Origin of the sequence: Williamsia sp. 1138, assembly GCF_002095435.2 — a bacterium.
Classification (GTDB): Bacteria; Actinomycetota; Actinomycetes; order Mycobacteriales; family Mycobacteriaceae; genus Williamsia.
In genome coordinates this window covers 173015-230685 of sequence record NZ_MJEJ02000050.1, presented here as the reverse complement: position 1 = coordinate 230685, position 57671 = coordinate 173015, and the positions used below count along the sequence as shown (strand labels likewise).

General features: G+C 65.8%; 48 protein-coding genes (1 of these 48 cut by a window edge). 30 read left to right on the top strand and 18 right to left on the bottom strand.

Annotation, left to right across the window (positions count from 1 at the left end; translation table 11 throughout):
• The 9 genes from BH683_RS21930 to BH683_RS21890 all read right to left on the bottom strand — a co-directional run bounded on the left by BH683_RS21930 (position 1) and on the right by BH683_RS21890 (position 11309).
• The gene (locus BH683_RS21930) at positions 1-1701 is read right to left on the bottom strand and encodes a fumarate hydratase (RefSeq protein WP_084838453.1); all 1701 of its coding nucleotides are present in this window, start codon (positions 1699-1701) and stop codon (positions 1-3) included.
• 95 nt (positions 1702-1796) lie between these two features.
• A complete protein-coding gene (gene glpX, locus BH683_RS21925; protein WP_084838394.1) occupies positions 1797-2804 on the bottom strand; it encodes a class II fructose-bisphosphatase in 1008 nt (335 codons plus the stop codon).
• A gap of 54 nt (positions 2805-2858) precedes the next feature.
• A complete protein-coding gene (locus tag BH683_RS21920; protein ID WP_084838393.1) occupies positions 2859-4670 on the bottom strand; it encodes an NAD(P)/FAD-dependent oxidoreductase in 1812 nt (603 codons plus the stop codon).
• Positions 4671-4755: 85 nt separating this feature from the next.
• Entirely contained in the window at positions 4756-5928 is a 1173-nt protein-coding gene (locus tag BH683_RS21915) for a helix-turn-helix domain-containing protein (RefSeq protein ID WP_168187097.1), read from the bottom strand.
• A 107-nt stretch (positions 5929-6035) separates the two neighbouring features.
• Complete coding sequence (locus BH683_RS21910; RefSeq protein ID WP_084838391.1) at positions 6036-8288, bottom strand: MMPL family transporter; 2253 nt, start codon at positions 8286-8288, stop codon at positions 6036-6038.
• Positions 8289-8359: 71 nt separating this feature from the next.
• Positions 8360-8962, bottom strand: a complete 603-nt coding sequence (locus tag BH683_RS21905) for a DUF4245 domain-containing protein (RefSeq protein ID WP_084838390.1) — start codon at positions 8960-8962, stop codon at positions 8360-8362.
• A gap of 72 nt (positions 8963-9034) precedes the next feature.
• Complete coding sequence (locus BH683_RS21900) at positions 9035-9310, bottom strand: exodeoxyribonuclease VII small subunit (RefSeq protein WP_084838389.1); 276 nt, start codon at positions 9308-9310, stop codon at positions 9035-9037.
• Between the two features lie 100 nt (positions 9311-9410).
• A complete protein-coding gene (gene xseA / locus BH683_RS21895) occupies positions 9411-10655 on the bottom strand; it encodes an exodeoxyribonuclease VII large subunit (RefSeq protein ID WP_084838388.1) in 1245 nt (414 codons plus the stop codon).
• A 9-nt stretch (positions 10656-10664) separates the two neighbouring features.
• Positions 10665-11309 (bottom strand): lipid droplet-associated protein, encoded by a 645-nt coding sequence (locus BH683_RS21890; protein WP_084838387.1) that lies wholly within the window; start codon positions 11307-11309, stop codon positions 10665-10667.
• A gap of 69 nt (positions 11310-11378) precedes the next feature.
• Here BH683_RS21890 and BH683_RS21885 point away from each other — a divergent pair, with 69 nt between their 5' ends.
• Both BH683_RS21885 and BH683_RS21880 read left to right on the top strand, forming a co-directional pair.
• Positions 11379-12347 carry a 4-hydroxy-3-methylbut-2-enyl diphosphate reductase gene (locus BH683_RS21885; RefSeq protein ID WP_084838386.1) on the top strand — a complete coding sequence of 323 codons (969 nt, stop codon included), beginning with the start codon at positions 11379-11381 and terminating at the stop codon, positions 12345-12347.
• A 107-nt stretch (positions 12348-12454) separates the two neighbouring features.
• Positions 12455-12868, top strand: coding sequence for a TIGR03667 family PPOX class F420-dependent oxidoreductase (locus tag BH683_RS21880; RefSeq protein WP_084838452.1), 414 nt, complete (start codon positions 12455-12457; stop codon positions 12866-12868).
• Positions 12869-12890: 22 nt separating this feature from the next.
• Here the strand turns inward: BH683_RS21880 and mycP are convergent, their stop codons facing one another.
• Together mycP and eccD are read right to left on the bottom strand one after the other, a co-directional pair.
• The gene (gene mycP, locus BH683_RS21875) at positions 12891-14333 is read right to left on the bottom strand and encodes a type VII secretion-associated serine protease mycosin (protein ID WP_084838385.1); all 1443 of its coding nucleotides are present in this window, start codon (positions 14331-14333) and stop codon (positions 12891-12893) included.
• Positions 14333-15817: a type VII secretion integral membrane protein EccD gene (eccD, locus tag BH683_RS21870; RefSeq protein ID WP_084838384.1), complete on the bottom strand. Its 1485-nt coding sequence runs from the start codon at positions 15815-15817 to the stop codon at positions 14333-14335. The genes mycP and eccD overlap by 1 nt, the downstream gene beginning before the upstream one ends.
• Before the next feature lie 236 nt (positions 15818-16053).
• Between eccD and eccCa the strand changes: the two genes are divergently transcribed.
• The 8 genes from eccCa (at position 16054) to BH683_RS21830 (ending at position 26499) form a co-directional block, all read left to right on the top strand.
• Complete coding sequence (gene eccCa / locus BH683_RS21865) at positions 16054-20061, top strand: type VII secretion protein EccCa (protein WP_246833518.1); 4008 nt, start codon at positions 16054-16056, stop codon at positions 20059-20061.
• The gene (locus BH683_RS21860; protein WP_084838383.1) at positions 20058-21269 is read left to right on the top strand and encodes a type VII secretion-associated protein; all 1212 of its coding nucleotides are present in this window, start codon (positions 20058-20060) and stop codon (positions 21267-21269) included. Before eccCa ends, BH683_RS21860 begins: the two co-directional genes overlap by 4 nt.
• Positions 21270-21454: 185 nt before the next feature.
• A complete protein-coding gene (gene rplM, locus BH683_RS21855; RefSeq protein WP_084838382.1) occupies positions 21455-21898 on the top strand; it encodes a 50S ribosomal protein L13 in 444 nt (147 codons plus the stop codon).
• A complete protein-coding gene (gene rpsI, locus BH683_RS21850; protein ID WP_084838381.1) occupies positions 21895-22440 on the top strand; it encodes a 30S ribosomal protein S9 in 546 nt (181 codons plus the stop codon). Before rplM ends, rpsI begins: the two co-directional genes overlap by 4 nt.
• Before the next feature lie 151 nt (positions 22441-22591).
• Positions 22592-23929, top strand: coding sequence for a phosphoglucosamine mutase (gene glmM / locus BH683_RS21845; RefSeq protein WP_084838380.1), 1338 nt, complete (start codon positions 22592-22594; stop codon positions 23927-23929).
• A 287-nt stretch (positions 23930-24216) separates the two neighbouring features.
• Entirely contained in the window at positions 24217-24537 is a 321-nt protein-coding gene (locus tag BH683_RS21840; protein ID WP_168187096.1) for a type VII secretion target, read from the top strand.
• The gene (locus tag BH683_RS21835) at positions 24509-26122 is read left to right on the top strand and encodes a hypothetical protein (protein ID WP_084838378.1); all 1614 of its coding nucleotides are present in this window, start codon (positions 24509-24511) and stop codon (positions 26120-26122) included. Before BH683_RS21840 ends, BH683_RS21835 begins: the two co-directional genes overlap by 29 nt.
• Positions 26119-26499, top strand: coding sequence for a hypothetical protein (locus BH683_RS21830; protein WP_084838377.1), 381 nt, complete (start codon positions 26119-26121; stop codon positions 26497-26499). Before BH683_RS21835 ends, BH683_RS21830 begins: the two co-directional genes overlap by 4 nt.
• A gap of 14 nt (positions 26500-26513) precedes the next feature.
• On the opposite strand, the gene BH683_RS21825 is transcribed toward BH683_RS21830, so the two are convergent.
• Positions 26514-27368 carry a hypothetical protein gene (locus tag BH683_RS21825; protein ID WP_094647648.1) on the bottom strand — a complete coding sequence of 285 codons (855 nt, stop codon included), beginning with the start codon at positions 27366-27368 and terminating at the stop codon, positions 26514-26516.
• Between the two features lie 119 nt (positions 27369-27487).
• On the opposite strand from BH683_RS21825, the gene BH683_RS21820 reads away from it, so the two are divergent.
• Complete coding sequence (locus tag BH683_RS21820; RefSeq protein WP_084838375.1) at positions 27488-28900, top strand: alanine--tRNA ligase-related protein; 1413 nt, start codon at positions 27488-27490, stop codon at positions 28898-28900.
• A gap of 15 nt (positions 28901-28915) precedes the next feature.
• On the opposite strand, the gene BH683_RS21815 is transcribed toward BH683_RS21820, so the two are convergent.
• The 3 genes from BH683_RS21815 to BH683_RS21805 form a co-directional block, all read right to left on the bottom strand.
• Positions 28916-30316, bottom strand: a complete 1401-nt coding sequence (locus BH683_RS21815; RefSeq protein ID WP_084838374.1) for a DUF2254 family protein — start codon at positions 30314-30316, stop codon at positions 28916-28918.
• An 8-nt stretch (positions 30317-30324) separates the two neighbouring features.
• Positions 30325-32460 (bottom strand): DUF2156 domain-containing protein, encoded by a 2136-nt coding sequence (locus BH683_RS21810; protein WP_084838373.1) that lies wholly within the window; start codon positions 32458-32460, stop codon positions 30325-30327.
• Positions 32461-32569: 109 nt separating this feature from the next.
• Complete coding sequence (locus tag BH683_RS21805; protein ID WP_084838372.1) at positions 32570-33856, bottom strand: alpha/beta hydrolase-fold protein; 1287 nt, start codon at positions 33854-33856, stop codon at positions 32570-32572.
• A gap of 405 nt (positions 33857-34261) precedes the next feature.
• On the opposite strand from BH683_RS21805, the gene glmS reads away from it, so the two are divergent.
• From glmS to BH683_RS21760, 9 genes are all read left to right on the top strand, one after another.
• On the top strand, positions 34262-36124 hold the full coding sequence (gene glmS, locus BH683_RS21800; protein WP_084838371.1) for a glutamine--fructose-6-phosphate transaminase (isomerizing): 1863 nt from the start codon (positions 34262-34264) through the stop codon (positions 36122-36124).
• A 16-nt stretch (positions 36125-36140) separates the two neighbouring features.
• Complete coding sequence (locus BH683_RS21795) at positions 36141-37625, top strand: NAD(P)H-hydrate dehydratase (protein ID WP_084838370.1); 1485 nt, start codon at positions 36141-36143, stop codon at positions 37623-37625.
• Positions 37622-38791 (top strand): alanine racemase, encoded by a 1170-nt coding sequence (gene alr, locus BH683_RS21790; RefSeq protein ID WP_084838369.1) that lies wholly within the window; start codon positions 37622-37624, stop codon positions 38789-38791. The genes BH683_RS21795 and alr overlap by 4 nt, the downstream gene beginning before the upstream one ends.
• The gene (locus tag BH683_RS21785; protein ID WP_084838368.1) at positions 38792-39841 is read left to right on the top strand and encodes an alpha/beta hydrolase; all 1050 of its coding nucleotides are present in this window, start codon (positions 38792-38794) and stop codon (positions 39839-39841) included.
• The gene (tsaE, locus tag BH683_RS21780) at positions 39838-40305 is read left to right on the top strand and encodes a tRNA (adenosine(37)-N6)-threonylcarbamoyltransferase complex ATPase subunit type 1 TsaE (RefSeq protein WP_246833517.1); all 468 of its coding nucleotides are present in this window, start codon (positions 39838-39840) and stop codon (positions 40303-40305) included. The genes BH683_RS21785 and tsaE overlap by 4 nt, the downstream gene beginning before the upstream one ends.
• Before the next feature lie 79 nt (positions 40306-40384).
• Positions 40385-41044: a tRNA (adenosine(37)-N6)-threonylcarbamoyltransferase complex dimerization subunit type 1 TsaB gene (gene tsaB, locus BH683_RS21775; RefSeq protein ID WP_084838449.1), complete on the top strand. Its 660-nt coding sequence runs from the start codon at positions 40385-40387 to the stop codon at positions 41042-41044.
• Positions 41041-41520 carry a ribosomal protein S18-alanine N-acetyltransferase gene (rimI, locus tag BH683_RS21770; protein ID WP_084838367.1) on the top strand — a complete coding sequence of 160 codons (480 nt, stop codon included), beginning with the start codon at positions 41041-41043 and terminating at the stop codon, positions 41518-41520. The genes tsaB and rimI overlap by 4 nt, the downstream gene beginning before the upstream one ends.
• Positions 41517-42548 (top strand): tRNA (adenosine(37)-N6)-threonylcarbamoyltransferase complex transferase subunit TsaD, encoded by a 1032-nt coding sequence (gene tsaD / locus BH683_RS21765; RefSeq protein ID WP_084838366.1) that lies wholly within the window; start codon positions 41517-41519, stop codon positions 42546-42548. The genes rimI and tsaD overlap by 4 nt, the downstream gene beginning before the upstream one ends.
• 79 nt (positions 42549-42627) lie before the next feature.
• Positions 42628-43485: a methyltransferase domain-containing protein gene (locus tag BH683_RS21760; RefSeq protein ID WP_084838365.1), complete on the top strand. Its 858-nt coding sequence runs from the start codon at positions 42628-42630 to the stop codon at positions 43483-43485.
• 16 nt (positions 43486-43501) lie between these two features.
• Here BH683_RS21760 and BH683_RS21755 read toward each other — a convergent pair whose 3' ends face one another.
• Complete coding sequence (locus tag BH683_RS21755; protein WP_084838364.1) at positions 43502-43948, bottom strand: MarR family transcriptional regulator; 447 nt, start codon at positions 43946-43948, stop codon at positions 43502-43504.
• Positions 43949-44033: 85 nt separating this feature from the next.
• Between BH683_RS21755 and BH683_RS21750 the strand changes: the two genes are divergently transcribed.
• The 3 genes from BH683_RS21750 (at position 44034) to groL (ending at position 47760) form a co-directional block, all read left to right on the top strand.
• A complete protein-coding gene (locus BH683_RS21750; protein WP_246833516.1) occupies positions 44034-45530 on the top strand; it encodes an MFS transporter in 1497 nt (498 codons plus the stop codon).
• Between the two features lie 180 nt (positions 45531-45710).
• On the top strand, positions 45711-46010 hold the full coding sequence (gene groES / locus BH683_RS21745) for a co-chaperone GroES (protein ID WP_030171070.1): 300 nt from the start codon (positions 45711-45713) through the stop codon (positions 46008-46010).
• A 121-nt stretch (positions 46011-46131) separates the two neighbouring features.
• The gene (gene groL, locus BH683_RS21740; RefSeq protein ID WP_084838362.1) at positions 46132-47760 is read left to right on the top strand and encodes a chaperonin GroEL; all 1629 of its coding nucleotides are present in this window, start codon (positions 46132-46134) and stop codon (positions 47758-47760) included.
• 176 nt (positions 47761-47936) lie between these two features.
• Here groL and BH683_RS21735 read toward each other — a convergent pair whose 3' ends face one another.
• Positions 47937-48233: a WhiB family transcriptional regulator gene (locus tag BH683_RS21735; RefSeq protein ID WP_084838361.1), complete on the bottom strand. Its 297-nt coding sequence runs from the start codon at positions 48231-48233 to the stop codon at positions 47937-47939.
• A gap of 444 nt (positions 48234-48677) precedes the next feature.
• On the opposite strand from BH683_RS21735, the gene BH683_RS21730 reads away from it, so the two are divergent.
• From BH683_RS21730 to BH683_RS21720, 3 genes are all read left to right on the top strand, one after another.
• Positions 48678-49508: a hypothetical protein gene (locus tag BH683_RS21730; protein ID WP_084838360.1), complete on the top strand. Its 831-nt coding sequence runs from the start codon at positions 48678-48680 to the stop codon at positions 49506-49508.
• Between the two features lie 127 nt (positions 49509-49635).
• Positions 49636-50223 (top strand): sigma-70 family RNA polymerase sigma factor, encoded by a 588-nt coding sequence (locus BH683_RS21725; protein ID WP_084838359.1) that lies wholly within the window; start codon positions 49636-49638, stop codon positions 50221-50223.
• Between the two features lie 46 nt (positions 50224-50269).
• Positions 50270-51130, top strand: a complete 861-nt coding sequence (locus BH683_RS21720; protein WP_168187095.1) for an anti-sigma-D factor RsdA — start codon at positions 50270-50272, stop codon at positions 51128-51130.
• A 62-nt stretch (positions 51131-51192) separates the two neighbouring features.
• On the opposite strand, the gene BH683_RS21715 is transcribed toward BH683_RS21720, so the two are convergent.
• Positions 51193-51585, bottom strand: a complete 393-nt coding sequence (locus tag BH683_RS21715; RefSeq protein WP_084838448.1) for a DUF5319 domain-containing protein — start codon at positions 51583-51585, stop codon at positions 51193-51195.
• A 214-nt stretch (positions 51586-51799) separates the two neighbouring features.
• On the opposite strand from BH683_RS21715, the gene guaB reads away from it, so the two are divergent.
• From guaB to guaA, 4 genes are all read left to right on the top strand, one after another.
• Positions 51800-53344, top strand: coding sequence for an IMP dehydrogenase (gene guaB, locus BH683_RS21710; protein ID WP_084838447.1), 1545 nt, complete (start codon positions 51800-51802; stop codon positions 53342-53344).
• Positions 53345-53392: 48 nt separating this feature from the next.
• On the top strand, positions 53393-54535 hold the full coding sequence (locus tag BH683_RS21705; protein ID WP_084838357.1) for a GuaB3 family IMP dehydrogenase-related protein: 1143 nt from the start codon (positions 53393-53395) through the stop codon (positions 54533-54535).
• A gap of 149 nt (positions 54536-54684) precedes the next feature.
• Positions 54685-56412 carry a GMC family oxidoreductase gene (locus BH683_RS21700; RefSeq protein WP_084838446.1) on the top strand — a complete coding sequence of 576 codons (1728 nt, stop codon included), beginning with the start codon at positions 54685-54687 and terminating at the stop codon, positions 56410-56412.
• 24 nt (positions 56413-56436) lie between these two features.
• A protein-coding gene (gene guaA / locus BH683_RS21695; RefSeq protein WP_210405254.1) for a glutamine-hydrolyzing GMP synthase crosses the window boundary here: on the top strand, positions 56437-57671 show its 5' portion. Its footprint extends 361 nt past the window's final position; 1235 of the gene's 1596 nt are visible here — the first part of the coding sequence; it begins with the start codon at positions 56437-56439; the stop codon falls past the right edge of the window.

Genomic DNA, 57671 nt, shown 5'->3' with positions numbered 1-57671 from the left:
TCAACGCTCCTTGGATCGGATCCTGACGCCACTCAGCGGGACGCTGACGGCGCCGCCGGGATCGGTGAAAAAGTCGTTGCCCTTGTCGTCGACGACGATGAAGGCCGGAAAATCCTCGACCTCGATCTTCCACACGGCTTCCATGCCTAGTTCAGGGTATTCGATGACTTCCTGGCTCTTGATGCAGTCCAGGGCGAGCCGGGCTGCGGGGCCCCCGATCGAACCCAGGTAGAAACCGCCGTGGGTATTGCATGCCATGGTGACCTGCTTCGAGCGATTTCCCTTGGCCAACATGACCATTGACCCGCCTGCGGCCTGGAACTGTTCGACGTAGCTGTCCATCCGCCCGGCCGTCGTCGGACCGAACGAACCGGACGCCATCCCCTCGGGCGTCTTGGCCGGCCCGGCGTAGTAGACCGGATGGTCGCGCAGATAGTCGGGCATCGGCTCGCCGGCGTCGAGGCGCTCCTTGATCTTCGCGTGCGCGATGTCGCGGGCCACCACCAGCGGTCCGCTGAGGGATAGCCGGGTCTTCACCGGGTACTGGGACAGCTGGGCGAGGATCTCGGACATCGGACGGTTGAGGTCGACCTCGACCACCTCGCCACCGGCGATGTCTTCGGCGACACCGGCTGCCGGCATGTACTTCGCCGGATCGGTCTCGAGCTGCTCGAGGAACACCCCGTCGGCGGTGATCTTGCCGAGCGCCTGGCGGTCCGCCGAGCAGGAGACTGCGATCGCGACGGGGCAGGACGCGCCATGGCGGGGGAGCCGGACCACGCGGACGTCGTGGCAGAAATACTTACCGCCGAACTGCGCGCCGATCCCGAACGACTGGGTCAGCTTGAAGACCTCTTCTTCGAGTTCGAGGTCTCGGAACCCGTGTGCCGACATCGAACCGGTGGTCGGGAGATTGTCCAGGTAGTGGGCCGAGGCGTACTTCGCGGTCTTGAGCGCGAACTCGGCGGAGGTGCCGCCGATGACGACGGCCAGGTGATACGGCGGGCAGGCGGCGGTGCCCAGCGAACGGATCTTCTCGTCGAGGAACTTCAGCATCCCCGCCGGGTTCAGGATCGCCTTGGTCTCCTGGAACAGGAACGACTTGTTCGCGCTGCCGCCGCCCTTCGCCATGAACAGGAACTTGTATTCGGGACCTTTCGGTCCCTGCTCGGTCGCGTAGATCTCCACCTGCGCGGGCAGGTTGGTGCCGGTGTTCTTCTCGTCGTAGGTGGTCAGCGGCGCGAGCTGCGAGTACCGCAGGTTGAGCTGGGTGTACGCGTCGTAGACGCCCCGCGAGATGGACCGCGCGTCGTCGGTGCCGGTCAACACACCTTCGCTTTTCTTGCCCATCACGATCGCGGTGCCGGTGTCCTGGCACATGGGCAGCACGCCCCCGGCGGAGATGTTGACGTTCTTCAGCAGGTCCAGTGCGACGAAACGATCGTTTCCCGAGGACTTTGGGTCGTCGATGATCTTGCGTAGCTGCGCAAGATGGGCCGGCCGAAGGTAATGGCTGATGTCGTGCATCGCCTCGGCGGTCAGGGCCCTGATGGCTTCCGGATCCACTTTGAGGAAGCGCTGACCGTCGACGTCGAACGTCGACACCCCCTCCGTGGTGATCAGGCGGTAGGGGGTGTCGTCGCCGTCGGTCGGAAGCAGATCAGAGTAGAGAAACTCTGGGGCGGAAGCTTGTTCACTCACGCGCTGCATCGTATCGCTGCGGTGTGCGGCGCCTCGTTCGAGGCGCCGTCCTCACCGCGGCGTCCCGTTGACGAATCGCGCAGCGTCACCGGATTTCAGTCCTGAAAGGTGTTCTGAGCGATCTCGGCAACCTTCTGACGGGTGTGCCTGCCCTCGATGTTGCGGATGGTGCCCGAACGCGACCGCATCACGAGCGAGCGCGTGGTGGCGCCGTTCGCGCGGTAGCTGACGCCGCGGAGCATGTCGCCGTTGGTGACGCCGGTGGCGCAGAAGAACATGTTCTCGCCACTGACGAGGTCTTCCGTCTTGAGGACCCGGTCGAGATCGTGGCCCGCGTCGATTGCTTTCTGCTTCTCGGCTGCATTGCGTGGCCAGAGCTTGCCCTGGATCTCTCCACCCATGCACTTCATGGCGACCGCAGTGATGATTCCTTCGGGGGTGCCGCCGATGCCCATCAGCATGTCGACCGAGCTCTCCTCCTGGGCTGCCGCGATGGCGCCGGCGACGTCGCCGTCGGAGATCAGTCGCACCTTGGCGCCCGCGGCGCGGATCTCACCGATCAAGCCCTCGTGGCGCTCACGGTCGAGGACGACGACGGTCAGGTCGGCGACCTCGATGCCCTTGGCCTTGGCGACGGCCTGGACGTTGAACTCGACGGACTCATTGATGTTGATGACACCTGCGGCCTCGGGTCCGACGGCGATCTTCTCCATGTAGAAGACGGCCGACGGGTCGTACATGGTGCCGCGCTCGGACACCGCGAGTACCGCGATGGAGTTCGGGCGGCCTTCGGCCATCAGGGTGGTGCCGTCGATGGGATCGACGGCCACATCGACCTCGGGGCCCTCGCCGTTCCCGACCTCTTCGCCGTTGTAGAGCATCGGCGCTTCGTCTTTTTCGCCTTCGCCGATCACGACGACGCCGCGCATCGACACGGTGGAGAGGAGTTGCCTCATCGCGTCGACCGCGGCGCCGTCGCCGCCGTTCTTGTCGCCTTTACCGACCCAGCGGCCCGCCGCGAGAGCAGCGGCTTCGGTGACCCGCACCAGCTCCATCGCCAAGTTGCGGTCGGGGGCCTCGAACTGGGGGGAATCGGCTGACATGGAGGGCCTCCTGAAATCGCGGCGAAAAGGGTTGAGGCCATCCTTTCATGCCCGTTATTGCAGGTGGTGCACCGGTGCCTGGCCGTAGACGTTGACGTTCATCCCGGCTTCACGGGCCTTCAGTTGCAGCGAGAGGTACCGCGAGTAGTGCCGCGACTGGTGGAGGTTGCCGCCGTGGAACCACAAATTCTGTTGTGCGGTGGGCTTCCACATGTTGCGCAGCTCGCCCTCCCACGGTCCCGGGTCCTTGGTGGTATTCGACCCCAGGCCCCAACACTTGCCGACCTTGTCCGCGACTTCCTGCGAGATCAGTTGTGCCGCCCAGCCGTTCATCGAGCCATAACCGGTGGCCAGCACGATGAGATCGGCCTCCAGTTCCGTGCCGTCTGACAACACCACCGAATGCGGTTTGATCTCGGTGATGTGCGCCGGTGCCTTGAGCTTCACCTTGCCGTCGGCGATGAGTTCGGACGCACCGACGTCGATGTAGTAGCCCGAGCCGCGGCGAAGGTACTTCAGGAACAGGCCGGAGTCGTCGTCGCCGAAGTCGAGCATGAAGCCTGCTGATTCGAGCTTGTCGTAGAACTCCTTGTCCTGCTCCCGAATGGTGTTCCACGCCGGGATCTGGAACTCGGCGAGCAGGCCGTAGGGGATCGATCCGAAGATCAGGTCGGCGGTCTCGTGGTCGATGCCGCTCTCGAGTGCCTCTTCGGAGTACAGCGGTCCCAGGACCTCGCGCATCAGCGATTCCGACTTGACGATGTGAGTCGTCGACCGCTGGATCATCGTGACGTCGGCGCCGTTCTCGAACAAGTCGCCGCAGATGTCGTGCGCGGAGTTGTTGGCGCCGAGGACAACTGCCTTCTTGCCGGCGTACTTGCCGCCACCGGAGTGCTGCGAGGAGTGCACCAGGTCGCCTTCGAACGTGTCGGCGCCGGGGATGTCCGGAATGTTCGGGATACCCGACATGCCGGTGGCGAGCACCAACTGGGTCGGGGTGAGAGTCAACTTTTCCCCGTCCCGTTCCACCTCTACCGTCCACCGCTGGGTCGTGTCGTCGAAGGTGGCGCCGAGGCAGGTGGTGCTGCTCCAGTAGTCGAGTTCCATGATCTTGACGTAGCTCTCGAGCCAGTCGCCCATCTTGTCCTTGGGCGTGAACACGGGCCAGTCGTCGGGGAACGGTAGGTACGGCATGTGGTCGTACCACACCGGATCATGAAGGGACAGAGAGTAATAGCGTCCGCGCCACTCATCGCCGGGCTTGGGGTGCTTGTCGATGACCAGCGTCGAGACGCCGAGGCGGCGCAGGCGGGCGGCGAGGCCGATGCCACCTTGCCCGCCACCGACGATGAGCGTGTACGGCTGGGTCGTGATGCCGAGGGTCTCTTTGTGCTCGGCGCGCCGATCGAGCCAGTTCTTCCGGCCTGGCACCACGCCGTGCTCGGCGCCCTTGATGCGGCGGGTGCGTTTGTTCTCCGGGAATTCCAGCAGTTCCTGCGCCGAGGTCAGGAACGTCCAGCACTTGCCGTCGCGTAGACGCATCAGGCCTTTGCCTCGCAACACAGGAGTCGTGAAGGTGTACCAGGCGGTGGTGACGCCGTCGTCTTCCGTCGCCTCACCCTCGAGCTGAAAGTTGCTCGGAGCCGAGGTCGGCAGGGTCGCGGTGAGCATCGCGGCGAGGTCGTCCTTGCCCTCGGCGGTGGTGAGGTTCCAGCTCAGTGCCACCAGATCGCGCCAGTAGCAGTCGTCGACGAACAGATCGGTGATGGCGCCGACCTCGCCGGTCTGCCGGGCATGCGCGAGCGCCTGCTCGAGGTCGGTGAGAAAGGCCTGTGCCGTCTGGGTGGGTGAGACGGTGGTGGTCATTGGTCAACTCCTTCGCGTGAGGTGGATCACACCTGACGGTAGAAGGGTCTCAGGTTTGGGAGAAGGGTTGCAGGGAGTTGCAGATCTACCGGCAGATCGACGGCACCGTCAGCCGGTAAGGCCGTGGGGCCAACAGAGGGCCGAGTGAGCGCCGGATCCGAGACACCTCGGCCCGCACGGTCACGGTGTGATCGCCGCCGCCGTAGAGCTCCGTCGACAGCTCCCGGGCGCTCAGACCCGTGGGGTGTGCGGCGACGATGCGAAGCAGGTCGAACTGCCGGCGCGTCAACGGATGTGTCGCCTGTTCGCGGTCGTCGAACGAGACCACAGCGCACGGCGGTTCGGCCTGCAGGATGAGTGAGGTGGCACTGCGCGTGGCGCGCCGCAGTTGCCACAGGTCGCCCACCTGGTTGGCGTCGAAGTGTCCGAGGCTGGGAATCCACACCGTGCCCGTCGCCAGACCGCCGGGGACGAAGAGCCGGTCACTGACCGCGATACCCCGGGTGGCGATCACCCAGCCGTTGCCGTCGACCACCAGGGAATCGGCACCGGCTGGTCCGAGCAACCCGGACGCCGCGTCGCTGCGACTGCGTAGACCGTCCTGATGGATCGTCCGGAGTTCGGCGTTGACCGCATCGAGGGTCGAGCAGACCAGCGACAGTGTGTGGGGGTGTGCGGTGCGCAGACCGCCCGACAGCGTGATGGCCCCGAGGACGGACTCGTCGCGAGGATCGATGATCGGGGCACCGGTACACACCCAGCTGTGGTGGCTCGGGTGTGAGTGTTCGGAACCGAAGATCTGCACCGGGGCCCGGTCGGCCATCGCGGTTCCGAGTGCGTTCGTGCCGACCGCTTTCTCGGTCCACGACGCGCCCTCCACGAATCCGAGGTTCTCCGATCGTTTGCGTACGTTCGGCGGACCGGCGACCCACAGCACCACCCCGTCGCTGTCACACAGGACGAGTTCGGTGGCGGTGTCGGTGCAACTGGTCAGCAGGCGTTCTCGCAGAGCGGCCGACGCGTGGTTGAGCAGTGGATCGGCGGCGCGGCGATGGGCGACTTCGTCGGCCGGGCAATAGTCGGCCCCGTGATACGTCGCCGGCTGACGTTGCCAGGACCGGGCAACCTGTTCGCGAACACCGGTGGGCACGGCGCCGGTCGATGACCACTGCTCGAACAGTGAGTCCAGATGGCGCAGGTGGACTCTCGGATCCTGATCGATACGCAGCGCGCTCGACGGTCGGGTCAGCGGTGGCACACGGTTCTCCGGAGCTTGAAGGGTCTCCGCAATGGTACGTGAGGCACGTCACAACGCACGGACCCCCTCGGTCGTGACCGAGGGGGTCCGTGGTGTGCAGAAGTCGATCAGCTGGTGGCGTCTGCCTTTGCAGCCAGTGGCTTCCCGTCGGGCGCGACGGTGTCGTCGATCGGGATCTCCCGGATCGAGGCACCCTCGATGTCGACGTTGGGCACGATCTTGTCCAGCCACGCGGGCATCCACCACGCTTTGTCGCCCATGAGCGCGAGGAGCGCGGGAACGACGATCATCCGGATGATGAAAGCGTCGAAGAAGACCGCCGCAGCGAGGGCGAAGCCCATCATCTTCGAGGTGGTGTCGGGCGCCAGCATGAACGACGCGAACACCGAGATCATGATGACCGCTGCAGAGGCGACGACGCGGGCGCCGTGTTTGTAGCCGACCAGCACCGCCTCCTTAGCGGACAGGCCGTGCACGTATTCCTCGCGCATACGGGTCACGAGGAAGACCTGGTAGTCCATCGCGAGTCCGAACACCACGCCGATCATGAAGATCGGCAGGAACGAGATGATCGGTTGCGTATGGGTGATGAGGCCGAAGATCCCCTGCTGGAAGATCGCCACCGTGGCACCGAAGGTCGCGCAGATCGAGAAGATGAATCCGATCGTCGCCGTCAGCGGTACCAGGATCGACCGGAACACCACCATCAGGATGATGAAGGCGAGCCCCACGACCAGGATCAGATAGGGGATCAGCGCCGAACTCAGCTTCGCCGAGATGTCCGACATGATCGCCGTCTGGCCGCCGACGTTCAGGGTCGCCCCGTCCGCTTCCGCGGTCGACGAGTAGTCCCGGATCTGTTCCATCAGTTCGTGGGTCTGCTCACCGCTCGGCGATTGCTGCGGCGTCACCGAGATCAGGGCAGCGGTGGCCCCTTCCTGCGGGTTCGCCTGATCGGGACCGTTGCCGATCCAGGTCAGCTGGTCCGGGTTCGCGACGTTGGACAGAGTCTTGATGTGATCGATCGTCTCGGTCGCGACCGTGGCGACGTCGCCGCCCTCTTTCTCGTTCAGGACCACGAGCAACTGACCGTTGACACCTTCACCGAATCCCCGTTTGAGGAGTTGGGTTGCCGGCACCTCGGCGTCAGACGAGAAGGACAGTCCCAGTTCCAGTTTGGTCATCGGTGTCGCGATGATCGCGAGGAATGCCAGTCCGACCAGTGCGACCGGAAGCGGGTACTTGACGAGGAACTTCGCGGTTCGCTGTCCGTTGGACACCTTGCTCTCGGGCTCGTCACCGTGCCGCAGTCCCTTGATCCGCGGCGAGAAGGCGAATCTGCCGAACGCCCCGAGCAGAGCCGGGATCAGCGTGATGGCACCGAGGACGGCGATGACAACTGCGAGTCCGGCGCCGGCACCCATCTGCGACACGAACGGGATTCCGACGACGGCCAGCGCGACCACGGCGATCACGACAGTCAGACCGGCGAAGACGACTGCCGTACCTGCTGTCCCGACGGCGCGTCCGACGGCGGCCTCGCGAGAACCGCCGAGATTCAACTCGGTGCGATACCTGGAGACGATGAACAGCGCGTAGTCGATGGAGACCGCGATGCCGAGCATCGTGATGATGCCGGTCGCACTCTCGTTCATGTTGAAGATCCCGGCACCGAGGGTGACCAGGTTGATGCTGATGAGAACACCCAAGATGCCGGTGATGATCGGGATGAACGCGGCGACCAGCGCTGCGAACGCAATGATCATCACCACGAACGCGACGACGAAGCCGAGCATCTCGGCCGTTCCACCCTGTTCTTGGACCTGCATGAGTGAACCCGTACCGCGGACGTCGAGTCCACCGGTCCGGAACTCTTTCATGATGTCCTCGAACTGTTCCTTGTCGTCGATCGTGAGGTCTTCGACGTTGATGTTCTGCTGGACCTGGATGAGGCCGACCTTGCCGTCGTCACCGAGGACCGAGGCGGCAATCGCCGGATCGGCAGCGGCCACGGTGACCGGGTTGACGATGGTCTCCGGTTCGAAGATGTCGGGCAGTGTCTTCAGTTTCGCGACGAGACCGTCGATGTCGGCGGTGTGCGCCGCCAGCCCGTCGCTCGCGGCGATGAGCACACTGGTCGATGCCTCCATCTGCCGCTCATTGACCGCGCTGAAGTCCTTCTCCATGATCGACATCGCCTTGTCCGAGTCGGTACCCGGAAGCTCGAAATCCTTGGAGAACTTGGGGTTGAATGCGGCGACCAAAGCGATGACGAGCGCGCCGAGCAGCAACCAGCTGACGATCACCCACCACTTGTGCCGAAAAGAGAACCGTCCCAGCCGATACAAGAACATTGCCATGGTGAGGAAGCTTATAGGGAGCTGAGGACATCAGTCCTCACCCAATAGGTGGATATTGAGCGACGAAAGTACTACTTGGTGGGGAGCACCTGCGGTCCGGTGCCGCGGCCCGGCAGAGGGGAGGCGGCCAGGGTGGCCGTCGCGAGCGTCTGGAAGTCGTCTTCCTTGCCCTTGTTCGACATCAAGCCGATGCGCACGTCGCCCAGGTCCGTGACCCAGACCGTTCGCCCGCCATCCGGCTTGGCGTATACGACCCACCTCGACCCGCCGACCTCACGGGTACCCGCCCCGAGCAGCCGCTCGTCCCCCGCGAGTGAGCCCACCAGGGAGTCCTCGGTTGCGTCGGTCTGGCTGAGCTGGATGTACACACCGTTGGTCGTGATGTAACCGGAGTTCGACACCGAGGTGTTCTCGAGCGCCGTCGTGGTGCCGCTGTTCGGCTTCCAGTCGGCCGGGGTCGCTGGGAGTCGGACGGGGAAGGCGAGGCTCCTGGCGTCGGCCCTGAGCCCACTGTCTATGTCGTAGGCCGGGACCTTGTCGTCGCCTGAACCACCCGACAGACCGACCGAGCAGTTGCCCGACACCATCGCCACGAACACGCACAGCAACAACAAGGGGACCAACGACCAGATCATGTCCTTGTTGTTGTTCAGGATGCGAGGTTTAGCGGCCACACTTCGAGTATTGCAGCACGTGCCGCAGCCACATAAACGCGCGGATCGGGGAGAGGGTGCGCCGGGACGCGATCAGTTCTCGTCGTCGAAGTCTTCGTCGTCCTCGAGGTCGCCATCAGGATCGTCGCTGCCGAGCACGGACTCGATACGTTTGCGCGCACCTTCGAGATGTTCCTCACAGCGGCGCGAGAGGGCCTCGCCGCGTTCCCACATCTCCAGCGAGGCATCGAGGTCGAGGCCGCCCTGCTCGAGGGTTCGCACCACGACGATCAGCTCATCCCGCGCTTCTTCGTATCCCAGTTCGGCGATCGGTGTGACGTCGTCGTCTGCCGGCTTCTTCGGTGGCACGTTTTCTTTCCTCCAAGCGTCGGCTCATATCGTAAACAGGTCCGCCTACGGCGAAGACGATGTACGTCGCCGCGTTCGTCCACGGCGACCGCGGCGGGTCTCAGCTCTTCTTTTCCACGCCCATGACGGCGGCCCTGGTCGCACCGTCGGCGACCCTGACCCGCAGTTGGCTGCCGATCGGCATGTCGTGCACCGAGTTCACCACATGGGGCTGCTCGTCGCTGCTGCTCGCCGCCCCCGGGACCCGCTGCACGACCGCGTACCCGCGGGCCAGGGTCTGCGCAGGACCGAGGGTCGCCAGCCGCGCGGCCAGGTGGTCGACGCGTTGTTCCTCGCTCCCGACGCAGCGGGCGATGTCACGCCGGATGTCCCGGGACGCGCGCTCGATCTCGTCGACCCGGTCGTCGACCATCCGATACGGATGGGCCAATACCGGTCTGCCTCGCAGGGAATCGAGACCGCGGACCTGTGTGGTCACCCAATTTCGAAGTGCACCAGCACTTCTGGCCCGTAGCTCTCTGATCTGGGAGAGTTCGGCGATCACGTCCGGGACCACCCGCTTGGCCGCGTCGGTCGGTGTTGCCGCACGCAGGTCGGCGACCAGATCGAGCAACGGGGAGTCGGGCTCGTGTCCGATGGCGCTGACCACCGCGGTCGTCGCCTTGGCGACAGCACGACACAGCGCCTCGTCGGAGAACGGCAGCAGGTCCTCGACGCTGCCTCCGCCGCGGGCCAGGATGATCACGTCGACATGTGGGTCGGCATCCAGTTCGGCGAGGTGCCCGAGGATTTGCGGGACCGCCGCCGGCCCCTGGACCGGCGCATTGCGGACCTCGAATCGAACCGCGGGCCAGCGGGACTGAGCCACCGAGATGATGTCGCGTTCGGCGGCGCTGGCGCGACCGGTGATGAGGCCGACGGTCCCGGGCAAGAACGGCAGCGGCCGTTTGCGGGCCGTGTCGAACAATCCCTCGGCGGCGAGTAATCGACGCAGACGCTCGATGCGTGCAAGGAGTTCACCGATGCCGACCGGGCGGATCTCGGTGACCCGCAGTGACACGGTCCCACGTCCGGTGTAGAACACCGGCCGACCGAGCATCACCACGCGCGCGCCCTCCGTGAGGGGGACTTGCGCGCGGGTCAACAGGTCAGGGCTGCAGGTGACCTGGATCGAGATGTCGGCAGCCGGGTCGCGCAGCGTCAGGAATGCCGTCCGGGTTCCGGGACGGCGATTGATCTGGGTCAGCTGACCCTCGACCCAGACCTGCCCGAGCTTGTGGAGCCACTCGGCGATCTTCGTGTTGATGGTGCGAACCGGCCACGCTGATTCGGGCGTATTGCTCACGCGTGCAGGCTACTTGCTCGCAGCCGTCACGCGGTTGTCGAGCATGGTGAGGAACGGCGCCCGCGCACGATTGCCCTTCTCGTAGTCGGCCAGTTCCTTGAGCTCTGGGAGTCCGACGCCGCGCAGTTTCGCCCGCAGCTGCGCAAGGGTGAGTGTGTCGTAATCGAGCATCACGACGATTTCCGGAGCATTCTTAGCCGATCGACGCGCGCCGGCAGGGGTGTCCTTCTCGATATCCGGTGTCGAGCTGTACAGCGCGAATCGCCCGGTGCCTGCGGGTGCAGCGGTGGCCTCGGGGTCGTCGTCGGCGGTCTCGGGCTTCTCGTCCGCCGGTGTCACCGTGGTCGTCGCCGGTGTGATCGGTGCGGCGGAAACGGTAGGTGCGCTGTCGTCGATGTCCTCGGCGTCGTCGTCCTCATCGAAAGTCGCCCACTCGGGCTCCTCTTCTGCGCGGCCGAGCAGGGATTCGAAGATGTCGTCCCCCTTGATCGCCATCTCGGCGATGCCCTGCTGAAATCGCATGACCGCCTGCAGCGTCTGACTGACCGCACTCATCGGCAAAGTGATGGCAGTGGTGGGCAGTTTTCGCGTCTCTTCCAGCACGGTTACAACTACCCCGGCGGCGACCCTGGCGGCATAAGGTGGTCGAATCATTCCAATACTGTGCCTCATGCCACCGGTGGTGACCACCAGTAGGGTCGTATTGCCCGTAGGCTGAACACCATGAGTTCGGCCGAGAACAGCCCATCGGGCAAGACAATCCTGCTCGCAGAGCCGCGCGGTTACTGCGCCGGCGTCGACCGGGCAGTGGAAACTGTGGAGAAAGCCCTGGAGAAGCATGGTGCTCCGGTGTATGTGCGCAAAGAGATCGTGCACAACCGCCATGTCGTGGAGACACTGACGGATCGCGGTGCGGTCTTCGTCGACGAGACCGATGAGGTGCCCGAGGGTGCCCTGGTGGTTTTTTCCGCCCACGGCGTGTCCCCGGCGGTCCACGACTCCGCTGCCAGTCGTAATCTGCGCACCATCGATGCCACCTGCCCCTTGGTCACCAAGGTCCACCAGGAGGCGAAGCGATTCGCACGCGACGACTACGACATCCTGCTCATCGGTCACGAGGGCCACGAAGAGGTCGAGGGCACCGCAGGCGAGGCGCCTGAGCACGTGCAGCTCGTCGACGGTCCGGAGAGCGTCGACGGCGTCACCGTTCGCGACGAGTCGAAGGTGATCTGGCTGTCGCAGACCACCCTGTCCGTCGACGAGACCATGCAGACCGTCACGCGTCTCCGCGAGAAGTTTCCGCTGCTCAACGATCCGCCCAGCGACGACATCTGTTACGCCACCCAAAACCGCCAGGTTGCGGTCAAGGCCATGGCTCCCAAGTGTGACCTCGTGATCGTGGTCGGTTCGCAGAACTCCTCGAACTCGGTCCGGCTGGTCGAGGTCGCCCTCCAGGCCGGCGCGAAGGCCTCGTATCTCATCGACTACGCACGGGAAATGGATCTCGCCTGGCTCGAGGGTGTGCAGACCGTCGGTGTCACCTCCGGTGCCTCGGTGCCCGAGGTCCTGGTGCGCGGTGTGCTCGAGGTCCTGCAGGCGAACGGCTTCGACGGAGTCGAGAAGGTGACCACCGCCGAGGAGACGTTGACGTTCGCGTTGCCGCGCGAGTTGCGTCCGGCGCGCGCCAAGTAGGCGCACCCACCCGTTTTTGCACCGCCCACCGGTGATCACCGGTGGGCGGTGCAAATTCGGGTGGACGATGCGGAAGAATCACCCGCGTCGGCGGCGTTGTGACGAACATGACACCTTCAGCTCTGGCACTGACCCCGCGACAACGTGAGCGTCTCGACTCCGAGGACATCGTGTGGCTCACCACCATCAACGCTTCACAGACACCGGTTCCGACCCCGGTGTGGTTCCTGTGGTCTGCGGAGCAGATTCTGATCTTCAGCGAACCCCGGACGCCCAAGCTCACGAACATCGGGCGCGGCGGGGTGGCGGTCAACTTCAACTGCACCAGCGGAGGTGGAGACGTGGCGGTGTTCACCGGTGACGCCGCCGAAGACCCGGCCGGCCCGACGGGTGCTGAATGGGATGCGTATGTGGATAAGTACCGGGAGGCGATGTCCGGTATGGACTACACCCCGGAAAAGTTCCGTGCCGAATACTCGACGTTGATCCGGGTCACCCCCCAACGCGTCCGGGGTTGGTGATCGATCGAATCAGGTCCGCCGATCAGTACTCCTCCGGATCCAGTCTGCGCAAGCGCCGTGCCGGCATCGACACCGCCCATCCTGCCGCAAGCACTACCGCGCACACCCCGACGCCGATCACTGCGATGGCCTGCGGTCGGTGGTCGGCGGCCGGTGGCACAGCGGGAGCCGAGATTGCTTGCGGCACTGTCCAATCCGTCTCGGTATCCGAGATCTCGTAGGTGAGCGCGGCCACCGGGTCGATCACGCCGTGGCCCACTGTGTTGTCCCGGCCCGTGCCCGGGGCATGAGCGGTGCGGGTTATCCGCTCGATGACCTCCGCCGCGTCGAGTTCTGGAAACTTCGCACGGACGAGCGCTACCACGCCGGAAACGTACGGGGCGGCGAAGCTGGTCCCGTCGACACTGACCAGACCCTGCTCGCCCTCCTGGGCGTTGACCAACCGGTTCGAGCCCCGGGTGCTGTCGAGACTCAGGATCGAGGTACCCGGAGCGGCGACTCCGACCCAGGGCCCGGCCAGGCTGAACTCCGCGGGCGAACCGCCTTCGGACTCGACCGCGGCCACACTCAGTACGTAGGGCGTGTACCAGGCCGGACTCGCGATCGTGGTGACCGTGTCCCAGCCGTCCAGACCCGGGTCGGCGGGATTCGGGGATGGATTCTGTTGCGAGCACTGAGAATTGGCGATCAGGTTACCCGCGGCGGCAACGACGACGACATTGCGGTCGAAGGCGTACTTCACCGCGGCCCCGAGTTGTTTGTCGAACAGATTCGACCCCGACGGTCCGCAGGCGACCTCAGAGATGTTGATGACTGTGGCTCCCAGTCCGACCGCACGCACGATTGCGTACGCGAGCGTCTGCACCGTCCCGAAACCGGTTCCGACGCTGGGATTGTCGCCGGAGTCTGCGGCGCGTTTACGGTCCTTCGGTTCGAAGGCGGCGCTGGACTGCCTGATGGCGATGATCGAAGACTCGGGTGCCACTCCGGCGAAGGCGTCGCCCGGCGCCGGCTGAGCGCCGATGATGCCGGCGACCAGCGTCCCGTGTCCGTCGCAGTCGTCGGTCCCATCGGAGCGTGAGACGTAGTCACCACCTGCAGTGATACGTGGTAAACGCGGATGGCGGGTCACGCCCGTGTCGATGACCGCCACCCGCTGACCGCCGCCGCGGCTGAAACGCCACGCCTCGGGCAGTCGCATCATCGCCTGCGCGGCGGACGGTTCGGTGATGTCCGTGCCTGGCGACAGAACGGGCTTGGCACACAGCATTTTCTGCTCTGTGGGCTCAGGCGGTGCGACAGGTGCGTCGCGAACCAGCGCAGCGATGTCGACAGCCGGTGGCGGGATCGCGGCCGCCGGTAGCGCGGGAAGCGCAGTCAGTGCTGCGGTCGCGACGACCACAGACGCCCGGACGATGCGTGAACGCGTCGATCCTGCCCGGGCGCCGGCGTGGTGCCGACGCATCACAGGTCGCGGACTGCTGCATAGAGGTCGAGGATCCAGAACAACAGCGGGACGATCGCCGCGATCAGCAGATACTCGAAGATCTCGACCATCCGGCGCATCACAGGTGAAAAGTCCGAGTGTGGTGCGAGTACACCGCACACCAGCGCGACCATCGCGGTCCCACCGAGGGCGACTGCGGCCAACACGGTGTGGTCGCCGGGTCCGAAAGCCACCTCGACGCAGACCACGGCCCATCCGAACGAGCCGGCTCCGATGAGCACCGACGCCTGCGCGAGGTCGGTGTGAGACCGGCCCCGCAGGCAGAGCACGATCGCGATGATCGTCGCGAACAGCGTGCCGCGCCAGCTGAATTCGGGGGCCGGGTATGCGACGAGCGCGATTCCGGCCACGGCGGCCGTAGCGGTGCCGATGATGAGCCCGGTCAGATATCGGCCGGCTGTTCGCGTGCGCTGTTCGAGTGCGGCCGCGGAGGGAAGTGCCATGGCCCCGATGGCTCCGATGCCCTCGATCGCCGGACGCGGCGCGGAGTCTGCGGGATCGATCGCGGCGCCTGCCGTGGGCACCGGCGGCAGCGGTAGTCGCGCCAACAGAATGGTGATCCGCGACGCGAAGGAAATGGCGAGGATCGCGACTGCGCACAGCAGCGCACCCGTTCCCGCGTGGTCCGGTGACCACAGCATCTGTACCGCGCCCGCGCCTGCGCCGAACAAGGCGGCCGTGATCACCGCGGCGTGCACGAGGGGCCCGGCGGTCGAGATCCGGTACGACATCGCGGCGACGACCACTGCGACCGCGCACGCCAGTGTGAGGTGAGGCGCCCCGAAGGGGCCTGGCGGCAGCATCATTCCCGTCGCAAGGGCGCAGGGGACCGCACACAGCGAGCTGATCGCAGCTGTGGTGCCGTCGAGGTAGTACCGACCGATCACGGCTCCGGCGACCACGTAAGCGAGGGTCATGAGCACCGCGATGACCGGTGGCCACCAACTCTCGTGCTCACTTCGCTCGCGCAACAATGCCAGTGCGAACAGGACAGACGCCGCGACGGCGACCACATAGCCCATCACCCGGGCGGCGAACGCACTCCAACTCGCGAACTGGGCCTCGCCGAGTCGCGCGACGGCGTCGATCACATCGTCGAAGAGCACCGCGCTCTCCCGTGCGGGCACCGAGCGCAAGATCAGCAGATCCCCGTCCCGCACGCCGGCCTCGGACAATGTCCGACCGGGCGCGATGGGCTCGCGGCCAACCCGCGCCAGCGTCCAATGATCCCGGATGGGCACCGGTCGGGCCTCGGCGTCCTCGACATTCGGTGTCCGCGAACTGATCAGTGACACCAGGTCCGGGATCAGGGCTGCAACCGGCACCGCGGCCGGTAACCCGACATCGAACTGCGTCGTGCCACCGATGACCGACACCCGCGCCAGCGCAGGTTCGGTAGCGGCAGCGGCGTCCAACTCCGCCAAAAGGTCAGCAGCGGTCATGATTCCCCCCCAAGAGATCCCCACCAGATTTCGAAACAATAGCGAATCCCACGGACACACGACGACGAGAGCCGATGTTCCGCCATCTCCTGTCGTTCTGGTCGAGCTCCGCTCCGCTTCGTCTCCTGTGGATAAACGGCACCTTCAGGGTGCCCCGCACCGCTCCATGGTGGATGATGTGCGGCCAGGGGATTCATTTCGTTCAGGGGTGGGGTTCGTACAACCATGATGTTTCGGTGACGACAGGGACGACCGAGGGATTCGTGCGGCGAGCACGGGTCCCGGTGCCGCGTGCGCCCGGGGGTGAGGTGAACATCCAGGTGCCGCCGGATGTGCCTCGGGTGGTGCCCGGCAGCCTGCTGATGAAGATGATGCCCGTGGTGATGGTGTGCGCCGTGGTCGGCATGATCTCGATGATGTTCGTGACCGGCGGACGCAACATGCTGTCGAACCCGTTGTTCATGATGTTCCCGATGATGATGCTCATGTCGATGTTCGGCATGTACGCAGGCGCCGGGAACCGAGGCGGGGGCAAACGCGCGGCCGAGTTGAACGAAGAGCGCAAAGACTACTTCCGCTACCTGTGCCAGGTCCGTGACGAGGTGCACGAGACCGGCGCCGCGCAGCGCGACGCGCTCGAATGGAGTCACCCCGAACCGGCCGCATTGCTGGCGGTGGTGGGCGGACGACGCATGTGGGAGCGGCGACGCGGTGACAGCGACTTCGGCCACGTCCGTGTCGGGGTCGGGTCGCAGCGGCTCGCAACGCGCCTGATGCCACCGGAGACCGGGCCGCTCGAGGACATCGAACCGGTGTCTGCGGTGGCGCTGCGTCGGTTCGTCCGGACCCACTCGGTGGTCCACGGGTTGCCCACCGCAGTGTCCCTGAGGGGGTTCCCGGCGATCAACATCGAAGGGGCACGCCAAGAGACCCGGCAGCTCGCACGGTCGATGGTGCTGGAGCTCTGTGCTTTTCACGGGCCCGACCAGTTGCTGATCGCAGTGGTCACAGCAGACCCCGGCGCAGAGGCCTGGGATTGGTGCAAGTGGCTGCCACATTTCCAGCATCCGTATGAGCGGGACGGTATGGGTTCGGCCCGGATGGTGTACCGATCATTGGCCGACCTCGAGGACGACCTAGCCGTGGACCTGCTCGAGCGAGGCCGGTTCTCACGCTCGGCCCCTCCGAGTGCAGCTCGGGCGCAGCTCGTCGTGGTGATCGATGATGGATTCGTCTCGGGTGACGAACGCATCGTCGGCGACGCCGGCATGGAAGCGGTGTGCATTCTCGACCTCTCCGCACCCACCGACGGATTGGCTGTGCGTCGAGGACTGCAGCTGGTGGTGGGAGAGGGAAAGATCGGGGCGCGTAGCGCTTTCGGGGTCGAAGAGTTCGCCGACATGGACTCTCTCGGGATCGCTGAGGCCGAGGCATTCGCCAGGGCGATGGCCCGTTACCGTCTCGCCACCGCGGCCCAGTTGGTGAACCTCGAACAGGAGGCCGCCCCTTCGGATCCGGGTTTGATGAACCTGCTCGGCATCGCCGATGCGACGCGGCTCGATCCGCACTCCGCGTGGGCGCCGCGCAGCGCCCGGATGCGGCTGCGGGTACCCATCGGCTATTCGGCCAGTGGTACCCCGGTGGAGATCGACATCAAGGAAGCCGCCGAAGGCGGGATGGGGCCACACGGTCTGTGCATCGGTGCCACCGGTTCGGGCAAGTCGGAGTTCCTCCGGACCCTGGTGCTGTCGATGCTCGCCTCACATTCGCCGGAGGCGCTGAACCTGGTGCTCGTCGACTTCAAAGGCGGCGCAACCTTTTTGGGTCTCGAATCGGCACCGCACGTGGCGGCGGTCATCACGAACCTTGAAGAAGAGCTGTCGATGGTCGACCGCATGCGCGACGCGCTCTCCGGCGAGATGAATCGGCGGCAGGAGGTGCTGCGAGCGGCCGGCAATTTCGCAAACGTCGGCGACTACGAGCGGGCCCGTGCGTCGGGTGCACCGCTCGAACCGCTGCCCGCGCTGTTCATCGTGGTCGATGAGTTCTCCGAATTGCTGGCGCAGAAGCCGGACTTCGCCGATCTCTTCGTCGCAATCGGTCGGCTGGGTCGGTCCCTGCACATTCATCTGCTACTCGCCTCGCAACGACTCGAAGAGGGAAAGATGCGCGGGCTCGACAGTCATCTGTCGTATCGCATCGGCCTGAAGACGTTCTCCGCCAACGAGTCCCGTTCGGTGCTCGGTGTGCCGGACGCCTACCATCTGCCGAATGTCCCGGGCTCGGGATACCTCAAGTGCGATTCTGCAGAACCCATCAGGTTCAACACGTGTTACGTCTCGGGTCCCTACACTCCGCCGACTGCGCTCGGACTCGAATTGCTCCCCTCGATGGCGAGGGCCGGCCGGCTGAAGATGTTCACCGCCGACCGCATCCCCGTGGATCCGGTTGTCGAATCAGAGATTGCGGTCTCACTCGAGCCGGCACCCGACCCCGCGCCCGTCGCCGGACCCGCAGTGCGGACCCTGCTCGACACCGTGTTGGGCCGCATGACCGGGCAAGGTCCCGCCGCGCACGAGGTGTGGTTGCCCCCACTTGATCAGCCTCCGACGATCGACATGCTGGTGCCGCATTGGCGTCGTCCGCAGGACGGTCGCCTCGAGTTCCCGTTGGGTATCGTCGACCGACCCTACGACCAGCGTCGCGACATCCTGACCGTGGACGTCTCCGGGTCGAGGGGCAACGTCGCCATCGTCGGCGGACCCCAATCGGGCAAGTCGAACGCAGTGCGGACCCTGATCCTCGGTGCCGCGGCCACCCACACGCCGGAACAGGTTCAGTTCTACTGCCTCGATTTCGGCGGCGGCAGCCTGGCCGGGATCGCCGGACTACCGCACGTCGGATCCGTGGCGGGCCGATCCGACATGGATGCCGTGCGACGGACGGTGGCGGAGGTCACTACTCTGATCCGATCGCGCGAGTTGCGTTTCGCCGACGCGGGTATCGAGTCCATGCGTGACTTCCGGTCGCGCCGCCGGTCCGGCGATTCCGTTCTCGCCGACGATGTGTTCGGTGATCTCTTTCTCGTGGTCGACGGTTACGCGGTGATCCGTGGCGAGTTCGAGTTCCTGGAGTCCCAGATCAACACGATCGTGGCGCAGGGCCTTTCGTATGGTGTCCACGTCATACTCACGGCGGCGCGCTGGGCCGAGGTCCGCCCCGCGATCAAGGATCTGATCGGAAGCAGACTCGAGCTGCGGCTGGGGGATCCGCTCGATTCGGAGATGGGTCGCAAGGTCGCGGGTCTGGTACCCGAAGGCCGTCCCGGTCGGGGTCTCACGGCGCAGCAGTTACACATGCTCGTCGCACTGCCCCGAACCGACTCGGAGACAGGTCTCGACACCCTCGGTGCCGCACTGGGGAGCGCGGTCGCGACGATCTCGGCCCTGTATCCCGGGCGTGCGGCGATGCCCGTCCGCAAGTTGACCTCCCATCTCGAAAGGTCCGAGGTGCAGGCGCGCCTTCGCGATGCCGACATCACCCTGGCGCCGGGGGAGGTCGCGATCGGTGTCGGTGAGGCCGAACTCGCGCCGGTGATCCTCGACTTCCGGACCCAGCCTCACTTCCTGGTGTTCGCCGACGTGGAGCACGGCAAGACGAACCTGCTCCGCAACATCGTCGCCGGACTGATCGAGAACTCCTCTCCGACCGAGACAAAGGTTGTCCTCGTCGACTATCGGCGCACGATGCTCGGTGTCATCGAGACCGACCACCTGGCGGGATATGCCACGTCCGCCCAGACCCTGACGCCGATGGTCAACGAGCTCGCAGCGTATTTCACTGCACGACTGCCGGGCCCGGACGTCACCCAGCAACAACTCCGCGAGCGCAGATGGTGGTCGGGTCCGGACGTCTACATCGTGGTCGACGACTACGACATGGTGGCCACGGGAAGCGGGAACCCCTTGGCGCCGTTGCTCGATCTCTTGGCACAGGCCCGCGACATCGGCCTGCATCTCATCGTCGCGCGTCGGTCGGGGGGCGCAGGGCGGGCACTGTTCGACCCGATCATCGGCCGACTCAAGGATCTCTCCTGTGATGGTCTCCTGATGAGCGGAGACCGGGATGAGGGGTATCTGCTCGGCAGGGTCCGCCTGCAGAAGCTGGTCCCGGGACGCGGCGAGTTGGTGTCACGTTCGCGTCCGCGGGAGATGATCCAGGTCGCTCACATGTCGCCGCTGTGAACGCGCCATCGATGCGCGCCGCGGTGGCCGACGTGGCCTACGACCATCTGGAGGTCGGCGGACGTCCGCGGCAACAGGTTGGCGCCCTGGTGGCCGCGATCAATGCGTCGACGGTCGTCGTCGACGGTGAGCGGTTGCATTCGGTACAGGCGTGGAGGCAGCTGTTCGACCGGGCGCTGGCCGGTATCGATGACGTCACCGTCGCGCACCCCAGCACGTGGGGGACCCCGCGAACATCCGTGTTGCTGCACGCCGCCACGGTGGTGGGCCGCGAGGTGGAGCTCGTCCCGCGTGCCGTGGTCATCGCGCGCTCGCATCTGGACGCCACCGCTCAGCGGGCTCTCGTCATCGAGGTTGCCGGCCGCATCGACATCCACGAGGTCCGGCGCGCGGGTGGCGACTGGCAGATCGCGTCGACAACTGTCGCCACCGATCAGACCTACGCCGAACTGGTGGCAGAACTGGCAGACAACGGGGTGGAGGCGATCCTCGTCGACGGTGCCGAACCCGGTTCGGTCGAATCCGTCCGCTCTCGTGTCGAGCACGAGACCGTTGTCGGCCGCGTGGCGTGCGTGCGCCGCGCCCTGGTCCAGCGGTACGGGGGCGCCGCCGCAGCGCCGGCTCCCATCACGAACGTCGGACCACCGCAATCTGCGGGCGGGTCCCGTCGCCGACCGTTGCTGGTGGCCGCAGTACTGATCGCCGTCGTCGCTTTTGCCGTGGCGGTCGCCGTCGTCATCGTGCGAGACGGACCCCAGCCCCAGGCGCCGGTGGTCGATCGGCAAGCGCAGGTCGGCCGCGTGTCGCTCGCGGTGCCGGGGGATTGGCGACAGAGCAGCGAACCGGCCGCCGAGGGCGTCGTATCGCGCACAACTTTCGCAGCCCCGCAGGATGATCGGCGCATCATATTGCTCCAGAACGCGGTCCGCAGCACCTCGACGCTGTCGTCGGTGGCAGGCAGCCTACGCAACCGTATCGACCAACGCGGCGACGACGTGGTGCAGGAGTTCTCGGCCAGCACCCGCTACGCGGGGCGGGAGGTCATCAGTTACCGCGAGGTGCCGGTCTCCGGCGGAGCCATCCGCTGGTACCTCGTCGTCGCGGCCGGACTGCAGGTCAGCGTCGGTTGTCAGGCCGGATCGGCGGGCGACTCGATCGACGAGCAGTGCATGATGGCGGTCGGTTCGGTGCGTATCGGTGATCGATGAACCCCATGCCCCGGCACTGCAGGTCGTGGGCGTTTTGACCCGCTGTGTGCCTGGCCGGTACTGTTGTCGGTTGGTACGCGACCGCCTGAAATCGGTGTAGTCGAGGCCTGGGTCCCCACTGGTCGCCAGGAGCAACCTCTGCCGCATGCCCGACCAGCTCCATCCGATAAGACAGAGGATTATCTGTGCCTACTTACACCCCGAAGGCCGGTGACATCACCCGTACGTGGCATGTCATCGATGCCACCGACGTGGTGCTCGGCCGCCTCGCCGTGCAGAGCGCAACGCTCCTGCGCGGTAAGCACAAGCCGACCTACGCACCCCACATGGATGGCGGCGACTTCGTCGTCATCATCAACGCCGAGAAGGTTGCCGTCAGCGGAAACAAGCGCGACGACAAATTGCTCTACCGTCACTCCGGTCATCCGGGCGGCCTGAAGTCCCGCACTGTCGGAGAGACCATCGCGACGCATCCGGAGCGCCTCGTCGAGAAGGCGATCATCGGGATGCTCCCGAAGACCAAGCTCGGCAACGCCATGGCTTCCAAGCTCAAGGTGTACGCCGGCCCGAATCATCCCCACGTGGCTCAGCAGCCCGTCCCCTTCGAGATCACCCAGGTTGCCCAGTGACGGCGCCGGAGGAGCAGAACGTGTCCGATCAGCCTGACGTGGCCGCCGAAGAAGTCGTGGCCGAAGAAGTTGTCGCCGAGTTCGGTGCCGACGACTACTCGGTCGACGACAGCGTCGATGCAGAGCCTGCCGTCACCCGCGCACCGGTTGACTTCGATCGCCCGATCCAGACCGTCGGCCGCCGTAAAGAGGCTGTCGTCCGCGTCCGGATGTCTCCGGGTACCGGCGGGTTCACGCTCAACGGCCGCACCCTCGAGGAGTACTTCCCCAACAAGGTGCACCAGCAGCTGATCAAGGCCCCGTTTGTCACGGTGGAGCGCAGCGACACGTTCGACATCGCCGCAAAACTCCACGGTGGCGGACCTTCGGGTCAAGCGGGTGCCCTGCGGCTCGCCATCGCTCGCGCGTTGATCGAGGTCACTCCCGACGATCGTCCGGCCCTGAAAAAGGCCGGCTTCCTCACGCGTGACCCGCGTGCGGTGGAGCGCAAGAAGTACGGCCTGAAGAAGGCCCGTAAGGCTTCGCAGTACAGCAAGCGCTGATTTCTCTACAGGACCCGCGAGCACCAAGGCGGTCTTGGGCACAGGCAGGCGTTCAGGATTCACTGGACGCCTGCCTGTTGCGTTGAAGGACATACGAGGGTGCGGGTCGACCGGCTCGAACGCGTGAAGATCTCGAAGAAAGGGATGGTCGATGGGGCGACTGTTTGGAACCGATGGAGTCCGCGGCTTGGCCAACGCCGACCTGACGCCGGAGTTGGCGTTGTCGCTGGCCGAGGCCGCTGCCCGGGTACTCCCGGCGGGCGGTCATGATGGCCGCACGCGGCCGGTCGCCGTGGTCGGCCGCGACACGAGGGCGTCTGGTGAAATGCTGGAAGCCGCAGTATGCGCGGGGTTGACCGCTGCCGGTGTCGACGCCGTACGTGTCGGGGTCGTCCCGACGCCGGCCGTCGCCTACCTGACCGATTTCTATGACGCCGCGTTCGGCGTGATGATCTCCGCGTCCCACAATCCCATGCCCGACAACGGGATCAAGTTCTTCGCTGCGGGTGGTCACAAACTCTCCGATGCTGCAGAAGATGCGATCGAGGCGGCCGCGGGGGCTGCGGTCGTGCGACCGACCGGTGCCGCCGTCGGACGTGTTCGCGACGCCGCCGACGGCATCGACGCCTATCTCGATCACCTGTCCGGCATCGTCGACGTGAACCTCAAGCCCGTGACGGTGGTCGTCGATTGTGCCCACGGTGCGGCGTACACTGCGGCGCCGCGGGCTTACCGGAGTGCCGGCGCCACGGTCATCGCACTCAGTGCCGATCCCGATGGCGAGAACATCAATCTCAACTGTGGCTCAACACATTTGGACCAGGTGCGTGCCGCGGTGCTCGACTACGGAGCCGATCTCGGCCTGGCCCACGACGGTGACGCCGACCGGTGCCTGGCCGTCGATGCGACCGGTGCCGTCGTCGATGGCGACGCGATCATGGCAGTGCTCGCCAGTGCGATGAAGGATGCGGGCAGCCTCAAAGACGACACCCTGGTCGCAACCGTGATGAGCAACCTCGGTCTGCACTTGGCGATGACCGCTGCGGGAATCACCGTGCGCACCACCGCGGTCGGCGACCGTTACGTGCTCGAAGAACTGCGGGCAGGCGGCTTCTCCCTGGGCGGAGAACAATCGGGCCACGTGGTCATCCCGTCGCACGGCACCACCGGTGACGGCATCCTCACCGGTCTGGCCCTCATGGGCCGGATGGCAAGTAGTGGAAAGTCCTTGGCGGAACTGGCGTCGATCATGAACGCCCTGCCCCAGGTGCTGATCAACGTCCGCGTAGCGGACAAGAATGTGGTGGCAGCAGCTGGATCCGTACAAGCGGCCGTGACCGATGCGGAAACGGAACTGGGCGCGACGGGCCGTGTCCTGCTCCGTCCCTCTGGCACAGAGCAATTGGTGCGGGTGATGGTCGAGGCGGCGACCGCAGAGCAGGCGCAGTCGGTGGCCGCCAGGATTGCTGCGGCTGTCGAGGCCGCCTGAATTATCCACTCCCGCGGCGCATTCTGCCGTTTTGTTCGACTTATAACCGAACACTTTTCCGGTTCACCGACTGACCGGTGCCTGCGTTCGTTTCGAGCCGTAGGCGTCGGGGTGGTCAGCAATATCGCATTCGATGTCCGAGCGCTGCGGGTCCGGACGCACTGATGGTGGGGGACAGCGAGGAGGCGGACGGTGGCGCCTGCGGCGTGGTTTGCTGTTCGGGATCATTCTGGCCGGGGCATGGAACCGATTCGGCCGGCGCTGCGTCTGATCCATGGGAGGGCGAGATGACTGAGCAGACCAGGGTGGACCCGGACGCATTGCGAACACTGGGCAGTGTTTTCGGGCAGACAGCGTCATCCGTGCAGGTCGCCGCGACAGAGCTCGTGGACTGCGACTTCGGCGCGCACATGGGGAATCGGTACGGCACTCACGCGATGGACTACGCCGCGGGCATTCTCGCGGTGATCCAGTCGGTGACCGCACTCGTCGGCTCGTCCCGAACGTTCGGTGATGCGCTGACTGCGGCCGCAGACACTCTGGCTGGTCAGGACTCGTCGAACGCGGTCACGTTCGTCCGTGGCGATCCGGGTCGCGTCGATGGGTAGCGCGCCTGCGCCGGCGACGAGTGCCCTCGACGAGGAGCTCATGGCTGCGCGCGAGGTCGCCAGGGCGAGTGTGTGCTTCTTCGACAACGTTTCCCCGCTGGCCGGTCGGCTCGGGATCGACGGCTTCCCGTCATTCGACACGTTCATGTCGCGGTTCTCCGAGACGGAGGACGTCAACACCCATCGACTGCGTGCAGATGGACGGATCCTCCAGAGAGTCCACACCGCTGCCGCCGCCCAGGTGTCCTACCAGCACGAGCAGGATGCTCCCTTGGCCGACTGCTGGCCGGACGGGTCGGGAACCGCTGCTCGCCAACGGCTCTTGGCGCATCTGCCCCGGGCTGACGCGGACCTGACGTCGCTGGGGGAGCTCGCGACCGGATTGCTCGTGGCCGCCGACTGTATCGACATATCGCGGGTTGCCAAGTTCACCGCTATCGGATCCATCGATGCGAACATCCTGCTCGGTATGCCGATCAGTGCGTGGACCGACATCGTCGAATCGCTGGCCGCCGCTCCGCGAGAGGAATTACGCGCGGCCATCACCGCGGCGGTCAACCTGTTCACCTCGTCGGTCAACACCTGCGACAAGGCTGTGGAAGCCATCCTGTCTGGAGTCTGCACCGGCTTACAGGGCATCGACACCACCGAATATCCGTGCGGTCAGCCGAGCCCATGCGCTCCTGCCGACACCCCCGAACCCGCCGTTGGCGCAGGTCCGGTCTGCGCCGACAGCCCCGCCGTCACGGGCGGTCCCGGTGGACCCGGTGGGTCGGCCGGGCCGTCCTCTGGGGGCACGAGGGCTGAGTCGACGAGTGCACCGCTTCCGATTTCTGCTGCGCCGCCGCCTGATCCCCGTGCTGGGGCGGTGATCGCAGCAGGGTCGAGTTCTGCCGCAGGTCAATTCACTTCAGCCTCGGGGCCGGCCCCGGAGGGCGCCGAGCTCACCGGGCTCACCGGCCTCCTTGGCCCGCTTGTCGGAGCAGTCAGCGAGGCGGTGGCAGGGGCGGTGATCGGCGTCGTCGAGGCCGTGGTCTCAGTGCAATCCGAGGGTCATCCGGTGCAGGCAGTCGACGGGCCCGCGGGAGTTCCGCAGACCGTCGGGCCCCCGGACGTGTCGCCCCCGGCGTCGGGTGAGAAGACGTTCACACTCGAGCTCGGAGACGATGGCCGTTCTTTGAGCTTGACCGTCGGCGGGGGCGGAACGCCCCCCGACCACTCAGATGACGGCGCTGGCCCGGGTGACGACGGGTCGCCCGGGAGAGGGCCGCAAGAGTGCACGCAGGGGCCAGAACAGTCAGATCAACCCGTTTCTGTCGGCCCCGCCGAGGGCGCCGCGACCACTGAGCCAAGCGAGACGGATGAGCCAAGCGAGACGGAGAGTTCACCACTCGCGTCGGAGCCCGGAACCGAGGCCTGTCCGTCGCCAGCGGCGACGCCAGGAAACGCTTCCGGGGTGCCGACACCGATCCCACGCCCGGCGCGACTGCCGGAGCCGAGCACCCAGGTCGCGCCGCAGGCCACTGATCCACGCCCGCCCGCACCGGGCGACGAGGGTGTTCTCGCCTTGGCGGGTGATCAATGAGTATCGCGGATCTCTGTGATTCGATCGCCGAACGCGCACGGACAGAGACCGAGTCTGCGGTGTGCACCTACCGCGACCAACAGCGCGCCCTCCGAGAACGACTACGGATCGCGACCGAAAACGCCGATCATCGCCGCGGGAGTACCCGCGCAGCGATTGCGGCACGGGGTGCAATCCTGTTGCCTGCCGACGACATCGATCTCAGTCCGCACACACCGGGTCCCGGTGTGCCGGGTGTGGCCGGGGAGCCCGCGGCCGCAATGACGCCCCCAGTGGGCCCCTCCACCGTCGAAACGCGGCCGGTCCGCAGCAGCGATGACGAGCAGGACGGGACGATGAACTTCTCGTACTCGAGTGGCTGGCTCACCGATCGCTGAGCGGTCGGGGGGAGCTACTTCCGCAGCAGTCGGGTCAACGGATCGATCAGGTCTTCTGCCCCAGGCGGAAGCGCGTCGGGGTCGACGGTCAAGAGCTTGCCGAGGCCGGCGTCCGGATCGCTGAACGCGGCGTACTTGCTGTCCTCGGTGAGCTGGTGGAGCAGGAATCCGGTGAGCACGCCCCGGCTGATCTTCTGGGTCTTCCGGTCGTTGCCGCCGGCGCCGAGCTTGGACCGCACGCTGAAACCCTCGGCCAGACCCCGGTTCTCGGTCCGTGGTGCCATCCGGAGCACGGTGTCATCGGCGCCGAGGGCCCGTCGCAGGGCCAGTGCGTTGGACGTCATCGACTCGAGTTCGCCCGGTGCGACGACGATCAGGGCCGGCACTGTGACCTCACGGGCGGCAGGCAGGACTGCGCTGCTCGTCGGAGCCGGAAACAGTGCGGCAAGTGCTCTGGCTCGTTCGCTTCGGGCGGCGGCCAGTGTCGCGGCCGACGCGCCGAACCCGTGGCCGGCCAGACCCAGTCGATGTTTGTGCACGGTGATATCGCCTGCACCCAGTCGGACCTCACTGATCACCGACAACGTTGTCTCGAGGTCGGCGGCCAGCCCCTGATCGGACGCCAGCATGCCCTTTTCGGTGGTCGGAGCCGCGGCGACGATGCCCCACGACGCCAGGTGCGCCAGGGTCTTGTAGTACTGCTTGGCACCGGTGAGCCAGCCGTGGCCGAAGGCGATTCCCGGGAGGTCCTTTCCTTCGGCGGGGGCATAGAGGGTGCCGGGTAATCCGACGATCGCCATGTCGCCGCGCAGAACCTTGTGCGGTCCGGTCTTGGACAGCTGCGAAAGGAGCTTCTTGGGGTTGGCCACGATCTGACTCTAGGGGATCGTGCTTCCGACCGGCAGCACCCCTGGCCCGCTCACGGCTATTTTGACGGACCACGCCATTCACCGCGCATTCGGGGCGCGAACTTGGCAGAGTAATCCGCATGGATGCCAATGAGATCCGCAGTGCCTATCTCACCTTGATGACCGAACGCGGTCACACCGTGATTCCCCGCGCACCGCTTGTGCCCAAAGACGACCCGACCACGCTGTTCACGGGCAGCGGAATGCAGCCGCTGCTCAAGTATCTGCTCGGCGCCGAACATCCCGCGGGGAAGCGACTCGCGGACTCGCAGACGTGCCTGAGGTCGCAGGACATCGAAGAGGTGGGCGACAACCGGCACACCACGTTCTTCGAGATGCTCGGGAACTGGAGTCTCGGTGACTACTTCAAGAGTGAGCAGATTCCGCTGTTCTGGCATTTCCTCACCGAGATCGTCGGTCTCGACCCGAATCGCATCTACGTGACCGTGTTCTCGGGTGATCCCGAGAACGGGATCCCGCGGGACGACGAGAGTGCCGACATCTGGACCGAATTGTTCACCAAGGCGGGGGTTTCCGCCGACCGGGTGGTGTTGCTGACCGAAGAACACGGCAATGAGGTCGGCAACCAGGGAGCGCGGATCGCGTACTACAGCGACAAGAACTGGTGGTCGCGGTCCGGGGGACCGGAGACGATGCCGGTCGGCGATCCCGGTGGACCCGACAGCGAGGTCTTCTACTACTTCCCGCAGGTCGAGCACGACACCGCGTTCGGTCGGTACCCACATCAGAACTCCGACGGTGGGCAGTACATGGAGATCGGCAACTCGGTCTTCATGCAATACGCGAAGACAGTAGAGGGCTTCGCCGAGTTGCCCAAGCTCAACGTCGATTACGGCGGTGGCCTCGAACGGATCGCGGCCGCCTCCATCGACAGTCCTGATGTGTACCGGATCAGTCTGCTGTGGCCGATCGTGCAGAAGATCGAGGAATTGTCCGGGGTCGGGTACGACGACAACACCGTGGCGATGCGGGTCATCGCCGACCACATCCGTGGCGCGGTCTTCCTCGCGGTGGACGGCGTGGTGCCGTCGAACAAGGAACAGGGATACGTGATGCGCCGGCTGGTGCGCCGGGCGATCCGGTTCGCCCACCAACTCGGCGTCCAGGACAAACTGCTGACGCAGCTCGTGCCGGTGGTCGCGGATCTCTACACCGACGCATACCCAGAGGTCGCCGAGCGGCGCGAGAACGTGATCGAGGTACTGGAGAAAGAGGAGCGGTCGTTCCGCCGGACTCTTGGCAAGGGCCTGCGTGAACTCAAGCGGCTGGGCAAGACCGGTGAGACGGTGACCGGCAAGGATCTGTTCAAGTTGTCCGACACGTTCGGGTTCCCGGTCGAGTTGTCCGCCGAGGAAGCCGTGACCCGCGGGCTGCCGATGACCGTGAATTGGCGAGCGGAGTTCGATTCGGAGATCGAGGCGCAGCGTGCTCGTTCGCAAGCCTCGACGAAGCTCGGGGCCGCCGCCGACTGAGCCGGTGCTGCCGGCTCAACCCGGGCTGGCTCCGGGATCCGGATTGTCGGTCTGGTCGGGGGCGGTGGTGGGCGACTGGCTGCCGGACTCCGAGCCGAGGCCCTGCGGGTCGGCGACGCTCGCGAGCCGGATATCGAGATCGGTCTTCCACTCGGTGCGGACCTGCTGATCGAGTGCGGCGATCCGTTCCACCAGGGGTGGATGCTGGGCCTGCGGTGTGCTGGCCTGAAGCGTCAGCAGGAGCGCCCGCAGCCTGCGCTGGACCTGTGTCGAATTGGTGCTGAAATGCCGGATCTCATCGGTGGCGAGTGAAACGTAGTCGTTCCAGGTCCGTCGGTACCCGTGCACCCGTGACATCACTTCGAGGGTCCGGTCGGTGCGCACCCGCGGGGCCAGTAGGAGCAGCAGGTCTTCGAGGTGGTCGATGGCCTGGACGGCGCGGCCCGGGTCGTTGATGGCGGGAGACAAGGCCTTGAGGGCGACGTCCACGATGGCCTGCAGAGCCGCCGACGGACTGACCGCCGGCCGGTGGGCGTCGCCGAAACACATGGTCGCCAGGAGCTGCCGCTGCCTGATCTCGTTGAGATCGTCGGAGACCCCGTACACCGCGAACAACGGAGCCTCGTAGGCCACGAAGTCTCCGATGCGGGGCAAGACGTCGAGCTGCACGCCCCAACGCGTTCCGAGGCGCTGCAACTGCGGCAAATTGATCGCCACGAGTACGCGCCCCTTGCTCGGGAGCCGTCGCAGCCGCACGAGCGTCATCGGGGCGCCGGGGTCCGTGGTTCCGTACGACGGGGACGGCGCTGCGACGGCTGCGGCGGCCGGATCCGAGGACGCGTCGATGAACGTCCGCTTGATCGTCTTGTGCCCTTCGTCGGCGATCCAGCGGAGCAACCTGGTGGAGTTCAGGATTCGGCCGACTTTGCTGACGAGCACGACGAACATGATCGCGCTCGCGAAGGCGAGGAACAGCGCAAAAGCGCCCGATGCGATCGGCGCGCGGTTGTCGTCGGATGCCATGTCAGACGCCACGATCAGTGAATAGACGAAGGTCGCCAGAAACAGCCCGTTGGACCACCGCATGATCGGGTCCTGTTGCAGGACAGGAACCACCCTCACCGAGACCTGGGTCGCACCGAACTGCATCGCCAGCGTCGTGGCGGTGAAGACCAGACCGGTCAGGGTGATCATCCCACCCGCGATGGCGCTGAGCAGGGTGGCCATGGTGCCCGTGTCGACGGCGTCGGCCGCCGTCGCGTTGTCGATGGCGCCGAAGACCCCCGTCATCACCACGGCGAGGAAGATCAGCATCACGGGCAGTCGCCAGATCCGTACAGAGCCCAGCCGGCGTTTGGTACGGCGCCACCGCACCCGGTCGGCGATGAGTCTGCCGAGATCGGCGACCACCCGCATCGCTGCGGCTACTCCCTGGTGGTTGCGAGTTTGATCATCTGACCGGGGGTGGCGTTGGGAAGATAGGCGCGGGTGAGAGCCACCCCGATGCGCGGTAGGTCACCCTCGTCCCGGAAGCACATGTAGACCGGTTCGTAGCGGGGCTGGAACTTCATCTTGAACGCGTGCAGCGACCGGAAGCCGTAGAAGGGCTCCATTGCGGCGCCCATCATGTCGAGCATCCGGTCCATCGCCACGACCTCGCTGGTATCGTCCTCCGCTCGTGCAAGCGGTGCGCCCGACAGCGAGAGGATCTCGGCGCCTTCGGCTTTGAACGCGAGGGCCGAACTGGCGATGAGGAACTCGATACACGGCCGGAAGCCGTCGTCGCGGCGTCGCATCACGTCGAGGGTCCAGCCGCGCATGGTGTCACCGCCACCGAAGACCGGCAGCCACGACAACACTCCGTGCACCGACCCGGTGTCGTCGATGGCCAGGGCAACCCGGACCTCGGGATCCAACGCCTCTTCGACACTGCCGAGTGTGAACCCCATCTCAGGCAGTCCCTTGTCGCCGACCCATTCCTCGGAGATCGCCCGCACCTGGGCCACCACTGCGAAGGGCTCGTCTTTCAGGGTCGTCAGTTTGAAGGTGATGCCCTCTTTCTTCGCCCGGTTGAGAGCCGATCGGATGTCCTGCCAGGGCTTTCCTTTGAAGGCCAGCGTCGGCAGGTCGATGATCGTGTCCTCGGCGATCTGCAGGGTTCGCCAACCCATGTCGCGGGCGATGGAGGCGGTGGCCTCACTGACGGAGAACCAGCATGGGATACGAGCACTGTTCTCGGCCATGTCGGTGAACTCCCGGATGGTCTCCTCGAGTTTTTCGGGTGCGCAGACGGGATCGGCCAACGCGAGCACGGTCCCGGCGGGACGCTGGTAACCGATCACACCTTCACCGTCCTTGGTGAACGCGTACTGGTTGTTCTCCCAGGTGATCATCCAGCTCATGGTGCTGCCGCCGTACTTCTTGAGTAGGCTGCGTACCTGTTCTGCGGGGTTCGACCCGCCCATACCTGCCATGGCTTTCCGGCTGTTCAACGGGACCATGAACGCATAGCGACCGCCGAACAGCAGGGTCAGCTCCACGATCCACAGCAGCCCGGTACCGACGGTGACGGCGCCCTTGCCCTCGAAACTCGAGGTGATCACGGCAATGAGGACCAGGACCAGCAGGGCGATGTACAGCAGACCGTAGACGACGGTGACCCACCAGGCCCATTTACGGCCTCGGCGGAGCTGGTCGGCGATGAGCAACACGATCAGGACGCTGACTATCGAACCCCAGCTGAGGCTGTCGTTCGAGTCGGTCGGCCCGAACGGCCCGTCGCCTGGGAACACCGCGACCGCGATGTTGACCACTGCGATCAAGACCAGGCCGATGAAGCTGATCATCCGGATTTCTTGGCGGGTACGAGGCATGACGCCGGACTCGCTCTTGCTGAAGAACCGCTCGCCGATGATCAGCATGACCACCACCGCGATCAGGTGGGTCACGTCCGCCAGCTTGCCTTCGAACAGGAACGAGATGGCCACGTAGGCAAGGAGAACGGCCCGGACCCGTAGACGCCACGGCGACTTGAGCGTGGCGCTTGCTGCGGCGATCGCGGCGACGATGGCGGTGGTGACGCCCACGTCGCGGACCTCGGCGAGGTGATCGACCCAGGCCCAGCTCGTCGGGCGGAAGATCGCGATGAACGCGATGGCACCGAGCACACCGATGAGCTGTCCCGCGATGGTGACGATCGCGACCCTGACCGTGCCCAGGAGCCACTCACTCCAACCCACGAAGACCGCGAACAGAAGAGTGATGAAGAGGTAGCTGAGCGGGCTGGACTTGAACAACATGCCCGACAGGGGCGTCCACCATTTGCTCTCGGTCAGGGGTGGGTAGCCGTACGCGATGTCGTTGAACCAGCTCTTGTCGCCGACCGTCTCCCACAGGGCACCGGTGATGATGCCGATGACGATGATCGCCACGACGACGGTGGTCGTGAACGGCACCTTGCGTGCGGTCCAGCTGATGGCACCGAACACCTTCGCGACGGGCGATGGGGCCGCCGCCGGCTCGGACGGGGGTGCCTCGCTGGGGGTGTCGGTCGTGCTCATCGGCGCCTTTCGGTGGTTGCCGGACGTGCGAGCTGTGACTCGCTGTGCGGGGTGGGGGGTATGCGATCGGTGTGTGAAATGTCGCGTCTGAGGAGAATAATTGCCTAGTTCACGGCAAACCCAGGCGTTTGCCGAGCCACGGCATCTCGAGTTTGAGTCCGGCCGACCAGACCGCGAACGAATGCCCGCCCGGGACGGTGTCGAGATGCACGTCCATCCCCGCCGCCTGCGCCGCCTGGAAGACCTGGGTGAGGCCTGGCCGGTACTCGGCGTCGTCTTTTCCGACGACAAATGCGCCTGCGACCCCGGGGAACTGCTTTGTTTTCATGATGTCCATCGGATTGACGGCCGTGAACTTCGCTGCGTCGCCGCCGAAGGCCTGGTCGACGGTGCGTTTGCGGTCGCCGAGGGTCGGCTCCAGCTGCCCGGACATATTGAGGAACGTCGGGTAGATCTCGGGGTAGTTGGTGGTCATCTGCAGCGAACACGTGCCGCCATAGGACAGGCCTCCGATTGCCCACGCCTTGGCGTCGGAGTCGACCTGGAGATTCGCCTTGGTCCACTCGGGAACGTCTTTGGCCAGGTAAGTGGCCACATTGCCGAGTTTCGAGTCCATGCAGAGCGGATTGGCGAGTTCGTCGCCGGTGGCGTCGGCGACCACCACGATGGGTGAGAGTCCCTCGTTCGCGGCGGCGTACTGATCCATGGTCTGGGTGAGTCGGCCGCCGACGAGCCAGTCCTCCGGAGATCCTGGCTGTCCGGCCATCAGGACCAGCACCGGGAGCAGTGGACGCGGCTCGGTGAAGTACGCCGGCGGCAGGTAGATCTTTGCGGGGCGGGCATTGAAGTTCGAGGTCGCACCGGGGATCGGTGCGGTGATGACCGCACCCTCGGCGGGCAGGCTGCTCGGCTTCTTCCACTGGCTCAATTCGACGGTCTTGATGTCGTTGTTGCGGGCTTCCTCGAGGGAGATCGTCTTGACGTTGCTGATCCCGACCACCGACCCGACCGTCGGATACTCGCTGAAATGTTCGTTGATCTGCGAAAAAGCCATCGTCACGGCGAACACCGTTGCCAGCACCGTGATGATCCGGCCGAAGACGCCGCTACCCCGGATCAGCCGAGGGACGAGGAGAAGGATCGCGAACACCGCGAGTCCGCCCCAGATGTAGCAGTTGAGCGGTATCGGATCGGCGAACAGTTTCCACACGTCTTCGATGAGCCACTTGGCCAGGACCACCAGCAATATCGATACGACTGCCGCCAGGGGGACCACATACAGGAGATAGACCTTCTGGAACAGCAGGACCAGCCATGCCAGTCCCAGGATCCCCAAGATCAAGATGGTCCACGGCACCCAGCCGTCGAGCACCGATGTTTCCCACAGCCAGTTCATGCGTGTCCTTCGGTGCCCTTGATCGTCGTTGAGCCTGCAGGAAAAAGGTACCGGCTAAGTGCGCGGAATACTGGTTACAGAAGGGAAATGGGTCAATTGCCATCCACGCCGTGTTGCGGCAGGCGCGGCAGGCACGCCAAAAAAACGCCCACCGAATCGGTGGACGTTTGACGCTGGTTGGTGGGTGGGTGTGAGACCACCGGTGGTGGAGGACATACGGATCGAACGTATCGATGGCGTCCCAACCGACGCATCCCCCTCGACTCTCGCGGACTCTCGCCCGTGAACTCCAAGAGTTCGCTCACTGTAGCCCACAACATCATTTCGTGTCATCTCGAATCACGAACTTCGTGCTGACGTTTGGAGATTCTGTCCTGCCGAAGTGGGCAAGTACCCTGTAGCACTATGTGTGGAATCGTCGGATACGTGGGCAAACGCGATGCTCTCGAGATTGTTGTCGAGGCACTGCGACGGATGGAATACCGCGGGTACGACTCTGCCGGCGTCGCCATTCTCGACGGGGCCGGACACACCGCGGTGGAGAAGAAGGCCGGGCGGCTCGAGAATCTGGACAAGGAGCTCGCGACCCTCGGCCGGGACGCGTTCGCCGGTACGACCGGCATGGGACACACCCGATGGGCCACCCACGGTCGCCCCACCGACCGCAATGCCCATCCTCACACCAGCATTGACGGCAAGATCGCCGTCGTCCACAACGGGATCATCGAGAACTTTGCCGCACTGCGCAGCGAGGTCGAGCAGGCCGGTATCGAGTTCAGCTCCGACACCGATACAGAGGTCGCGGTCCATCTGATGGCCCTCCAGTACGCGTCGGGTCCGACCGCGGGTGACTTCGTCGGCAGCGCATACGCGGTGCTGGGCCGGCTCGAAGGTGCGTTCACGCTCGTGTTCACCCATGCCGATCATGCCGACACGATTGTCGCCGCCCGGCGCTCGACACCGCTGGTGGTCGGCGTCGGGGAGAACGAGATGTTCGTCGGCTCGGACGTCGCCGCGTTCATCGAACACACCCGCGAAGCGGTGGAGCTCGGTCAGGACCAGGTGGTGGTGATCACGGCCGATACCTACAAGATCACGGACTTCACCGGCAATGTAGAGCCCGGCAGGCCGTTTCACATCGACTGGGACCTCGCCGCCGCCGAAAAGGGTGGCTACGACTACTTCATGCTCAAGGAGATCGCCGAGCAGCCGCAGGCGCTTGCCGACACCCTGCTCGGGCACTTCGAGAACGGCCGGATCATCCTTGACGAGCAGCGCCTGACCGATGAGGATCTGCGCGACATCGACAAGATCTTCGTCGTTGCCTGCGGCACCGCTTATCACGCCGGGCTGCTGTCGAAGTACGCCATCGAGCACTGGACGAGGCTTCCCGTCGAGGTCGAGCTGGCCAGCGAGTTCCGGTATCGCGACCCGGTTCTGGATCGCTCGACCTTGGTCGTGGCCATCTCGCAGTCCGGTGAGACGGCGGACACCTTGGAGGCGGTCCGGCACGCGAAAGAGCAGAAGGCCCGCGTCCTGGCGATCTGCAACACCAATGGGGCCCAGATCCCGCGCGAGTCCGACGCGGTGCTCTACACCCACGCCGGGCCCGAGATCGGCGTCGCCTCGACGAAGTGCTTCTTGGCTCAGATCACCGCGACGTACCTCGTCGGGCTGGCGCTCGCGCAGGCGCGCGGAACCAAGTACCCGGACGAAGTCGCCCGTGAGTTCGCTGCTCTCGAGGCGATGCCCGCTGCGGTCGAGAAGGTGCTCGAGACGGTCGAACCGGTTCGGGAATTGGCCCGCTCCCTGAGCGCGAGCCCGACCGTCCTCTTCCTGGGACGGCACGTGGGGTACCCGGTGGCACTCGAGGGTGCGCTCAAACTCAAAGAGCTGGCATACATGCACGCCGAGGGATTCGCTGCGGGCGAGCTCAAGCACGGTCCCATCGCACTGATCGAGGACAACCTCCCGGTCATCATCGTCATGCCCTCGCCGACCGGCAGGGCGGTGCTGCATTCGAAGATGGTCAGCAACATCCGCGAGATCCAGGCACGCGGTGCGACCACGATCGTCATCGCCGAGGACGGCGACGACACGGTACTCGACGTCGCAGACCATCTGATCCGGATCCCGCAGGTGCCCACCTTGCTGCAGCCTCTGGTTTCCACTGTGCCGCTGCAGGTCTTTGCCGCTGCGGTGGCCCAGGCCCGGGGCTACGACGTGGACAAACCACGCAACCTGGCCAAGTCCGTCACCGTCGAGTAGGGCGCGACCACAGACCATGATCGGTTACTTCAGTGCCGAGCAGATCCGGGCCGCCGAAGAGGCGACCGGGGACCTGCTCGAACGCGGTGTACTGATGGGTCGGGCCGCGCATGCCGTCGCTGATGTCGTTGCGGCCGAACTGCGCTCGCGGACCGGTGGTTGTTACGGTCGTTGCGTCGGTGTGCTCGCGGGTGCCGGCGACAACGGCGGCGATGCGTTGTACGCGGCAGCGCTGCTCCGGCGCCGCGGGGTGAGGGCCGAGGCAATTCTGCTCGGTGGTGAGCGGACGCATGCCGCCGGACTGGAGAGCTTCCGGCGCGCCGGTGGACGCGTCGTCGAGACATTCTCTGCCGGAATCGATCTCGTGGTCGACGGAATCGTCGGACTGAGTGGGAAAGGGCCCCTGCGACCCGCGGCGGCAGCCATCGTCGAGTCTGTGACCGTGCCGATCGTGTCGGTGGACCTGCCGTCCGGGGTCGATGCGGACACCGGCGAGGTCAACGACCCCGCCGTCCGCGCGGCGGTCACCGTCACCTTCGGGGCATTCCGGATAGCGCATGTACTCGCGGCGCCGCAGTGTGGTCGAACGGTGCTGGCCGACATCGGGATCAAGGCGTGCAAGCCCACGCTCCGGCAGCTGACCGACGCAGAGGTCGCGGGACTGTGGCCTGTTCCGGGCCCGTCGGATGACAAGTACAGCCAGGGTGTGGTCGGCATCGTCGCGGGGTCGGCGCGGTATCCGGGAGCCGGTGTGTTGTGTAGCGGCGCAGCGGTCGCGGCTACATCCGGCATGGTCCGATACGCCGGTACTGCTGGGCCGCAAGTCCTTTCGCACTATCCTGAGGTGATCGCGACCGAAGAACCCGAAGATGCGGGCAAGGTGCAGGCCTGGGTGGTCGGACCTGGTGCCGGCACCGAGGACACCGGATTGCGGCGGCTGCGGCACGTGTTGGACACCGACGTGCCGGTCCTCATCGACGCCGATGGCCTGACGTTGCTGGCGCAGCATCGCGAGCTCGTCGTCGGCCGCAGCGCGCCGACGCTGCTCACCCCGCATGCGGGGGAGTTCGCCCGCATCACCGGCGCCGAGGTGGGCGCGGACCGGATCGGGGCCGTGCGCGGACTCGCCGCCGAATTGGGTGTGACGGTGTTGCTCAAGGGCCGGGCCACCGTGATCGCCTCCCCGGACGGCGAGGTGCTGGTCAACGACGCGAGGTCGTCGTGGGCTGCGAGCGCCGGGGCGGGCGACGTGCTCTCGGGCATCGCGGGCAGCCTGCTCGCCGCCGGTATCGCGGCCCCCCTCGCCGCTGCCGCTGCCGCGCGGGTGCACGCCCGTGCCGCGATCACCGCGTCCGCGGGATCGACGTCGGCGAATACCGGGGCTGCGCCGATCGGGGCCTCCGCTCTGGTACGGGCCGTATCACCGACGCTCCGCGCGTTGCTCGCCGAGCGGACTCGTGGCGACGCCGCGCTGACCGGATGGGAAGATGGCCAGCGATGAACTCTCCGGCGCTCGAGGCACACATCGATCTCTCCGCGGTGGCCCACAACATCGAGATCTTGCAGTCGCACACGACCGCGCAGGTGATGGTGGTCGTCAAGGCCGACGGGTACGGGCACGGCGCCGCGCGGGTTGCGCGGGCCGCCCTTGCGGCCGGCGCGGCCGAACTCGGCGTCGCGACGATCGACGAGGCGTTGGCAGTACGCCGCGACGGGGTGAACGCTCCCATCCTGGCCTGGTTGCACAGTCGCGGGTCCGATTTCGCCGGCGCGATCGCCGCCGACGTCCAGATCGGTGTCTCCTCGCCCAGACAACTCGACGCGGTGGTCGCCGCGGCCCGCGTGGTCGGGCGGAGCGCTTCGGTGACGCTCAAGATCGATACCGGCCTGGCCCGGAACGGTGTCGCGCCTGCGGAATGGGATGAGATCGCCGCCGGGCTGGCGAAAGCCGTTGCCGAGCAGTCGATCGTCCTCCGTGGTGCGATGACCCATCTGGTCCGGGGAGACGAGCCGCAGCACCCCGAGAACGATCTGCAGGCGCGCCGCTTCGACGAGGCCGTGGCCGACCTGGTTCGGGTGGGTGCGCGTCCGCAGGTGCAGCACATCGCGAACTCGGCGGCGACGCTGATGAGACCCGATCTCGCCCGCGACCTGGTCCGGCCCGGCATCGCCGTCTACGGTCGTTCTCCGGCACCCGACCGCGGCGACTTCGGGCTGGTGCCGGTCATGACCCTCTCCGCCGAGGTCCTTTCACTGAAGAAGATCAAGGCGGGACAAGGGGTTTCGTACAGTCACACGTGGGTCGCCCCGCGGGACACCACAGTCGCGTTGCTGCCGGCCGGCTACGCGGACGGGGTGCCGCGGCTGGTGTCGAACCAACTCCGGGTGCACATCAACGGCCGCGGCTTTCCCGGCGTCGGCCGTGTCTGCATGGACCAGATGGTGGTCGATCTCGGACCCGATGGTGGTGGTGTCGCCGAAGGCGATCGGGCCATCCTTTTCGGGACGGGTGCCGGTGGTGGACCCACCGCGCTGGACTGGGCCGAAGCCATCGGTTCCATCGACTACGAGATCGTGTCCGGCATCCGGGGCCGCACGATCCGTACGTACAGCAGTGAACCCGCACCCACCGGACCACGCAGCACCCACGACATCGGGGCAACATAGATGGAACGTTCTGGACGGCTCGAGATCCTGGCCGGATCTGCCGGCGTCGCGACTCTGGGCGCCCTGGCGGTGGGCGCTGCCGTGCGCTCGATCACCCGTCGCACACCCACATCTGTGGATCCGAACTCCATCGAGGACTTCGGTCTGATCTACGACGACCACGCGAGTATCGTCGTCGCCGATGACGGTGTGCCACTGGCCGTCCGGGAGGTCGGACCCTCGGATGCGCCGTTGACTGTCGTCTTCGTCCATGGATTCTGCCTGCGGATGTCGACGTGGCATTTCCAGCGTCGTGATCTCGCCGTCAAGTGGGGCGACGACGTGCGGATGGTGTTCTTCGACCACCGCGGCCACGGTGAGTCCGGGCAGGCCTCACCCAATTCGTGCACCATCACGCAGATGGCTGCCGACCTCGAAGCCGTCCTGCGCTCGGTGGTGCCCGTGGGGCCGGTCGTCCTGGTCGGGCACTCGATGGGCGGTATGGCAATCATGGCCTTGGCGAGCAGACGTCCTGAGTTGTTCGGTTCCAGGGTGATCGGCGTGGGTCTGGTCGCATCGGCGGCGCATGGTATCGCCGAGGCGGGCCTGGGTCGCGGACTCCAGAATCCACTCGTCGATGCTTTCCGGCTGTCCGTGCGGCAAGCGCCCCGGGCGGTGGAGGCGGGCCGCGGGCTGACCAGGCTGCTGATGGCGCCCGTGCTGACCGCGGGCAGTTTCGGCTCGACCTTTCATTCTCCGGCGGTCGCCGAGTTCACCGAATCGGTGATCCAGCGCACCCGCATCGACACCGTCGTCAACTTCCTGCGGGCTCTGGAAGAGCACGACGAGACGGCCGGCCTGGCAGTGCTCTCCGGGATCGACACCATGGTGGCGTGCGGGTACGAGGACAAGGTGACGCCCTTGCCGAACTCTGTTGAGCTGCACAACAAATTGGGTCCGAAGTGCGAACTCGTCGGGGTCGCAGACTGCGGGCACATGGTGATGTTGGAGAATCCGGCGGTGATCACCGAGTCGATCGACGCTCTGGTTCAGCGGGTTCCACGGCAGTGAGTTCAGATCCGGAGCGCCAGGTGGAGCTGCCTCATCGTCGGAATCTGCCCACCGTCGAGGACACCGAAGCCTTCGGTCGTGAGCTGGCGACCGAACTCGCGGCGGGAGACCTGGTGATCCTGGACGGTCCGCTGGGTGCAGGCAAGACAGCGATGGCGCGGGGGATCGGTGCAGGCCTCGGGGTGCAGGGGCGGATCACCTCGCCCACGTTCATCATCGCGCGTGAGCATCGTCCCGGTGGTCCGGGACGACCGGCGATGATCCACGTCGATGCGTATCGGCTCGGCGATCTCGATGAACTCGACGCACTCGACCTCGACACCGACCTCACCGATTCGGTGGTCGTCGTCGAATGGGGCGAGGGCGTCGCCGAGCGGCTCGCCGGACGGCACCTGCTGATCCGGCTGACCCGTGACCTCGACACCGACGAGCGCTCCGTCGACTACGGCTGGCTCCCCCGATGATGGGTCGTTATGGCGGATTCGACCTGGGCTTTTGTTCGCCAGAACAGCACATCATCGGGTACGGGTAGGCTGGCTCACCGTGCTTGTGCTCGCCATTGACACCGCAACCCCGGAAATCGTCGCCGGCGTTGTCGAGGTGACCGACGATGTCGCCCAGGCCGTCCGCTCCGAGCGCAGAGAACTGACCACCCGCGGCCACGCAGAGATCCTCACCACCCGGATTCTGGAGTGCCTCACCGAGGCCGGGGTGACACGCGCTGACCTGGACGCGGTGGTCGTCGGTCAGGGTCCGGGGCCGTTCACCGGTCTGCGGGTCGGACTGGCGACGGGCGCGGCGTTCGCTGACGCCCTCGGTATCCCGGTGCACGGGGTCTGTTCCCTCGACGCGATCGCCCTGCAGGAACCCGATACCCGCTCGCTGCTGGTGGTGACCGACGCACGACGTCGTGAGGTCTACTGGGCCACGTACACCGATGGCGTGCGCACCCACGGCCCGGATGTGCTGGCACCTGGGGAATTGGGCGAGCACCTGGCGGGGGAGAAGATCGATGCCGTGGCGGGCTCACCCGGTCACGCTGCGCTGTTCGATCTCCCGATTCGCAGCGCGAGTGTGCCCACGGCACTCACGCTGGTGCAGGTGGCGCTGCCCAACCTGGTCGCCAGTGTGGTCCCGGGACCGCTGACGCCGCTCTACCTGCGCCGTCCCGACGCCGTCGAACTCAAGGATCGTAAGAAGTGATCAGCGACCTCGCACCTCGGGACTCCGCACGCTGTGCCGCACTGGAGGCCATCCTCTTCGCTGGGGACTCACCGTGGCCCGCCGAAGCGTTTCGTGCAGAAATGCTTGCACCGCACAATCATTACTTCGCGGTTCGGGACGGCGAGACGCTCATCGGATACGCCGGGATCTCTGTCCTGGGTCCCACCGACCATCCTGAGTGCGAAATCCACACCATCGCAGTCGATCCCACCTACCAGGGACGCGGTCACGGGCGCGAGCTCCTGCTGGCTCTCCTCGCGGTCGCCGACCGGCATCACGCGGAGGTGTTCCTGGAGGTCCGCACGGACAACGAGACGGCGATCGAGATGTACCGCCGCAACGGTTTCGAGGAGGTCGGCGTGCGCAAGAGGTATTACCAGCCCAGCGGCGCCGACGCCTACACGATGCGCCGGCCCGCGGTCGGAGTCGCTGCGGCAAAGGAGCATCTCGCATGATCGTTCTCGGAGTCGAGAGTTCCTGCGACGAGACCGGAGTCGGGATCGTCCGGTGGAACGCCGACCAGACGACGACGCTGCTTGCTGACGAGGTCGCATCCAGCGTCGACGAACACGCCAGATATGGCGGAGTGGTGCCCGAAGTGGCGTCACGTGCGCATCTCGAGGCCATCGTCCCCACCATGCGCCGGGCGTTGGCAGCGGCCGATATCACGGTTCCGGACGCCATTGCCGTGACCATCGGCCCGGGTTTGGCCGGAGCGCTGCTCGTCGGCGTAGCAGCGGCGAAAGCCTATGCCGCAGCCTGGGATGTGCCGCTGTACGCGGTCAACCATCTCGGTGGACACGTCGCGGTCGACACACTCGAACACGGGCCGATGCCGCCGTGTGTGGCGCTGCTGGTCTCCGGTGGACACACCCATCTGCTGCACGTCACCGACCTGGGCGCGCCGATCGTCGAACTCGGGACCACGGTCGACGATGCTGCGGGCGAGGCGTTCGACAAGGTCGCGAGACTGCTCGGGCTGGGCTTTCCCGGCGGACCCGCACTCGATGCTGCAGCGCGAGAAGGCGATCCGAATGCGATCAGGTTTCCCCGCGGTATGACCGGCCCGCGAGATGCCCGCAACGACTTCTCGTTCAGCGGGCTCAAGACCGCGGTGGCCCGCCACGTCGAGAAGTGCAGGCGCGACGGGATCGAACCGCCGGTCGCCGACATCGCTGCGTCGTTCCAGGAAGCGGTCGCCGATGTGCTGACCATGAAGGCCGTTCGCGCCTGTAAGGACGTCGGCGTCGACACTCTGGTACTCGGGGGCGGGGCCACCGCCAACTCGCGCATCCGATCGATGGCACAGGAGCGTTGTGCGGCGGCAGGCATCACGTTGCGGGTTCCGAAGCCGCGGCTGTGCACCGACAACGGTGTGATGATCGCAACCCTGGGTGCTCACGTGATCGCCGGCGGCGCACAGCCGTCCGAACTCACCGTCGCCACAGATCCCGGGTTGTCGGTTCAGGTCAGCAGTTACTGACCCCGGGTTGGTTCTAGGTGAACCCCTGACAGCGCCGGTGTGGTGGGCGCATGCTCGAGGCAGACCACGGAGGCCGGCGATGACGAACACACCAGGCGATCAGCAACTCAGGACCCAGCTGCACGAGGTGTGGAACTCGGTGGCGTCGGGTTGGGCGGCCAACATCGATCACATCGAGCAGCGAGGCGCCAGGGTCACGGACCTGATGCTCGACGCCATCGGACCGGAGCCCGGCCGGCGCATTCTCGAGCTCGCGTGCGGAACCGGTGCCACCGGTCTTGCCGCGGCGCGCCGGTTCGGTCCCGGGAGCATGGTGACTGTGTCGGATGTGGCGCCTGACATGGTGGCGGTGGCCGCCGAGCGCGCCGCGGAACAGGGTGTTGGCAACGTCGCGACGACGGTGCTCGACATCGAGCAGATCGAGATGCCCGACGGGGTGTTCGACGCGGTTCTCTGCCGAGAGGGGCTGATGTTCGCGGTGGATCCGGGGCGCGGGCTCGCCGAGATCCGTCGCGTCCTCGTGCCGCGGGGCCCGGTGTCGGTGGCGGTCTGGGGTGCGCGCGACAAGAACCCGTGGCTCGGGGTGCTGTTCGATGCGGTCAGCGCAGAGCTGGGGTTCGCGGTACCGCCACCTGGCCTGCCGGGGCCGTTCTCGCTGTCTGATCCGGGCCGGCTGCGTGAATTGTTCGTCGCTGCAGGTTTTCTCGACGTCACCATCACCGAGGTATACGACCCGTTCGTCGCCCCTGACTTCGAATCGTGGTGGGTGCGGGTGTCGGCGATGTCCGGCCCGCTCGCGACCATGCTGAAAGCGATGAATCCCGACATGGCAGAGTCGCTGACCGGACGGCTCCGGGAGCTTGTTGCTCCCTACGAGACCGATGCCGGTGTCGAATTGCCCGGACTGGCAATGGTTGCCTCCGCACACCGAGACTGAGCTCGTGGGGCCGTCCTCAATGCGAGGCGGCGGTAGATGTGCCCAGTTCTGCTGCGCCGCAGAGTGATCCCGATGTGCAACCGTCGGCCTCTGCGCGCAGGATCGCGCGCTGTACGGGCTTTGCCGAGTCGTAACGGTTTCGGCCTTCGGCAGTGAGTTCGGTGAACACCGATCGACGGTCTCCGGCACACATCGATCGCTCGACCAGCCCGTCTTTTTCCAGACCCGCAACGAGGCGGGACAGTGCGCTCTGGCTCAGGTGTACGAGTCCGGCGAGCTCGCTCATACGCATCTTCGCGTTGTCGGCAGCGGCCAGGAGTTCGAGCACCTCGAACTCGCTGTTGGAGATCTCGTGGGAAGACTGCAACGCGCGATCGAGGTCGCACTCGAGGCGGTGGTAACGCACCGAGAGCATATGCCAGGCCTTGGCCAGGTCATCGTCGCTTCGCTGCGGGTCGGACATGAGGGCATCGTATCAGATGCAATCGAATTAATGTCGTCTGCATTTTATGTAGACACATTAGATGCGTATGCATATAGTTCCGTCCATGACTGTTGATCTGAATCGAAAGCGACCGCCCGACGGGTCCGCCAACTCCGTGCCCGAAACCGAACACGTCACCTCGGCAGGCGGGTGGAGCGGAAAGATCTGGCTGTTGCTCGTCGTGCTGGCCGGCGCCCTGTTCCTCGACGGTCTCGACGTCTCGATGGTCGGTGTCGCACTGCCGTCCATGGGCGGCGACCTCGGAATGGACCAGACCCAGCTGCAGTGGATCGTCAGCGGCTACGTGCTTGGATACGGGGGATTGCTGCTGCTCGGCGGCCGTGCCAGCGACCTACTCGGGCGCCGGACGGTTTTCCTGTCCGCATTGGCGGTATTCGGTATCGCGTCGGTCGTCAGTGCGGCCACGGAGATCGACTCCCTGATCATCGCCCTGCGTTTCGTCAAGGGCGTGGCCGCGGCGTTCACCGTCCCTGCCGGACTCTCCATCATCACCACGACCTTCGCGGAGGGTCCCGCACGCAACAAGGCGCTGTCGATCTACACCGTCTGTGGTGCCAGCGGATTCTCGCTCGGCCTCGTGTTCGGCGGGTTGCTCACCGAGTTGTCCTGGCGTGCGACGCTGATCTTCCCTGGCCCGGTCGCCATTGCACTGCTGGTCGTCGGCGCGCGGGTCATCCCGAAATCGTCGCGTAAACCGTTCAGCTGGGCGCACTTCGACGCCATCGGTGCGATCACGAGCACTGCCGCGCTGCTGACGCTGGTCTACGCGGTGGTGCAAGCACCCGAGGTCGGATGGGCGGCCACGTCGACGATCGTCTTGTTCCTCGTCGCGGTGGCGCTGGCGGCCACGTTCGTCGCGGTCGAGGTCCGGCACCGCCACCCGTTGCTGCGCCTGGGAATCCTGCGCTCGCTCACCCTGGTGCACGCCAACCTGTCGGCGGCTGCGATGTTCGGAGGGTACGTCGCGTTTCAGTTCGTGGTCACCCTTTACTTGCAGGATTCGCTGGGATGGTCGCCGATCCAGATGTCCCTGGGCTTCTTGCCGGCCGGTCTGCTGGTCGTCGCGAGCGCCTTCTTCATGGACCGGATCCTGGACCGCGTCAGTACGCGCATCCTCATCGCAGCAGGCTTCGTGGCGTTCCTCGTCGGGTACCTGTGGTTCCTGCGGGTCGAACCGGGCGCGAGCTACGTGGTGTTCCTGCTTCCGACGATCGTCTTCCTCGGTCTGGGATTCGCCATCACCTTCCCGTCCGTCAACTCCCAGGCGACAGCCGGGGTCTCCGACGACGAGCAGGGCCTGGCGTCAGGACTGGTCAACACGAGCATCCAGATCGGCGGCGCGCTCATGATGGCGGTGATCACCGCCATCCTCGGCAGTGCCGAGCCCGCCGGCTCGGGGGAGCTGATCGGCGGTATGGTCCCGGCGATCACCGTGATCGCGGCGCTCACCGTCGTCGCATTGCTCGGAACGGTCGTGGTCCTGGCCCTCGAACGCCGTCGCGGCACCAGCCAACCGTCCGCGTCGGCGGTCTCAGGATGAGACGTTTGCACCCTCCGACCTTGAGTGCTGGCACTCGCATGTATAGAGTGCTAGTCGGCACCCAGTGAGGTTCCGGCACCCGCGACGACGGGACCGATCCAGGCGCCGTATACGTGCATCAGCAGCTGACAGGGTCCGGACACCGGACCCGAACTACCCCGAAAGTGGAGGGCTCACATCGTGGCGAGCGTGAACATCAAGCCGCTTGAGGACAAGATCCTCGTTCAGGCCAATGAGGCCGAAACGACGACTGCGTCCGGCCTGGTCATCCCCGATACGGCCAAAGAAAAGCCGCAAGAGGGCACCGTTGTCGCCGTTGGCGAAGGACGCGTGAACGAGCAGGGCAACCGGATCCCGGTCGACGTCAAAGAAGGCGACACCGTCATCTACAGCAAGTACGGCGGCACCGAGATCAAGTACTCCGGCGAGGAATACCTGATTCTCTCGGCACGCGACGTGCTGGCAGTCATCTCCAAGTAACTCGGTTCTTCGAGCAATCGAGAAACGAGTTGGACAACCGCCCCGGCGTCCCCATGCGGGGGTTGCCGGGGCGGTTCTGTTTCCCTCACTTTTTCCATATTTCTAGGAGCCACAACAACCCATGGCCAAGCAGATCGAATACAACGACAAGGCCCGGCAGTCGCTCGAGCGCGGTGTCGATCACCTCGCCGACGCGGTCAAGGTGACCCTCGGACCCCGTGGTCGGCATGTGGTGCTGGCCAAGGCATTCGGTGGACCCAGCGTCACCAATGACGGCGTCACCATCGCTCGCGAGATCGATCTCGAAGATCCCTTCGAGAACCTCGGTGCTCAGCTGGTGAAGTCGGTTGCCACCAAGACCAATGACGTCGCAGGCGACGGCACCACCACTGCGACGGTGCTCGCCCAGGCAATCGTCAAGGCCGGCCTGCGCAACGTCGCCGCCGGCGCCAACCCGATCGCGCTCGGCATCGGCATCGGCAAAGCAGCCGACGCGCTGTCCGAGTCGCTGCTCGCCGCCGCGACCCCGGTGAAGGGCGCTGCAGCCATCGCCCAGGTCGCCACCGTGTCCTCGCGCGACCCCGAGGTCGGCGAATTGGTCGGCGAAGCCATGGAGCGCGTGGGCGCAGACGGCGTCGTGACAGTGGAAGAGAGCTCGGGACTGATCACCGATCTCGAGATCACCGAAGGCGTGCAGTTCGACAAGGGCTACCTCTCGCCCTACTTCGTCACCGACATCGACAGCCAGGAAGCCGTCCTCGAAGACGCGCTGGTGTTGATCTACCGCGACAAGATCAGCTCGCTGCCCGAGTTCCTGCCGCTGCTCGAGAAGATCGCAGAGTCCGGCAAGTCGGTTCTGATCATCGCCGAAGACATCGAGGGCGAACCGCTTTCGACGCTCGTCGTCAACTCGATCCGCAAGACCATCAAGGCTGTTGCGGTCAAGGCGCCGTTCTTCGGCGATCGTCGCAAGGCTTTCCTCGAAGACCTCGCCATCGTCACCGACGGCACGGTCATCACCGCTGACATCGGTATCACTCTCGCCGACGCCGGACTCGAACTCCTCGGCGGCGCGCGGCGGATCGTCGTCACCAAGGACGCCACGACCATCGTCGAAGGTTCAGGCACCTCGGAGGCGATCGCTCAGCGCGCAGAGCACCTGCGTCGGGAGATCGAGTCGAGTGATTCGGACTGGGATCGCGAGAAATTGGCCGAACGACTGGCGAAGCTCGCCGGCGGCGTCGCGGTGATCCGCGTCGGTGCGGCGACCGAGACAGCACTCAAGGAGCGCAAGCACCGCGTCGAAGATGCCGTTGCTGCGGCCAAGGCTGCAGTCGAAGAGGGCATCGTCCCCGGTGGCGGATCTGCGATCGTGCAGGCTGCCGCCGCAGTTCTCGACGATCTGGCCGACAGCCTCGACGGCGACGAAGCACTGGGTGTTCGGGTCGTGAAGCAGTCAGTACAGGCGCCCCTGTTCTGGATCGCCTCGAACGCCGGCGCCGATGGCGCTGTCGTGGCGTCCAAGGTTGCCGAACTGCCACGCGGGCACGGTTTCAACGCCGGCACGCTGACCTACGGGGATCTCCTCGCCGACGGAATCGTCGACCCGGTGAAGGTGACCCGCTCGGCGATCGTCAACGCGGCCTCTGTCGCGCGGATGGTTCTCACCACCGAGAGCACCATCACCGAGAAGCCTGCCGAGGCACCTGAGGCCCACGACCACGGGCATGGGCACGGACACGCTCACTGACGTTTGCACCGTCTCGAAAAGCGGCGCCTCGACCACTCGGTCGAGGCGCCGCTTTTTCAGATCGATCGTGCAGTGGCAGGCCTCATTCGAGACTGAAAGCGCCGAACATCTAGTGAGATGCCGGCGCCTTCAGTGAGAACTGGGCCGAATGGTTGTGAATTGCCGACGACGCGACGTCAGCTGGCGATACGGCGGCCCACGCCACGTTTCATCAGGATTCCACGCTCGGACTCCGACAATCCGCCCCAGATGCCGTAGGGCTCGGCGACGGCAAGTGCATGCTCGCGGCACGCCGCGACCACCGGGCACTGGTGGCAGAGTTCCTTGGCACGCCGTTCACGCTGCGCACGGGCTCGACCGCGTTCGCCGTCGGGATGGAAGAACATCGATGAGTCGACACCACGGCACAGGCCCTTCATCTGCCAATCCCAGATGTCGGCGTTCGGTCCGGGTAGGTGGTTTGGCTGAGGCATCTGCGTGCTCCTCTATAACGTGCCGCGAGGCGTAATTGAGACCAGTGCGACCGGAAACGACTTTGTTTTCCGGTGTCTCACTTACCGTATGCAAATCCAGGAAATGGAGTCAACAGCCCGTTATTTCGCCATTCGAAGACGTCGATTTCGGGCGATGTTAACCAATTGTTTAATGGACGACACGTCGTTTGCGGTGCGGTCAACGCACTCAGCCGGAATTGCTCTGGTCAGTATCGTTGCAGTTCAGGTCGTATTTTTCCGCTGATCTCTACACGTATTCAAGGCCAGGAACGGGCGGTCGGAGCGCACCGACCCATGGTGCGCAATTTACCTGGCGGACACGTCTGGTTGATCTGGAATTGACATCCCGGAGTCGTTTCGGCACTTTTCGGTAAGTTAAATTCAGGCTAATTCGGATGTCAGAAGTGTGATGTGAGGAGTGCGGTGCAGGTCACACTACCCGCGATCGCGTTCGGCGGCAGCGCGAGAGCGCACGCGATTCCCGCTGCACCCGACCCCTGGGCGACCTGGTTTCGGGCCGTGGCGCTCGGTGGTGCCGGGCGTTACGCCGCGGCTGCGGCAGAACTCGGGCGACTCGACGTGACGGGTGTCGATGACGTCCTGAGATCGTTCGCGTTGTCCACCAGAGCGGCGCACCGCAGGCAGGCGGGCCGCCATCACCACGCCGTTGCCGACGACGCGAGAGCGCTGTATTTGGCTGCTGGGAAACCCCGGGCCGATCCGACGCCCGACGTAGCGGAGCGCCGGACCGCGGCGCTCTGTGATGCCCTCACCGGTCTGGCTGCCGACAATCTGGGTCGCGGGATGTTCGGGGCGTCCGGCCGTCTGCTGGACAGGGTGGACCAGATCCTGGAAACACGTGGCCGGGGGACCGACCGCGACTGGCTGTGGGGAGGGCGAACGGAGCTCAGATCGCACTGGGTTCGGGCCGAGCTGGCGATGTTCACCGGGGACCCGGCCGGGGCCGGGCGACATGCCCGGGAGGCGGAAGCCATGACTGCTGCCTGTCCCTCGATCCGGCACGTCATCAAGACCGATCTCATCGCAGCCGCCGCGGCCGCCACCGCGGGCGATGTCCGGCAGGCCGGCGAGCGTGCGTCGCGGGTGACCGACCAGGCGATCGAGTTCGGACAGCTCCCGTTGGAATGGGCCGCCGCCAAACTGCTGGACGGGATCGGTGCCGGGGAACAGTGGTCGGGGCGAGCGCAGCAACTCGGGGCGCGACTGAAGGTACAAGGTGCCGCGATGGACTAGCCGCACGAGCCACCACGTGAGCCACCAGTGGCTTGCTGGATAAGCTACTAGCGACTTACCGCGGGGGAAATCGCCCCTGCGTGGCCTGCACCAGTTGGCGAAGGTAACGCGGAGACATCAGCGAGCGATGATTTTTACAGGTGACGAGTTGGATCGGGCGGTGACTGCGGCGGCGCAGGGCGACCGGTCAGCTCTCTCCGATGTTCTCGAGAGTGTCCGACCACTGGTGGTGCGTTATTGCAGGGCCAGGGTCGGAGGTGGTGAGCGGCATTCGCTCTCCGCCGACGATGTGGCGCAGGAGGTCTGCATGGCGGTCATGACCGCGCTGCCCCGGTATCAGGACCAGGGCAGACCGTTCATGGCGTTCGTGTACGGCATCGCGGCGCACAAGGTGGCAGATGCCCACCGCGCGGCCGGACGTAACAAGTCCGAGCCGGTGGAGGATATGCCCGAACGGATGGATACCGGCGACGGCCCGGAGCAGCGGGCACTCGATTCGGACGCCGGCAGGCGGATGGACGAACTGCTGGCCAAGCTCCCCGAGAAGCAGCGTGAGGTGCTCGTGCTGCGACTGGTGGTGGGTCTGTCGGCGGAAGAGACGGCGGCAGCCGTCGGAAGTACGGCCGGTGCGGTCAGGGTGGCCCAGCACCGGGCACTGGGCAAGTTGAAGAACGAGATCTCGAAAGGTGGTGAGGGCAATGAGCAGTGGGCGTGATCGACGCAGAGACCGCAACAGACGGGCTGACAGGGGAGTGACGGCTGTGCCCTCGCCCCGCCCCGATTCGATCGACGAAGACTCGATCCCCGTCAACCTGGGCGCAGTGCGCGCCGACGACGAGTTCATCGACGCGCTGCTGTCGAAGCCGATCGTTCCCGCACAGACCCCTGTCGACTACGAATTGGCGTCCTTGCTGTCCAACTGGCGCAGCGACATCATGGCGCAGCCGTTGCCGGCGGGTCCGACCCTGGAAGAGGTCGAAGCCGGGATCGAGTCGCAGCGCCGGGCCGACTCGCGCCGCAGATCTCTTCGACTCGTGCGGTTCACCGCTGGTGCGGCCGCGGGTTTCGCGATCCTGTTCGGCGGGGTCAGCGTGGTCGCCCACAATGCAGCACCCGGCGACGCCCTGTGGGGCGTCAAAGAGGTGATGTTCGGGGCCGATGCCTCGGCCACCCAAGCGGTTGCCGATGTGCAGGCGGACATCGACCGCGCAGAGCAGGCGTTGGCCGCCGGTGACAAGCCGGCCGCGACGACCTTCCTCGATCGCGCCCAGTCGCAGCTCGGCGATGTCCGTGCCGAAGACGAGCGAAAAGCGTTGCAGGGCAGGATCGATGACGTCCGGGGCAAGCTCGCGGTCCCGGCGACCACCACCACGACCACCGAGAAGTCGACCAGCGTTTCGACGCCCCCACCGCAGACGACTGTGGTGGAAGAGCCGACGGTGACGGTGATGGTCCCGCAAGAGACCGTGACCATCACCCCACCCGAGACCTCGGCGTCCGAGCCCCCCATCTCGACGTCGCCGTCCGGCCCGACCATCGTCAGTGAGCCGCCGTCGACGGAGCCGAACCAGTCGAGTAGCAGCAGTAGCGTTCCGCTGCCGCCCCCTCCCGCCCCGAACTGAGTCCGACACACGAGCAGCGCCGCGAACAATCGCGGCGCTGCTCGGGGTGTCGAACGTAGGTTTCAGTCGTCGTCTCTGGCGTGCATCATCGCGTCGGCGTATCCGCGGCAGTAGTCCCACGTCACATATGCCTCGGGGCAGGGATCGACGGCGGGCTCATGGGGCCGTACCGTGCCCTCGACGAGGAGCTGCAGCAGATTGGCGCGCAGCATGTCCCAGTCGTGATAGTGATCGAGTTGACAATCGTCGCAGACGACCACCAGCCCGCGGATTCCGCGGCGGTGGAGCAAGGCCTCATAGACGGCGAGATCGGCAAGGTCTTCCTCGATCGCCATCCGCTCATTGGCGTCCAAGGGCTCACCGGGTGGGGCGGCGTCGAGCGCTGCGGACGGGTCCCCTCCGGGATCGTCGGCGAAGGGGTCCGGTGGTAGTCCCGGAGGCAGATGATCTCGCACGCTGACCACGGTAGTCAGCCTCACCCCACCGGCGCCACTCTGTGTCCTGGGTGAATGACCGGACGCTGCGCCCCCGTCGGCGCCGGTCGTCTCGTCCAGCCCAGGTCGCAGGCCGTCCGGGCGGCTGCCGCAGAGCAGATAGGATGGACAAATCGAAACGAACTCGCCCCGATCAAATCATGCGAAAGGCCCGGCCGGAATGAGTGTGCCCGGAATGAACAACCCGACTGTCGGCACATCCCCGGCGCGTGGACCGGTGTGGACCGGCGGTGACGACCCCAACAAGGTGGCCATGCTCGGCCTCACCTTCGACGACGTGCTCTTGCTGCCCGCCGCCTCCGATGTCATCCCCAGCGATGTCGACACCTCGTCTCAACTCACCAGAGAGATCACCCTGCGGGTGCCGCTGGTGAGTTCGGCGATGGACACGGTCACCGAGTCCCGGATGGCCATTGCCATGGCGCGTGCCGGCGGCATGGGTGTGCTGCACCGCAACCTGTCCATCGAGGCCCAGGCCGGACAGGTCGAGACGGTCAAGCGATCCGAGGCCGGCATGGTCACCGACCCGGTCACCTGCAGCCCGTCTGCGACTCTGGCCGAGGTGGACGCGATGTGCGCTCGCTTCCGGATCTCCGGACTTCCGGTGACCGACGACGCGGGCGAACTCGTCGGCATCATCACGAACCGCGACATGCGCTTCGAGGTCGACCAGGATCGTCCGGTCGCCGAGGTGATGACCAAGGCGCCGCTGATCACCGCGCAGGAAGGCGTGTCCGCCGAGGCGGCTCTGGGACTGCTGCGCAGGCACAAGATCGAGAAACTCCCCATCGTCGACGGACACGGCAAGTTGACCGGGCTGATCACGGTCAAGGACTTCGTGAAGACCGAACAGCATCCGCTGGCGACCAAGGATGCCGATGGGCGGTTGCTCGTCGGGGCCGCGGTCGGTACCGGCGGCGATCAGTGGGATCGCGCCATGGCGCTGGCCGACGCGGGTGTCGACGTGATCATCGTCGACACGGCGCACGCCCACAATCGGCTGGTGCTCGAGATGGTCAGCAAGCTCAAGGCCGAGATCGGGTCGAAGGTCCAGATCGTCGGAGGCAACGTGGCGACCAGGGCGGCCGCGCAGGCATTGGTCGATGCCGGCGCAGACGCGGTCAAGGTCGGCGTCGGCCCCGGCTCGATCTGCACCACTCGCGTGGTCGCGGGCGTCGGTGCTCCACAGATCACCGCGGTGATGGAGGCGGTGGCGGTCTGCAAGCCCGCCGGTGTTCCCGTCATCGCCGATGGTGGACTGCAATTCTCCGGTGACATCGCCAAGGCGTTGGCCGCCGGTGCCTCCACCGCGATGCTCGGCTCCCTGCTCGCGGGTACAGCGGAGGCCCCCGGTGAGCTGATCCTGGTGGCGGGTAAACAGTTCAAGAGCTACCGCGGAATGGGGTCGCTCGGCGCGATGCAGGGTCGCGGTCAGGCGAAGTCGTACTCGAAGGACCGCTACTTCCAGGACGATGTGCTGTCCGAGGAAAAGCTCGTGCCCGAAGGTATCGAAGGCCGGGTGCCGTTCCGGGGTCCTTTGTCGCAGGTGATCCACCAGCTCGGTGGCGGACTGCGGGCTGCCATGGGTTACACCGGCTCGAGTTCCATCGCAGATCTGCAGAACGCCCAGTTCGTGCAGATCACCGCGGCCGGGCTCAAGGAGAGCCATCCGCACGACATCACCATGACGGTCGAGGCACCGAACTACACTTCCCGCTGAGTCCGTCGTCCCGTCTCTGACAGACCAGCAGCTACGAAAGGCACTTCCGTGCGTGATCACGTCGATATCGGCATGGGCAGAACAGCCCGGCAGACCTTCGAGCTCAGTGACATCAACATCGTTCCGTCTCGCCGGACACGCTCGTCCAGCGAGGTCACGACGACGTGGCAGCTCGACGCCTATCGCTTCGACACCCCGATCCTGGCCCACCCGACCGATGCGCTGATCTCTCCGCAATCGGCCATCGAGCTGGGTCGGCTCGGCGGACTCGGAGTGCTCAACGGCGAGGGACTGTGGGCCCGGCACCGCGACGTGGAGGACAAGATCGCGCAGGTTGTCGAGATCGCGGAGAACGACGTCGATCCTTCCGCGGCAGTACGCAAACTCCAGGAATTGCATGCCGCCCCGATCGATCGTGATCTGCTGTCGGCTGCCGTCTCGACGATCCGCGATGCAGGTGTCACCACCGCTGTGCGGGTCAGTCCCCAGAAGGCCGCCGAGCTGACGCCGGTCCTGGTCGCGGCGGGCGTCGAACTGCTGGTCATCCACGGCACGATCATCTCGGCCGAACACGTCTCGAACGACGGTTCCGAGCCGCTGAACCTCAAGACGTTCATCGCTGACCTCGACGTACCGGTGATCGCCGGAGGCGTCCACGACCATCGGACCGCCCTCCACCTGATGCGCACCGGAGCTGCGGCCGTGATCGTCGGCTACGGGTCCACGGCCGGGTCGACCACCACCGGCGAGGTGCTCGGTATCGGGGTGCCGATGGCCACGGCGATCGCCGACGCCGCCGCCGCCCGGCGTGAGTACCTCGACGAGACCGGTGGCCGGTACGTGCACGTCATCGCCGATGGTGACATCCACACTTCCGGTGAGCTCGCCAAGGCGATTGCCTGCGGCGCCGATGCTGCGGTGCTGGGCTCGCCGCTGGCCTCGGCCGCGGAGGCCCCCGGTCGCGGTTATTACTGGCCTGCAGCTGCTGCCCACCCATCCATGCCCAGAGGTGCGCTGCTCCCGGTCTCGACGGATGCGGGGCGCCCCTCGCTGGAGACGGTCCTGCACGGACCCACCGACGACCCGTTCGGGCACCTGAACATCGTTGGCGCGCTGCGCCGTTCGATGGCCAAGGCCGGCTACTCCGACCTCAAGGAGTTCCAGAAGGTCGGGCTCTCAGCCTGCAACTGACGCCCTGTTCGGAGCCGCCGAATCGTCGTGAGTGACAGGCGTTACATCGCACGTATGTGACAAGGTACGATGTCAAGGTGTCTGTATCACGCGGTAACGGTTACTCACAGCCCGAGCAAACCGTTCCCGGCGCGGATCACGATTTCGATGTGCTGATCATCGGATCGGGGTTCGGCGGGAGCGTCAGTGCCTTGCGGCTGGTCGAGAAGGGCTACAGGGTCGGCGTCGTCGAAGCAGGTCGACGGTTCACCGACGAACAGTTCGCCAAGACGAGCTGGCGACTGCACAAATGGCTGTGGGCACCCAAGTTCGGGATGTTCGGCATCCAGCGCATCCACCTCCTCAAAGACGTCATGATCCTGGCCGGATCGGGGGTCGGTGGGGGATCGCTGAACTACGCGAACACCTTGTACAAGCCGCCGACACCGTTCTTTCAGGATCCGCAGTGGGCGCACATCACGGACTGGGAGGGCGAACTCTCGCCCTACTACGAACAGGCCCGTCGCATGCTCGGCGTCGTGACGACCCCGATCGAGACCCACGCCGACCGGGTGATGCGCAAGGTCGCCGACGACATGGGTGTCGGGGACACGTTCGGCCCGACCCCGGTGGGGGTGTTCTTCGGCGCGAAGTCGGGCGGCACCGGTGCGCCCGGCGAGCAGGTGGCTGACCCCTATTTCGGTGGGGCGGGTCCGGACCGCACGGTCTGCACGGAGTGTGGTTCGTGTATGACGGGCTGCCGGGTCGGGGCGAAGAACACCTTGCTCAAGAACTATCTCGGGCTGGCCGAATCCGCAGGCGCGACGATCATCGATCGCACCACGGTCACCGGCCTCGAGCCCCAGTCCGACGGCAGCTGGCGGGTGCGCACGTCGAGGTCTGCCGCGTGGGGGCGGCTCGGGGCACGCAAGAGAACGATCACCGCAGCCCAGGTGGTCGTTGCCGCGGGTACGTTCAATACGCAGAAGATCATGCATCTGGGCAAGGAGAGCGGGTCACTTCGGGACGTCTCCGACACCCTGGGGCTGCTCACGCGCACCAACTCCGAGTCGATCCTGGGAGCGATGCGTCGCGAGTACGACCCGGCGCAGGACTTCTCCGAAGGCATCGCCATCACCTCGTCCTTCCATCCGGCTCCCGACACGCATATCGAGCCGGTCCGGTATGGCAAGGGGTCCAACGCAATTGCGCTGTTGCAGACGTTGCTCACCGATGGCGAGCCGGGTCGATCGCGGCGGCTCAAGTTCCTCGACAAGGTCCGCGAAGAGGGGCCGGGCAGTCTCCTGCTCCTGCTCAAGCTGCGCAAGTGGAGCCAGCGCACGGTCATCCTGCTGGTCATGCAGAACCGGAACAATTCGTTGACGACCTTCGTGCAGAAGTTCGGGCCGTGGAAGTTCGTGAACAGCAAGCAGGGGCACGGCGAGCCCAATCCGACGTGGATCCCGGCCGGCAACGAGGCCACCGAGCGAGCGGCAGCGCAGTTCGACGGACTGGCCGGTGGGACCTGGGGCGATGTCTTCAACATGCCGCTGACCGCACACTACCTCGGCGGTTGTGTGATCTCCGACAACCCGGATACCGGTGTCGTGGATCCGTATCACCGGGTGTGGAACTACCCGACGTTGCACATCACCGACGGGGCGGCGATCTCGGCCAACCTGGGTGTCAACCCGTCGTTGTCGATCTGTGCGCAGGCAGAACGTGCCATCGCCCTGTGGCCCAACAAGGGTGAGGACGACAAGCGGCCGCAGCAGGGCGCTCCGTATCTCCGGATCGCACCGACGCGTCCCAATGCCCCGGTGGTGCCCGCCGAGGCGCCGGGCGCTCTGCGTCTGCCGCTGACGGTCGTGCCCAGCCCCACCGAGGTCAGTGCATAGTCGCGGCGCGTTTAGACTGGTCCGGTGACAGACAGCGCAGATTCAGGTGTGGAAGCAGTGGCCCCGCGACCGGTGCTGGTGGTCGACTTCGGCGCTCAATACGCCCAGTTGATCGCCCGACGGGTACGTGAGGCGAGGATCTTCTCCGAAGTGATCCCGCATACCGCGTCCATCGCAGAGATCAAAGCGAAGAACCCTGTGGCGCTGGTTCTTTCGGGCGGACCAGCGTCGGTCTACTCCGAGGACGCGCCGGGGATCGACCACGACCTCTTCGACCTGGGTATCCCGGTGATGGGGATCTGTTACGGCTACCAGGCCATGGCCAACGCCCTGGGTGGCGTCGTCGCCAACACCGGCGGCCGTGAGTTCGGGCGGACGACTCTGACCACCGCAGGCGACGGAGTGTTGCACTCGGGAACCCCCGAGCAGCAGCCGGTCTGGATGAGTCACAACGACGCCGTGCAGGAGCCGCCGCCCGGGTTCACCGTCACCGCGTCGACCCCGGGTGCACCGGTGGCCGCGTTCGAGTCACTCGAGCGGCGGATGGCCGGCGTCCAGTACCACCCGGAAGTGATGCACACGCCACACGGACAGCAGATCCTCACCAGGTTCCTCTACGAGGTCGCCGACCTCGCACCCACCTGGACGGCGGCCAACATCGCCGACGCGCTCGTGGAACAGGTCCGGACCCAGATCGGGGACGGCCTGGCCATTTGTGGGCTGTCGGGCGGTGTCGATTCCGCGGTGGCGGCAGCGCTGGTTCAACGCGCCATCGGCGATCGACTGACCTGCGTCTTCGTAGACCACGGCCTACTGCGGGCAGGAGAGCGCGAGCAGGTCCAGCAGGACTTCGTCGCTGCCACCGGCGCGCGTTTGGTCACCGTGGACGCCGAGGAGACCTTCTTGCGGGAACTGGCGGGGGTGAGCGATCCGGAGGCCAAACGCAAGATCATCGGCCGTGAGTTCATCCGCTCGTTCGAAGGCGCGATCACCGATGTCCTCGGCGATCGGGCGGCGCACGGCGACAAGGTCGACTTCCTCGTGCAGGGGACCCTGTACCCGGACGTCGTGGAGTCCGGCGGGGGCAGCGGGACAGCCAACATCAAGAGTCACCACAACGTCGGCGGGCTGCCTGAAGATCTCGAGTTCAGCCTCGTCGAACCGTTGCGCCTGTTGTTCAAGGACGAGGTCAGGGCGGTCGGCCGGGAACTGGGTCTGCCCGAGGAAATCGTTGCGCGGCAACCCTTCCCGGGACCGGG

What these genes read in the sequence shown, in the direction of transcription:
- BH683_RS21890 (WP_084838387.1), bottom strand. Translation starts at nt 11,309, where the DNA reads ATGATTCGACCACCTTATGCCGCCAGGGTCGCCGCCGGGGTAGTTGTA.
- BH683_RS21760 (WP_084838365.1), top strand. Translation starts at nt 42,628, where the DNA reads ATGACGAACACACCAGGCGATCAGCAACTCAGGACCCAGCTGCACGAG.
- BH683_RS21755 (WP_084838364.1), bottom strand. Translation starts at nt 43,948, where the DNA reads ATGTCCGACCCGCAGCGAAGCGACGATGACCTGGCCAAGGCCTGGCAT.
- glmS (WP_084838371.1), top strand. Translation starts at nt 34,262, where the DNA reads ATGTGTGGAATCGTCGGATACGTGGGCAAACGCGATGCTCTCGAGATT.
- guaB (WP_084838447.1), top strand. Translation starts at nt 51,800, where the DNA reads ATGAACAACCCGACTGTCGGCACATCCCCGGCGCGTGGACCGGTGTGG.
- groL (WP_084838362.1), top strand. Translation starts at nt 46,132, where the DNA reads ATGGCCAAGCAGATCGAATACAACGACAAGGCCCGGCAGTCGCTCGAG.
- eccD (WP_084838384.1), bottom strand. Translation starts at nt 15,817, where the DNA reads ATGACCGCTGCTGACCTTTTGGCGGAGTTGGACGCCGCTGCCGCTACC.
- mycP (WP_084838385.1), bottom strand. Translation starts at nt 14,333, where the DNA reads ATGCGTCGGCACCACGCCGGCGCCCGGGCAGGATCGACGCGTTCACGC.
- BH683_RS21830 (WP_084838377.1), top strand. Translation starts at nt 26,119, where the DNA reads ATGAGTATCGCGGATCTCTGTGATTCGATCGCCGAACGCGCACGGACA.
- BH683_RS21840 (WP_168187096.1), top strand. Translation starts at nt 24,217, where the DNA reads ATGACTGAGCAGACCAGGGTGGACCCGGACGCATTGCGAACACTGGGC.
- BH683_RS21785 (WP_084838368.1), top strand. Translation starts at nt 38,792, where the DNA reads ATGGAACGTTCTGGACGGCTCGAGATCCTGGCCGGATCTGCCGGCGTC.
- alr (WP_084838369.1), top strand. Translation starts at nt 37,622, where the DNA reads ATGAACTCTCCGGCGCTCGAGGCACACATCGATCTCTCCGCGGTGGCC.
- glmM (WP_084838380.1), top strand. Translation starts at nt 22,592, where the DNA reads ATGGGGCGACTGTTTGGAACCGATGGAGTCCGCGGCTTGGCCAACGCC.
- BH683_RS21735 (WP_084838361.1), bottom strand. Translation starts at nt 48,233, where the DNA reads ATGCCTCAGCCAAACCACCTACCCGGACCGAACGCCGACATCTGGGAT.
- BH683_RS21885 (WP_084838386.1), top strand. Translation starts at nt 11,379, where the DNA reads ATGAGTTCGGCCGAGAACAGCCCATCGGGCAAGACAATCCTGCTCGCA.
- BH683_RS21920 (WP_084838393.1), bottom strand. Translation starts at nt 4,670, where the DNA reads ATGACCACCACCGTCTCACCCACCCAGACGGCACAGGCCTTTCTCACC.
- BH683_RS21820 (WP_084838375.1), top strand. Translation starts at nt 27,488, where the DNA reads ATGGATGCCAATGAGATCCGCAGTGCCTATCTCACCTTGATGACCGAA.
- BH683_RS21795 (WP_084838370.1), top strand. Translation starts at nt 36,141, where the DNA reads ATGATCGGTTACTTCAGTGCCGAGCAGATCCGGGCCGCCGAAGAGGCG.
- BH683_RS21815 (WP_084838374.1), bottom strand. Translation starts at nt 30,316, where the DNA reads ATGCGGGTGGTCGCCGATCTCGGCAGACTCATCGCCGACCGGGTGCGG.
- BH683_RS21880 (WP_084838452.1), top strand. Translation starts at nt 12,455, where the DNA reads ATGACACCTTCAGCTCTGGCACTGACCCCGCGACAACGTGAGCGTCTC.
- tsaD (WP_084838366.1), top strand. Translation starts at nt 41,517, where the DNA reads ATGATCGTTCTCGGAGTCGAGAGTTCCTGCGACGAGACCGGAGTCGGG.
- BH683_RS21910 (WP_084838391.1), bottom strand. Translation starts at nt 8,288, where the DNA reads ATGGCAATGTTCTTGTATCGGCTGGGACGGTTCTCTTTTCGGCACAAG.
- glpX (WP_084838394.1), bottom strand. Translation starts at nt 2,804, where the DNA reads ATGTCAGCCGATTCCCCCCAGTTCGAGGCCCCCGACCGCAACTTGGCG.
- BH683_RS21810 (WP_084838373.1), bottom strand. Translation starts at nt 32,460, where the DNA reads ATGAGCACGACCGACACCCCCAGCGAGGCACCCCCGTCCGAGCCGGCG.
- BH683_RS21750 (WP_246833516.1), top strand. Translation starts at nt 44,034, where the DNA reads ATGACTGTTGATCTGAATCGAAAGCGACCGCCCGACGGGTCCGCCAAC.
- BH683_RS21805 (WP_084838372.1), bottom strand. Translation starts at nt 33,856, where the DNA reads ATGAACTGGCTGTGGGAAACATCGGTGCTCGACGGCTGGGTGCCGTGG.
- BH683_RS21725 (WP_084838359.1), top strand. Translation starts at nt 49,636, where the DNA reads ATGATTTTTACAGGTGACGAGTTGGATCGGGCGGTGACTGCGGCGGCG.